This is a genomic window from Aminobacter sp. UC22_36 (genome assembly GCF_044056035.1).
Taxonomy (GTDB): domain Bacteria; phylum Pseudomonadota; class Alphaproteobacteria; order Rhizobiales; family Rhizobiaceae; genus Aminobacter.
On the sequence record NZ_CP171995.1, the window covers coordinates 338285 to 394486 of the forward strand.

The following is a 56202-nucleotide window of genomic DNA, read 5'->3' on the forward strand; positions in this document are numbered from 1 at the left end:
CGGCCAGCTGATCAGCGCCATCGAGCCGAAGACCAGCAGGAAGTCGACCCAGATGGTTTCGCGGTAGAACGGGTTCAGCGTCGCCTGGTAGCGCGCCTCCATCCAGGCGGTGATCGGCGTCTTGAGCGAGGCGTTGATGACGACGACCAGCAGCAGGTTGGGCACCGACATCGTCATGTCGGTGAACCACATGACGATGCGGTCGAACAGGCCACCAAAAAAGCCAGCCATGGCGCCGAGGGTGACGCCGATGACGACGGCGATCGTCGTCACCACGATTGCCACCACGAAGGCAGTGCGGGTGCCGTAGACGACGCGGGAGAAGACATCGCGGCCGAGATCGTCGGTGCCGAAGAGGTGCGCGAGGGATGGCGCCTGGTTGCGGGCGTTGAGGTCCTGGGTCAGGAAGTCGTAGGGCGTCAGCCAGGGACCGGAGACGGCGACGAAGGCGAGCAGGATAACGACTGCGAGACCGGCGACCGCCAGCTTGTTGCGAACCAGGCGGTGCCAGGCATCGCGCCACAGACTGACGGGGGGCTCGTCGTCGGCCACCGATGAGGACAGATTGACGGGGGTCATCGTCATGTCAGCGGCTCCTCATCGTGTCGTTGGCGCGCGGGTCGAGCAGCGGGTAGAGCACGTCGACCAAAAGGTTCGACAGCATCACCAGGAAAGAGCCGATCAGCGTGATGGCCAGGATGACGGGATAGTCGGAATTGGTCAGCGCCGAGACGGTCAGGCGGCCGAGCCCCGGCAGCCCGAACACCAGCTCGACGAAGATCGCGCCATTGACAATGGTGATCATGATCAGGCCGAGCTGGGTGACGACGGGCGTCAGCACGGGCCTGAGGATGTGGCGGAAGGCCACCACCATTTCGGGCACGCCCTTGGCCCGGGCGGTGCGGACGAAATCCTCAGACAGCACTTCGATCACGGCGGCCCTCGTCTGGCGCACGATCAGCGCGATCGGCTGGAAGGAGAGAACGAGCAGCGGCAAGATGATGCGTGCGTCGAAGATGCCGCCCCAGCCGTAGGGAACGCTGCCACCGGGCAGGAAAAGGATCAAAAGCACCATCAGAAGCGGGCCGGCGACATAGGCCGGGATCGCCCACAGGAACAGCGCCGAGCCGAGGATCGCATAGTCGATTTTGGTGTTCTGGTTCATCGCCGCGATCATGCCGAGCGGAACGGCAACGATGGCGGTCAGCACGACGGCACACAGACCAAGCTTGAACGAGACCGGGGCCGCGGCGGAAACCATGGCCCAGACAGAACGTCCCGAGGTCAGCGAATTGCCGAAATTGCCCTGCAACAGGTTGAAGATGTAGCTGGCGAACTGGGCGAGGAACGGCCGGTTCAGCCCGGCTGCTTCGCGGATCGCCTCGATCTTCTCGGGATTGTAGGCGACGTCGCCGGGCGCGCGCAGGAAGATCAGCTTGATCGGGTCGCCGGCGCCGAAATAGGCCATGGCGTAGACCGCCAGCATGACCAGCAGAACGGACGGGATCCACAGCAGCAGCCGTGTTGCAATATAACGCAGCATGGCGGGCGGCCTCCCACCGCTCGGTAAGTTCCAAAGAGGAGCATAACACGGGGGCCAAGCCCCCGTGCGCGTCACCGGGCATCAGCCGACGGTGATTTCCCAAGGGGCGACAACCTGCCAGTCGAGGTTCTTGTCGATGCCCTTCACATTGGCGTTGGCCCAGCGCGACATCGCCTGCGCGTACCAGGGGATGAAGGTCCAGTCCTCGCGGAAGGCCTTCTGGGCCTCCTGGGCAAGGGCGATGCGCTGCGGATCGTCAGCTGCCTTGGTGGCGGCTTCGGCCAGCAACTGGTCGACCTTGTCGTTCTTGTAGCCGCCGAGTTTGTTCTGGGCGTTGGACGAGGTCGAGGCGATCGAGCCGGCGAGATAGCTCGCCGCGTCCGGCACGCGGGTGCCGACGTCGTCGCGGAAGATCTGCACCGCGTTCTGGTCGGGACCGGCATAGGCATCCTGCTGCGGCTTCATGTCGACGGCGGTGATGCCGAGGTTCTGGCGCCACTGCTCGGCGATGAACTGGGCTGCCGCCTCGTTGGCCGGCGAGGAGATGCCGACGAACAGGATCTTGGGCAGGCGCTCCGGGCCGCCATAGGTCGACTCGGCGAGCAGCTTCTTTGCGCCTTCCGGATCGTAAGGGTATGGCTCGAAGCCGGAATTGTCGGCGCCAGGCACCGAGTTGAGCACCTGATCGGTCTTCTTGTGCGGGCCGTCGGGGAACGAGGCCTTCATCAGGCCATCGCGGTCGACTGCCATGATCAGCGCCTGGCGAACCTTTGGGTCGTCCATCGGCGCGCGCTTGGAATTGAACCAGAAGTGCTGGCTGGTCGGGATCAGCGGGCCGGCAGCGAATTCCGCGCCAAGATCCTGGACGATGGTCGAAGTGACCAGCTCGGTGTGGGCGTTGAACTCGCCCGACTTGAGCAGCGACGTCGCCGTCACATTGTCCTCGATCGAGGTGATCTCGATGCGGGCCAGCTTGGGCTTCGGGCCGAAGAAGTTCTCGTTCGGCTCGAACACCAGCTTGCCGCCGTCGATGTCGATGCTGGTCAGCTTGAACGGGCCGGAATAGACGGCACCTGCATCGGGCGTGAACCAGTCCTGGATCTCGTTGCCGTCCTCGCCGCGCGACTGCGAAGCCTTGGTGATCGGCACGATGTGGTTGGCGACGCGCATGAAATAGATCGGGTCGGCTTCGTTCAGGGTCACGACGACGGTGCCCTCGTCGGGAGTTGCAACGCCGGAAATGGTGTTGGCGCTGCCGCCGGTCACTTCGGCAAAGCCTGCGACCTTGCCGAGTACCTGGTCGGCGCGCTGGCTCTTGGTGCCCGGCATCGCCGCCACGTTCCACGACCCGGCGACGTCGGCCGAGGTGATCTTGCTGCCGTCGGAGAAGGTCGCCTTGGGGTCGAGCTTGAAGGTCCAGGTCTTGGAATCGGCCGAGCCTTCCCAGCTGGCAAAGACGTAGGGGTGAAATCTTGCCTTCGCTGTCGAAATACATCGGCGAGGCCCACCAGGCCGAGTTCCAGCGATAGGGCACGCCACCGCCGCGCAACGGCGACCAGTCCTGGTTGAAGGCAGGATTGGCAACCTTCAGCACTTGGCCTTCCTGCGCAAAGACGATCTTGGCATCGAGCCCGAGCAAGGTGAAGCCAACAGCACCGCCCAGGCCAAGCCTGAGCGCATCGCGGCGGGTCATCCCGGCGTGTGACTGTGCAGTCTCGGAAATCCGTTTCGACATGACATTCCTCCCGTGAAATCCATGAACGGCGATGCTCTGGTCTGATGCAATGGCAGCAGACACGGAAGCGGCAACCGTGGCCGAACAAATGCCGCCATATTGTAAACATGTCAATTCATTTTTTCAAATCGCGAGATATGAAAGTTAGCAATCAGTGAAATGGTACATAAATTATCACACAATATCAACGCATTATGCGACGGCACGGAGGCGCCGAAAACCAGTCGACAGAAAAAGCAACTTGACAACTTTGCCGCTTGCGGTCAGTTTCCGGCCTTCAAGCCGAATGCAGTTCGCGCCCCAGGGGCGCATGCGCTCGGGAGGATTCCGAAAACGCAGGGAGCCGAACGACCGGCACTGCGACAAGACGGACAGGGAGCGATGGCGAGTTCTAGCCGCACGATTGGCATCACCATGGGGGACCCGGCGGGCGTCGGTCCCGAGATCATCTGCAAGTCGCTGGCCGAGATGAGTGCCGCGGACCGCGCCACTGTCCGCGTCTTCGGCAATCGCGACAGCCTCGAGGCGGCGGCAAGGATAGTCGGCGCGCCACTGAAATTCGCCTCGGCCTCCGATGGAGCCGACACCGTGGCGGTCGAGCACGTCGCCATCGAGGGCGGCCCGATCGCATTCGGCAAGATCGACACCCGCTCCGGCGACGCCTCGTTCCGCTTCATCGCCCGCGCGGTGGAAGCAGCCACCGCGGGCGAAATCGGCTGCATCGTCACCGCCCCCATCAACAAGGAGGCGCTCAACCTCGCCGGCCATCACTATGACGGCCACACCGGCATGCTGGCCCATCTCACCGGCTCGCGCTCGTCATGGATGCTGCTTGCCGCCGAGCGCATGTCGGTGATCCACGTCTCGACCCATGTGTCGCTGAAAGACGCAATCGCCCGGGTGAAGCCGGAGCGCATCCTCGAGACCATCCGCACCGGCTACCGCCACCTGCGCCGCATCGGCGTCGAAAACCCACGCATCGCGGTCGCCGGGCTCAATCCGCATTGCGGCGAAAACGGCCTGTTCGGCACCGAAGACGACGAGTTTATCGCGCCCGCAGTGGCGGCGGCCAAGGCCGAGGGCATCGATGCCTACGGACCGGTTCCGCCTGACACCGTCTTCCATCGCGCCTATTCCGGCGCCTTCGACCTCGTTGTCGCGCAGTATCACGACCAGGGCCACATCCCGATGAAGCTCGTTGCCTTCGACAGCGGCGTCAACATCTCGCTTGGCCTGCCGATCGACCGCACCTCGGTCGACCATGGCACCGCCTTCGACATTGCCGGAACCGGCAAGGCCAATCACGTCAACATGAATGCGGCGATCGCTTATGCGCGCAAGCTCGCCGGAACGCCTCGGGTGACCGCATGACCAGTTTTGCCATCTCGGGCGTCTTCTCCGCCGCCGCCACGCCCATCAACGCCGACCTTTCGCCCGATCACGGCCTGCTCGCCAAGCATTGCCGGCGGCTGCTCGACGAGGGCTGCCATGGCGTCGCCCTGCTCGGCACCACGGGCGAGGCCAATTCATTCTCGCTCACAGAGCGCAAGGCGATGCTGGAAAGCGTCGTCAAGGCAGGCGTCGGGGCCGACAGACTGATGCCGGGCACCGGCGTCGCCGCCATCCCCGAGACCATCGAACTGACCCGTCATGCGCTCTCGATCGGCATCGACAAGGTCGTGATGCTGCCGCCCTTCTACTACAAGGGCGTGTCCGACGACGGCCTGTTCGACGCCTATGCGCGCATTCTCGAAGGTGTCGCTGACGACCGGCTCAAGGTCGTTCTCTACCATATCCCCCAGGTCTCCGGCATTTCGCTGTCGGTCGAGCTCGTCGGCCGGCTGATCCAGGCTTTCCCGAGGACAGTCGTCGGCATCAAGGAATCCAAGGGCGACTTCGCCAATATGCAGGCGCTGGTGAAGGCCTATCCCGGCTTCGCCGTGTTCCCCGGCGCCGATCCGCTGATGCTGCCGCTTTTGCGCGAAGGCGGCGCCGGCTGCATCACCGCCACCTCCAACCTGATCGCGGATTCGCTGCGCACGGTGTTCGACAACCATGCCAACCCGGCCGAGGAAGCCAAGGTCGAGGCGGCGCAGGCCCGCATCAACGCCTGGCGCAACCTCTCCAACAGCTACGCCCAGATACCGACCATCAAGGCGATGGTCGGCCTGAAGCATGGCGAGAAGGCTTGGCAGCGGCTGCGGCCGCCGCTGGTCGGCTTGAGCGATGGCGAGATCGCCGCACTGCGGCCACAGCTCGAGCAGCTGCCGTAAGGAGAGGTCGATGACCACCAAAGCAGCCCAAGCGCAATCATCCGCTATGACCCATGCGGAGGTCGCGGCCCAGATGGACGGCAAGTTGCATCAGATATCGCCGCGACGCGCCGACGCCTTCCTGCCGTCGCCGACAGTGCAGAACCACGCCGCCAATCTGTCACTCCTGCCCGATGGCACGCTCGCCTGCGTCTGGTTCGGCGGAACGATGGAAGGCATGGGCGACATCTCGGTTTACCTGTCGCGCCTGGCGCCGGGTTCCGACACTTGGTCGGCACCGGAGAAGATGTCCGACGATCCTGAGAAGTCAGAACAAAACCCGCTGCTGTTCAATGCGCCCGACGGCAAGGTCTGGCTGCTCTACACTTCACAGACCTCCGGCCACCAGGACGGCGCCGTCGTCAAGCGACGCATCTCAGACGATGGTGGCAAGTCCTTCGGTGAAGTTTCCGTCCTTTGCGACATACCAGGCACGTTCGTGCGCCAGCCGATCATCGTCAACGGCAGCGGCGCGTGGCTGCTGCCGGTGTTCCGCTGCATCGGCATATCAGGCACACGCTGGAGCGGCGATGTCGACACCGCCGCCGTGCTAATCTCCAGTGACGCCGGCACCAGCTGGACCATGCACGACGTGGCCGACAGCATCGGCGCCGTACACATGAACATCGTTCCGCTCGGCGGCGACGAGATGGTGGCGCTTTATCGCAACCGCTTCTCCGAGCAGGTGCTGCGCAGCCGTTCGTTTGACGGCGGCTACAGCTGGAGCGCGCCTGAAGCAACCGACCTGCCCAACAACAACTCGTCGGTGCAAGCGGTACGAACCGGCGACGGTCGCATCGCCATCGTCTACAACCATGCCAATGCATCGATGTCGGAGGATCGCCGGCTGTCGCTCTACGACGAGATCGAGGGTGACGAGCCTTTGGCGACCGAGCCCGCTGCCAAGCCGGAGGGGCGCAAGGCCGTCTGGGGCGTGCCGCGCGCGCCGCTTTGCCTCGCCTTCTCGTCCGATGGCGGCAAAACGTTCGGCAACCGGATCGACCTCGAGACCGGCGACGGCTTCTGCCTGACCAATAATTCGAAGGACGGGCTGAATCGCGAGTTCTCCTACCCGTCGATTTTTGCGACCCCGGACGGGGCGATCCACGTCGCCTTCACCTATTTCCGCCGCGCCATCAAATACGTCCGCCTTTCGCCACAGGCCTTGTGATGCGCAAGCGCGGCCGCCACATCCAGCTGGAGCCATGACGATGAACGATCTCAGCACGCCCATTTCGATCGTTCGTCCGCCGGTCATCGAGTTCGGTCCCGGTGTGGTGTCGCGGCTCGCCGGCTGGGTGAAGGCTCGCAATGTCAGAAAAGCTCTTGTCGTCGCCGATGCCTTCAATGCCACACGCGTGGCGACACTCGATCTCGGCATCGAAACGGTCGTCTTCGGCGAGGTGCGCCCTGAACCCGACCTGCCCAACCTCGAAAAAGTGCTTGAACTTGCCGCGCTGTCGCAAGCCGACCTGATCGTCGGCTTCGGCGGCGGCAGCGCCATGGATCTCGCCAAGCTGGTCTCGGTCATGGCCGGCACCGGCCAGCGGCTGCAGGACATCGTCGGTGTCGGCAAGGCCGCGCACCGGCGCGTCGCCCTCGCCCAGGTGCCGACGACCTCGGGCACCGGCAGCGAGGCCGGCATCCGCGCCCTGGTCACCGACCCCGATACGCAGGCCAAGCTCGCCGTCGAAAGCATCGAGATGCTGGCCGACATCGCCATCGTCGACCCGGCGCTGACAATGACCGTGCCGGCCGCCATCACCGCAGCGACCGGCGTCGACGCCATGGCCCATTGCGTCGAAGCCTACACCAACAAGAAGGCGCATCCGATGATCGACCTCTACGCGCTGGAAGGCGTGAAGCTGGTCGGCCGCTACCTCGCCCGCGCGGTCAAGGACGGCAGCGACGTCGAGGCCCGCGCCGGGATGGCGCTCGCCTCGCTCTATGGCGGCTTCTGCCTCGGTCCGGTCAACACGGCCGGCGGCCACGCGCTCGCCTATCCCCTTGGCACGCGCTGGCACATCGCCCATGGCGCCGCCAACGCGCTGATTTTCCCGCATGTCCTCGCTTTCAACCTGCCGGCGGCCTCGGAAAAGACGGGCCATATCCTGTCGGCCCTCGGCCTGCCGGAGGCCCAGGCCGTGCAGGACGTGTTCGGGTTGACGCACGACTATTGTTCGTCGCTCGGCATCGAGATGCGCTTGTCCCAGCTCGGCGTGCCGGATAGCGACCTGGAAACGATGGCGGACGACGCCTTCGCCATCCGCCGCCTGCTCGACAACAACCCGCGCGAACTGGCCCGTGCAGACATACTGGCGATCTACCAAGCGGCGCATTAGGCTGCGGTCGAGCTTGCCATCAACAAGGGCCGCATCGGCCCGACGTTGCTAGTCCGCCCCGCGAAAAAATGCCCGGTTCTCACCGGGCATTTCCAGTTCCGATCATTGGGTGACAAGACGCCTATTTTTCCGAATAGGTCGGCTTTCCATCCTCGCCCTTCTTCCACTCATAGATGACATAGTCAGGACGCGTGATGTCGCCCTTGGCGTCGTAGCCGATGTCGCCGATCGCCGTCGTCCACGGGCCGTTCGCCTTCATCGTCTCGGCGACCTTCTGGCCGTCGTCAGCCGAGCCCGTCTTGGCAATGGCGGCGGCGATGATCTGAACGGCGGCGTAGGAGTACAAGGTGTAGGCTTCCGGCTCGAAACCCTTGGCCCGGAAGTTCTCGACCAGATCCTTCGCCGCCGGGTTCTTGCGCGGGTCGGGCGAGAAGGTGTTCAAGGTGCCGACCACGGCGTCGCCGGCGATTGAAGCGAGCTCATTCGACACCATGCCGTCGCCTGAGAAGAGAATGGCCTTCAGGCCCTGGTCGGCCGACTGGCGCATGATCAGGCCGGCCTCGGTGTGCAGGCCGCCGAAATAGATCAAGGTCACGCCGGCCTCCTTCAGCTTGCCGATGAGGGCCGAGAAATCCTTGTCACCAATGTTGATGCCTTCATACAGCACCTCGTTGAGGCCGTTGCCGTTCAGCACCTTCTTCGCAACGTCGACGAGGCCCTGGCCGTAGGGGCTCTTGTCGTGGATCATCGCGATCTTGGCGTCCTTGAAGTTGGCCGCGATGTAGTCGCCGGCCACCTTGCCTTGCTGGTCGTCCCGGCCGCAGGTGCGGAAGGTGTTCCACAGGCCGCGCTCGGTATATTGCGGATTGGTCGAAGCAGGCGAAATCTCAAGCACGCCGTTTTCGGCATAGACCTCGGATGCCGGGATCGACACGCCCGAATTGAAATGGCCGACGACATATTTGACGCCGTCGGCGACGAATTTGTTGGCGACCGAAATGCCTTGCTTCGGATCGGAAACGTCGTCGCCAACCCGGATCTTGATTTGTTGGCCAAGCACACCGCCGGCCGCGTTGATGTCGGCGGCCGCCTGCTCGGCGCCTTTCTGGAACTGTGCGCCGAAGGCGGCGTTCGGACCGGTGATCGGGCCGGCGACGCCGATCACGATGTCGGCCCAGGCATTGCCGCCAAACGCGACCAGCGCGGTCAAGGCAACTGCTGACAGCAGCGATTTTTTCATGTGAAGACTCCCATTGGCACTGTGGGCGTTGATTGATGCTTTGCGGCGATGCCCACGCTCGTCTGCAAAGCTGACCGTTCGAGATCCTGCCGTCGGTGTTTTCTTGTTGAACGGCGGTCAGGTCCTTCCGGCCGTCAGGACATCAGTTCCACCGCCATTGCGGTCGCCTCGCCGCCGCCGATGCAGACCGCGGCGATGCCGCGCCGCAGCCGGTATTTGCGGAGCGCTGACACCAGTGTGACGAGAATGCGCGCGCCCGACGCGCCGATCGGATGGCCAAGCGCGCAGGCGCCGCCATGGACGTTCACCTTGTCGCGCGGCAAGTCGAGGTCGCGCATCGCTGCCATAGGCACGACGGCGAACGCCTCGTTGATCTCGAAGAGATCCACGTCCTCGAGACGCCAGCCGATCCTTTCGCAAAGCCCGCGGATGGCGCCGACCGGTGCCGTGGTGAAGAGATTGGGCGCCTGGGCATGGGTGACATGGCCGCGAATTGCCGCAAGAGGAGCGAGGCCGGCTCTGTCCGCCTCCGAGCTACGCATGAGAGCAAGCGCTGCGGCACCGTCCGAAATCGACGAGGAATTTGCCGCCGTCACCGTGCCGCCTTCGCGAAAGGCCGGCTTCAGCAAGGCGATCCTGTCGGTGCGGGCCTTTTGCGGCTGCTCGTCGTCGCTGACCAGCCGTTCGGCCTTGCCGTCCGTTGCCGTGATCGGAGCGATCTCTTGGCGAAAGCTGCCGTCGACGATGGCCTGCCGTGCCCTGTCGAGCGACTCAAGGGCAAACGTATCCTGCGCGTCGCGTGTGAACCTGTAGGCCTCGGCGCAGTCCTCGGCGAAGCTGCCCATCAGGCGCCCTTTGTCGTAGGCGTCCTCAAGGCCATCGAGATACATGTGGTCGACGAGGCGATGATGCCCCATGCGATAGCCGGAACGCGCGCGATCGAGAAGGTAAGGCGCATTCGACATGCTCTCCATGCCACCGGCTACGACTGCTTTCGCCGATCCCGCGGCGATGAGGTCGTGTGCGAGCATCGCCGACATCATGCCGGACCCGCACATCTTGTTGACGGTGGTGGCGCCGACGCCGAGCGGCAACCCGGCTGCAAGCGTTGCCTGGCGCGCCGGTGCTTGGCCCTGGCCCGCTGCCAGCACGCAACCAAGCAGGACCTGACCGACGAGGCCGGTGTCCAGCCCCGACCGCTCCAGGGCGGCACGGATGGCGGCCGCCCCAAGCTGCGGGGCGGTGAGGTCCTTCAAGCTTCCCTGGAACCCACCAAGCGGTGTCCTGGCTGCCCCTGCTATGACGACCGGATCACGACTGTTCACCCAGCTCTCCTCTTGCATCTGCTCAGCGCGGCGCCATGCGCAGCGCGCCGTCGAGGCGGATGACCTCGCCATTCAGCATGGTGTTTTCGCAGATGTGCTTGACCAGCCCGGCGTACTCGTCAGGGCGGCCGAGGCGCGGCGGAAACGGCACGCTGGCGCCGAGAGCGTCCCGCACCTCTTGCGCCATCGCGGCCATCATCGGTGTCTCGAAGATGCCCGGCGCGATGGTGACGACGCGCACGCCATGGCGCGCCAGCTCGCGTGCGACGGGAAGGGTCAGGGCGACGACGCCACCTTTCGACGCGGCATAGGCGGCCTGGCCGATCTGACCGTCGAAGGCGGCGATGGATGCCGTGTTGACGATGATCCCCCGCTCGCCATTGGCGTCGGGCTCGCCCTTCACCATAACACTGGCGGCAAGCCGCAACATGTTGAAGGTGCCGACGAGATTGACGCCAACAGTCCGTGCAAAGCTGTCGAGGCCATGCGGAGCGTCTTTCCCGATGACCCGTTCGCCCGGTGCGATGCCGGCGCAGTTGACCAGCCCGTGGATGCCGCCAAAAACCACCTCGGCGTATTTCACCGCAGCGAGACCATCGGCTTCGCTGGTGACGTCGGCGCGATAAAAACGCGCCTTGCCGGCCAGTTCCGCGGCCGTCTTCTCTCCGGCGGCCGCGTTCATGTCGATGGCGAGCACGCTGGCACCTTCGTCGCCAAGCATCCGGGCAACCGCCGCGCCCAGCCCCGAGCCTGCTCCGGTCACCAGAAACACCTTGTCCTTGATCTGCATTGTTCAGGCCCGGATGCGTTGTTCTCCCGAGCATGTTGCTACGAAGCAAGCGGACCGACGATGACCGCCGCGCTCAGATTTGGTGATCGATTTTGCAATGTTTGCGGGTCGCCGCACCCTGCGCGTAGGGCGCGAGCGGGCTCAAGGTTGGACCGTCCTCGGCATCGGCCATGACGATGGCTTCCCGGCGAAACGAAGCGGGGCTCTTGCCTGTCCATTTGTGGAAGGCGCGATGGAACGCACTCGGTTCGGAAAAGCCGATGTCGGCGGCCACATCGGCGACCGTCCGGCCGCCACTCAACAGCGCTTCCATTGCCAAAGCGCGGCGCATCTCGTCCTTGATCGAACGGTAGGTCTGGCCTTCCTGCTGCAGCCGGCGGCGCAAGGTCGGCTCCTGTATGCGCATGCCGGTGGCGAGGTTGCCGAGGCTTGGCCAGGCCGAAGGAACCATGCCATGCAGGCGTCCGCGGATGGCGGCGGAAAGCCCCTCGTCATGGCGATAGCGCACCAGGATGTTGGCCGGCGCCTGGCGCAGGAATTCACGCAAGGCGCAGTTGTCGCGAATGACCGGCAGCTTCAGGAAGTCGGCATCGAAGACCAGGCGCGTTTCGGGCTGATCGAAGCGCACCGGAGCGCCGAAGAACAGGCGGTAGTCGGTTCCGGTTGCAGGCGCGCTGCATTTGAAATCGACCCAGCGGATCGGCAGGCGCCGGCCGACAAGCCAGCAGTTCAGGCCATGAACGATGATCCAGAAGGTGCGATAGGCAAAGGCCGAGCGCAGTGGGCCGGCATCGCGCAGGGTAACCTCCGCCAGTCCGTCCCTGACGATCAGTTCGCCATGAGGATCGTCCAGGACGACGCGCAGGAAACGCAGGCTGCGCCGCAGCGCATGCTCAAGCGTCTGTGTCGCAAGCACCGCATGGCACAGCAGGGCAAAGCTGCCCGACCGCATCGGCCGCGCACCCTCGCCGAAGAACTCGTCGTCCATGGCCTCGGCCACCGCCCGCCAAAGCGCGCCGTACTGCCCGGCGGAGATGGGTTCGGAGATTGTGGGCGGCAGCCCCAGCCGTGCCAGGAGAGGTGCTATGGGCACGTCGTGGCGGCGCAGGCATTCGAGCGTATCGTCGACGAAACAGGGAGCGACCATCCGACGTTCCACCGCATCAAGCTCCCGCGCTAACGCTGACCCCGGTCGAATGTCGCCGGCCCCACACCGCGCAGGCGCAAGGTGTTCCTCGCCACCTTTTCCGTCGGCGTTCTCGGCAACGGGGTGTCGGTGATCTCGATGTAGCGTGGGACCATGTGGCGGGGGGCGAGATCCCGGAAGTGGTCGAGCAACTCGGCCGGCTCCACGCTCGAGCCGGCCCGGCGCAAGGCCACGACCATGATGTCCTCTTCGGTGAACTCGGAGGGAACCCCGAAAGCGGCACTTTCGACGATGTCGGGGTGTTTCTCGGCAACCGTCTCCACCTCATAGGCGGAAATATTCTCGCCGCGGCGGCGGATTGCCTCGTTGAGGCGATGCTTGAAATAGAGCCAGCCGTCCTTGTCCATGAAGCCGGCATCGCCGGAGTGGTACCAAAGGTTCCGGAGCGTCTGCACGGTCTTTGCCTCGGCCCGGTAATAGCCGGAGAACATGCTCCAGCTCTTGGTCGGACGCGAGACGATCTCGCCCACGCTGCCGGGCGGCAGCGGCCTGTCGGCCTCGTCGACGATCGCCACCTCCCAATCCGGATGCGGCCGGCCGCAGGAGCCCGGTCGGGTGTCGTCCACCGTATCCAGCGTCACGAAGCTGGTCTCAGTCTGCCCGTAGCCGGTGACAAGCCGCATGTCGAAGCGGGGTTCGAACGCCTCTTTATCAGGCACCATCGGAATGCACTGGCACACCCTGACGGGATTGCGGTCGTTGTCCGATGCCGGAGCACGCATCAGGATGACGGCCATCGCACCGAGCAGATTGGTCGCGGTTGCGCCGCTGGCGCGGACCTGATCCCGAGAATCTCGACGCGCTGAAGCTTTCGACCAGCGTGGTTTTTGTGCCGTAGATCAACGGCAACAGCACGCCGAACATCTGGGCGTCGGTGTGAAACAGCGGCAAGGCTGAGAAGTAGCTGTCGCTGCTGGTGTAGCCGAGATTGGATGCCATCGCTGCCGCCCAGGCATAGCAGTGATGATGGGACATCAATGCGCCCTTGGCGGGGCCAGTGGTACCGGAGGTGTACAGGATTGCCATTGGGTCGGAGTAGTGGACATCGACAAGGTCGAAGCCCAGTTGCGGCGCCATGCATTCTTCGAAGCTGACGATGCGGCCGATCCTGATGCCCGCCGCCCGCGCCTCGGCGGGGGCCGTTCCGACAAGGATCAGCGTCCGCAGGCTGGGCAGGCTGTCCTGGACCTTCGCTAGCTCGGCCAGCGCGCTGGCATCGGCAACAAGCACCTCCGCGCCGCAATTGTTCAGGTTGTGGCAGAGCAGGTCGCCCTTCAGGCCGGGATTGGTCGGCACCTCGATTGCCCCCAGGCTCGATGTCGCAAACCAGAGCGCGACGAGCTCGAAGCAGTTGGGCAGCAGCATCGCCACGCGGTCCGACCGGTTCACGCCCAGCTGGCGCAGGCCGCGAGCCAGCTGGCTCGAAACCTGCAGCATGTCCTCGAAGCTCGCGCTGCGCCCGCAGACGTCGATGAATGGCTTGCTGCCGAACCGCTCGGCCTGCCGCAGCAGGATCCGTGGCAGAACCCGGTTCTCCAGGTCGTCGTCGTTTTTGCCCGGTATGTAGGCGGGAGATGAGACGCTGCGAAGTGTCATGGCGCGTTCAGAACCTTTTTGCCCGTGCCTGTGCTTCGGCGGACAGGAAGCCGCTGACCGTGGCTCTGGTCTCGAGCGCCATGGCGGCGGCGAGCGAGGAGTGGAAACCTTCGTTGATGGCGTGCTTGATGTCGGCCACCGCATCCTCGGGCCGGGCGGCAATCGCCAGCGCCAGCTTCTTTGCCTCGTCGAGCAGGTCGGCCTCGGCGAAGAGTTTCCAGGCGATGCCGACCTCGACCGCCTTGGCTGCATCGTGGCGTTCGCCGAGGATCATCAGCTCCTTGGCGATTTGCGGCCCGACCTGCTTGGTCAAAAGCGCAGTCACGCCGCCTGTTACAAACAGCCCGTAGCCGACCTCGGGGAAGAACCAGCGCGTATTGTCGGCAAACAGCCGGAAGTCGCAGTTCACCACCCATTCGAGCGCGCCGCCGACGCACCAGCCATGCACCGCGGCAATGACGATCTTGCGCGACTGCATGATCTGCAGCGTGATGTCCTGGATGGACTCGACCCAGGCCTGCGTCGCCGCTTCCGAGGTGGTCTGCGCGTCGAGATCCCTAAGGTCGTCTCCGGAGCAGAAGGCGCGCCCCTCGCCATGCAGGATGATGACGCGAGTGGCCGCCCTCGCCTCGGCCGCCGTCAGCGCCGCCGAGAGCTCGTTGACGAGATCGCCGTTCATGGCGTTGAGCCGTTCCGGCCGGTTCAGCCTTATCCAGGAGATGGCGCCGTCCTCTGTCGAAATCACTGCTGATGTCATGATGGGCTCCTCATACGATCATCGGTTCGGCGTAGGAGCCCCAGACGTCTCGCAGCGCGCTGCAAATCTCGCCGAGCGTCGCTCTCGCCTTCACCAGCTCTATTGTCTTCGGCAGCAGGTTGATGTCGTCGGACCGGGCCTGCTGGGCGAGATCTCCCAGCAGCTGCTGTACGAGCCCGTTGTCCCTGTTTGCGCGCACCGCGTTCAGGCGGTCGATCTGCAGCTGGGTGCATTGGTCGTCATAGGGATGGATGTGCACCTCGGCTGAACCGCTCGTTTCGTCGACATAGCGGTTGACGCCGACGGAGACCTTCTCGCCGCTATCGATCTTCTTGAAGGTCGCATATGCCGAGTCGGCCAGCTTCTGCTGGAACCAGCCTTCCTCGACGAGCTTGATGGCGCCGCCGCGCTCCTTGACCTCGTCCAGCACCTTCCAGATTTCGTTTTCCATGTCCCGCGTCAGGCGTTCGACGAAATAGGAGCCGCCGAGTGGATCAATCACCGACGTCACGTTGATTTCGTCGCGGATGATCTGCTGGGTCCGGATGGCCAGCTTCATCGCCTCCTCGGTCGGAATGGCGAAGGCCTCGTCAAGGCCATTGGTATGCATGCTCTGGCAGCCGCCGAGCACCGCGCCCAGCGCCTGGATCGCCGTGCGCATCAGGTTGTTGTGGTGTTCGACCTTGGTCAGGCTCATCGCCGCCGTCTGCACATGCACCCTGAGGCGCATCGATTCCGGCTTCCTGGCGTGGAACTGCTCGGACATGATCTTGGCGTAGACGCGCCGGGCTGCCCTGAACTTGCAGATCTGTTCGAAGAAATCCTGGTGGCTGATAAAGAAGAACGACAGCCTGGGCGCGAAGTCGTCGATGTCCATTCCGGCGGCGATGACCTCCTCGCAATAGGCGATGGTGAAGGCCATGATGAAGGCGATCTCCTGCAGCGCATTGCCACCGACATCGGACAGGTGGTAGCCGCTCAGGCTGATCGGATTGAGCTTCGGCGTCGTCTTGGCGCTGTGCATGATCAGGTCGCGCAGCAGCCTGACGGCGGGCCGCACCGGGTAGATCCATTCCTTCTGCGCGACATATTCCTTCAGCGGATCGGCCTGCAGCGTTCCGGTCAGCTTGTGCAGGTCGTAGCCGCGCCGTTCCGCGACCGCGACGAACATCGCGTAGATCACCCAGGCCGAGGGGTTGATGGTCAGTGAGACCGAGATCTTCTCCAGATCTATGCCGTCGAACAGGCGGTCGACGTCGTCAACCGTATCGATCGCCACGCCGACGCGACCGACTTCACCGAACGCCATCGGATCGTCCGAATCGAGGCCCAGCAGCGTCGGCAGGTCGAAGTCGGTCGAAAGCCCGGTCTGGCCGGTCTGGATCATGTATTTGTAGCGCTGGTTCGTTGCCTCGGGATTGCCGAAGCCGGCGACCTGCCGGATGGTCCACGGACGCCCGCGATACATCGTCGGATAGGCGCCACGGGTAAAAGGGTATGCGCCCGGAAATCCGAGATCACTGGCCGGGATGCCGGCGACGTCGGCTGCGGTGTAGATCCGCTTCAACGGAATGCCGCATTCAGTCTCATAGTCCGGCTTTTCCTCGGGCCTGCTGTTCAGCGTGGCGGCGAGTTCGTTTGCCTCCCACTCGGCCTGCTTTTCCCTGATCTCCTCGATCGCCTCAGCTGAGAACAGATTCATGCCGGCACCTCATTGTCCCAACCCAGCAAAAGGCAGGCGGCGGCGGACGGATCCATGGTCCGGCTCACCACCGCCTGAACGTGGGCCTCGAGTTCGTCTGCGTCGCGTTTGAACTTGTCCTGAAAGAGCTGTCTGGCGGTGCCGAGGATCCGCGTCCTGCCGATGCTGCGCTCGCGCTCGTGCACCTCGCCACTGTCCCTGAGATGGTCCCAGTGCCTGGAGATGGCGTCCTTGAGCTCGTTGACCCGTTCGCCCGAAACCGAACTGACCGGGAGAACCGGCGTTTGCCAGTCCGAGCCTGGCCGGCCCGGTCCGAGGGTCATCATGCCGCGCAGTGCCGCGACCGTTGCCGATGCGTCGGGCCTGTCGCTTTTGCTGACGGCGTGGATGTCGGCGATTTCGAGGATGCCGGCCTTGATCGCCTGGATGTCGTCGCCAAGCCCCGGCGCGGACAGCACCACGATGGTGTGGGCGGCGGTCACCACTTCGACCTCGTCCTGACCGACGCCTACCGTTTCGATGATGATCGGCGAGTATCCCGCCGCATCGAGGACATCGACTGCTTGGAGCGTCGAGCGGGCCAGGCCGCCGAGATGTCCACGCGTCGCCATGCTGCGGACGAAGGCCTGGCAGGACTGCGCCGCCTCGCTCATCCGCACCCGGTCGCCGAGGATCGCACCTCCGGAAAACGGGCTGCTGGGATCGATGGCAACCACGGCGACCTTGTGCCCGTCTGACGCAAAGGCCTTGATGAGGGCAGAGACAAGCGTCGACTTGCCGGCACCCGGCACGCCGGTGATGCCGACGACATGCGCCTTGCCGGTGTGCTTGTAGATTTCCGCCAGCGCATCCGATGCTTCGGCATATCCTGCCTCGGCGCGGGAGATCATCCGGGCGACGGCCAGGATGCTGCCCGAAAGCACTTCAGGGACGAACTCTGCCGAGGGCACATAGGCCGCTCGCCGGACCGGCCGGGATGAGGCGAACGCCGTCATATGCGGCCACGTTCGGCGATCAGGTTCCTGATCGTCGTGACGATCAGGTCACCCCTTGCTTCCTGCGGGACGATGGCGTCGACGCCGCTGTTCGACAGGGCGGCGTAGTCGTGCTCGGGAATGACGCCGCCGGCGACGACGAAAATATGCTCGGCCTTCTTTTCCCTGAGGCAACGGCCGAGTTCCTGGAACAACGGCAGGTGTGAGCCCGACAGCAGGCTGACGCCGATGACGTCGACGTCTTCCTGGATCGCCGCGCTGACGACATCGTTTGGAGACTTGTAGAGGCCGGTGTAGACGACCTCCATGCCGGCGTCGCGCAGGATCCGGGCCACGACCTTGGCCCCCCTGTCATGGCCGTCGAGGCCGAGCTTGGCGACAAGCACCCGGATGGTGCCGGGCGCATTCACGTCAATCTCCGCCCTGGCGCCGTCGCCCTGGCTGTTGATGCTCGTATCGGTCATTTCTGGAGTGCCTTTCACTCTGCGGCTATGCTGGAACCGCTTGTACCAGCGGTTAGCCCGGCTTCGATCGAGTCCGAAATGATGCTCAGGCCGAGATCCAGTTCAGCCTCTGATATCGTCAACGGAGGGGCGATGCGGAACACGCCGCCCATACCGGGAAGCTTGACGATGTTCATGCTCAGGCCGCGGCTGAACGCCTCCGCCGCGATCCGCGCACCCAGCTCATGGTCGGGATCCCTATCCTTGCCGTTCTTGACGATCTCGACACCTAGCATCAGGCCGCGGCCGCGCACGTCGCCGACACATTCGTAACGCTGCTTGAACAGCGACAGTCCGTCGAAGAGCCTGGCACCCATATTTTGGGCCCGTTCGACGAGCTTCTCGTCTTCCACCACGTCGAGCACCGCCAGGCCGACAGCCGCCGGCAATGGGTCGGAGACATGCGTGGTGTAGAACAGGAAGCCCTTGGCGTATGCCGCCTCTTCGATTTCCGCAGTCGTCATGACCGCCGAGAGAGGCAGGCCCGCGCCAATGGTCTTGGACAGCGTCAGTATGTCGGGGGTGATGCCGTCGCGCTGGAAGGCGAACATGGTTCCGGTGCGGCCGATGCCGGTCTGCGCCTCGTCAAGGATGAGCAGCATGCCGCGCTCATGGCATTTCTGCTGGAGAGCGGCGAGATAACCCAGAGGCAGTTCCAGCATGCCGCCGCTCGACAGGATCGGCTCGGCGACGAAGGCCGCCAGGCTCCCCGTCGACTGGCTGTCCACCAGGTTGAAGGCGTCGTCGAGTTCGGTGCGCCAGTCGAGGCTGCCGTCGGCATGCTTGAAGCGCGGGCGGAAGCTGTTGGGCGCAGGAATGGCAAGCGAGCCGACGGAGGCAGGCCCATATCCTTTTCGGCCAGCACTATAGGTCGCTGAGGCCGCGACACCGGTCATGCCATGCCAGCTCTTGGAGAAGGCAACGATCTCGTGCTTGCCGGTGACCAGCTTGGCCATGCGGATGGCCGCTTCGTTCGATTCGGCACCCGTCGACAGCAGCAGCGCCCTGTCGAGGCCGGGCGCCAGCCCGGCAAGACGCTCGGCGAGATCGACCACCGGGCGGGACAGCATGCCGCTGAACAGATGCGCAACCTTTTCGACCTGCCGGCTGACAGTCGACACGATCCTGGGGTGGCCGTGACCGAGCAGGGCGCTCATCTGGCCGGAGGTGAAGTCCAGGATCGGCCTGTCGTCGGCATCATAGACGAACGATCCGGCAGCACGTTCGATGATCGCCGGCTCGAAGCTGCCGCCATAGCGGATGAGGTGCTTCCTCGCCGAAGCCCAAAACGCTGAATCCCGGTTGTTCGACATGTCTCACCCCTTTGATGACGCTCGGTCGAACGATAGGGGTTGGTGCTTTTGCAGTAAAATTGATAATGTTAGGATTCAGATATCAGGAGATTTGATATGCAGGCGCCACTTGACCTGAGATTGGTGACGACCTTCGTCCGGGCGGCGCAACTGGGGACCTTGAGCGCGACGGCCGTGCAGGTCGGGCGGACACAGTCTGCGGTGACGATGCAGATACAGCGGCTGGAAGAGGTGATCGGCCAAAGCCTGTTTCATCGCAAAGGCAGCGGTGTCAGCCTGACGGCGAGCGGCGCCCGTTTCCTCGTCTATGCCGAGCGCATCCTCAAGCTGCAGGACGACGCGGTCTCAGCGCTCTCGGACAAGGGCTTGCACGGTTCGATCATATTCGGCAGCCCCGAAGATTATCTGATCGCCTTCTTTCCCACGATCCTGAAAACCTTCGGCAGCCTTTATCCCGATGTCGAGATCAAGGTCGTCTCGGCGCCGACAGTCGAACTGCGGGGCCTGCTGAATTCACGGCAGGTCGACCTCGCGCTCGTCTCGACTCCCAATGCGACCGATTCCGCCGACGTCGTGCGGCCCGAGCCGCTTGTCTGGGTAGGCAGCAAGCCGACGCTCGAACTGCATGATTTTGGCGAGACAATCCCGATGGCATTGCCGGCCTCAAATGCCATGGACCACAGGGCCGCCTGCGACGCCATGGCCCGTGCCGGGCTGCGCTACAAGATATCCTACGCCAGCAACAGTCTGGCCGGACTGATCGCCGTTGCACGATCCGGGATGGCCATCAGCGTCATGACCAAGGAAGCGGTCCCGTCCGACCTTTACATCCTCAACGCGCCACTGCCGCAGCTTTCGACCCTTGGCATGCTGATCGCATACGCCGATGCCGAAAGCTCGCCAGCGGTCGAGGCATTTGCCGATCATATCCGGAGGGTTTTGCCGACCCTTTAGGGAGCAGATTCTGTCGCCAGTGTCACCTTAGGTCCGCCAATCGCCCTTGATGGCGAGCTGCCACGTTGCAGACATGCTGTCGCCAGCTCGTGAGTGGTGATTTTCGTCCCTTGAGGTCGTCGAACAGCGCGTTTCGACGAAAACGAATGGATTTCAACCTTTCAAGCAGTCGAAAAATCGGACCGATCGTTTTGGTGAAATGATCGGAGACGCATCACTCCTCTCCGGCTTGCGGATAGGAGATGACGGAGAGGAAGCGTGCCGGCAGCTTGGTCAGTTGTTCGGGTCCGTGGGGCGCGTCGGCGTCGAAGAACAGGCTGTCGCCGGGGGTCATGTGATAGAGCTGCGACCCATGTCGGTAGGTGATCTCACCTTCGAGCAGATAGAGGAACTCCATGCCCGGATGCTGGAACAACGGGAAGGTGTCGGTGTGGCTGGTCAGGGTGATGAGATAGGGCTCGACGGAAACCGCGCTGGAACTGGAGCCGACGTAGCCGAGCAGATTGTAGTGGTGGCCAGCCCGCGTGCCACGCCGTTCGACTGCGACCCCTGCCCCGGCCTTGACGAACACCGCGCTGCGCTCCTCCTCGAAGCTTCTAAGCAGCGCGGTCATCGGCACACTGAGCGCCTGGGACAAGGCCTGCAGTGTGGTCAGGGACGCCGAGATGACGCCGTTTTCGATTTTCGACATCATGCCGACCGAGATGTTTGCGGCACCGGCAAGCTCGGTGGCGGTCATGCCATGGCGTTTGCGACAGGCCCGCACCTCGCGGCCGATCGCCGCCTGCAGCTCGTTTTCCCCAGGGACACGAACCGCATGCGGATCCTGGTGCAGTGGGACCGCCGCGGCTTTCCTGCCGGCAAAGGCCGCAACCACCCGCGCAGGCAATCCCATGGGGCGGGCCTGATGTACAGGGACTGAAGTAGTCATCCTGGCACCTCGTTCTGTTGGGCATATGCAGGCTGCGACGCTCGCGCGGCAGCCGATGGCTTTACCGGTCTCAGACGAGACCAGTCACCACGCCGACGCCAGCGACGGCTGCCACTGCGCCAAGCGAACGGACAAGGAGCGCCCCTTTCGCCCCGCCCTTGCCATCGAGCAACAAGCCGAAGCCAAGGCCGGCGGCGTGCAGCGTTGCGGTCGCGAGCACAAAGCCCAAACCATAGGCCAGGCCGCTGGCACTCTCCGGCATTTCCGTACCGTGGGCATAGCCATGGAAAACCGCAAAGAAGCCGACCAATGCCATGGCGGCGGTCAAACCCGCCTGGAAGTTGTAGGCAACAATGCCGCCGAGAACGACGATGGACAGGCCTATGCCGAGTTCGACGAAGGGCACGGCAATGCCGGCAAGACCAAATATGCCGCCAAGCACCATCACAGATACAAAACTTGCCGGCACCAGCCAGCGGGCCCGTCCACCCAACTGCGATGCGAACAGACCAACCATGACCATGGCAAGGACATGGTCGAGCCCGCCAAGCGGATGGGCAAAGCCGTGCGCAAAACCATCGACATGGCCAAGGCCGGTATGGGCGTTAGCGAGGCCCGGTGCCAACGCGAAGACGCCAGCCAACACGGCGGACCTTGTGAGAGATTTGCTGTTCATGATCTGCTTCCTTTCAATGGTTGCGATGCGAATGCGGTTGTCATTTGCGCCGTGGCATGGGCGGTTTGCCGAAGGCAGCCAGGACGGCCAGCCCAAACAGGCTTTCGGCGATGCCGCGTGCGGTCACCGCATCGGCGGCAAGGCAACGAATGCCCCAGCCCGCGCCATTGGCCAGTGCCGTGACGCCGACGATCGCCGACGTCGTGTTGTTCAGCGCAACAAGCGCTTCAGCTATCGGAAGCCGAGCGGGGTCGCCCAACAACATGAAGCTGGACACGACCCGCCAGTGTCCAATGGGTGAGGTGGGCCCTGCGAGCTGCGCGCCTGTCACTTCGAGATTGTCGCGCACCAGCAAGCGGCCAGCGGCATCACGGATGACAACGTCCGCGCCCACCCAGTCGAAAGGCCGCAATCGACCCTCCGGGTCATGACAGGTAAAGGCGTCTGACAAAAACAGCACAGCGCCGGGCGCCAGCCTTGCCTGGATGGTGCTTGAACAGGATGCGCCGGGAAACAGCACCAGCGGATCTGGCGTCAACGCCAGGAAGGCACCCTCCTCCAGAGCAATCTCGGTCGCCTGCTGCGCCGGCTGGCCGTGGCAATCATGCACGACGGTTGCCGCCTGGGTGGTGACATGAGCTGCCGCACCAGTACCGAGCTCGTAGCGGCTGCCCAGCCTGTCGTCGCGATAGAGCCCGCCTGAAGAGGACTGCTGGTAGACGGTGAGCAGCGCGGGAATGGCGGCATCAAGCGCGAACGGCCGCGTCATGTGGAACGGGTAAGAAACGAACTGGCGCCCCAGATGGGTGCGTCCGCCATGGCGGGAAAAGGTTAGCTCGAAGCGACCGCATCGTGCCCCAGCCTGCCGCGATTGCGCCAGGACTTCGTGGTGACGTGGCTGGGGCCAGTGCGACGTCATCTGAACAACACGTCGGCAAGAATGCGGTCGGCGATTGCTGCAACGCCCTCGCCGGTGCGGCAGTTGGTGACGGCCATTGGTTTGCCCGATCGCACGGCGGTCGCCTCGGCGGTCATGCGTTCGAGGTCGACGCCGACATACGGTGCCAGATCCATCTTGTTGACCACCAGCAGGTCGCATTTGAGGACGCCGGGGCCCTTCTTGCGCGGAATGTCATCGCCGCCAGCGACATCGATGACAAACATCCACCAGTCGACAAGATCGAGCGAGAAGGTCGAGGCAAGATTGTCGCCGCCACTCTCGATCAGGATCAGCTCGACATCGGGAAACAGCGCTTCCAGATCGTCGGCGGCGGCGATGTTGAGCGTTGGGTCCTCGCGGATGACGGTGTGCGGGCAGGCCCCGGCCTCGACCGCTGCGACACGCGCCGGGTCGATCAGTCCGGATCGGCGGATACGCTCGGCGTCCTCAGCCGTCACCAGATCGTTGGTGACGATCGCCAGCGACACGCCGCGCGCGGCGAAGGCCGGGATCAGCCGTTCGATCAGCGCGGTCTTGCCCGAGCCGACAGGCCCGCCGATGCCGATGCGGGCAGCCCCGACACGCGACGGTGAAGGCGAATGGAAAGACGTCCTGGTATCCATGATGTCACCTCAGCATGTAGCGTTGGGTCAGCGGCAGCTCGTGCGCCGGCTCGCAGGTTGCGAGTTCGCCGTCGACGAAGACGTCGAAAGTCTGCGGATCGACACGGATGTTGGGACAGGCATCGTTGCGCAGCATGTCCTTCTTCGACAGGCCACGATTGCCGCGCGAAGGCAGCAGCGCCTTCTTCAGGTCGAGCGTCGCGGCAAGGCCTCGGTCGATGGCCAGCGGATTGACAAAACACGCCGATAGCGCCTGCTTGGCGCGTCCAAAGGCACCCCATTGCGGGCGCAGCAACAGCGGCTCGCAAGTCATCAGCGAGGCGGCACTGTCGCCCATTGCTCCCCAGGCAATGAAGCCGCCTTTGATGACCAGTTCCGGCTTGATACCGAAGAAGGCCGGGCGCCAGATCACGATGTCGGCCATCTTGCCGTCTTCGAGCGAGCCGACATGCTCTGATATGCCGAAGGTGCGGGCGGCATTGATGGTGTATTTGGCGACGTAGCGCTTGATGCGTTCATTGTCGCCGAAGCGTGTCGCCTCCTCGGGCAGGCGGCCACGCTGCTTCTTCATCTTGTCGGCAAGCTGCCAGGTGCGGCAGATCACCTCGTTGATGCGTCCCATGCCCTGGCTGTCGGAGCCAAGCATCGAGATCGCGCCGATGTCGTGCAGGATGTCCTCGGCCGCGATGGTCTGGGCGCGGATGCGGCTTTCGGCAAAGGCGACGTCTTCGGGGATGGCCGGATTGAGGTGATGGCACACCATCGTCATGTCGAGGTGTTCGTCGAAAGTGTTGATCGTGTAGGGGTTGGTCGGGTTGGTCGAGGACGGCAGACACCACGGCACGCCGGCGACGCTGATGATGTCGGGCGCATGGCCGCCGCCAGCGCCTTCCGTGTGGTACATGTGGATGGTGCGACCGTTGATAGCGGCGAGCGTGTCCTCGAGGAAGCCGGATTCGTTCAGCGTGTCTGTATGGATCTGGACCGGGAAGTCGAGTTGATCGGCAACCGTCAGGCAGGTGTCGATCGAGGCCGGCATCGTGCCCCAGTCCTCATGCAGCTTGAGGCCAAGGCAACCGGTCTCGATCTGCTCGACCAGCGAGGCCGGCTTGTGCGAATTGCCGCGGCCGAGGAAGCCGAAATTGATCGGCCACTCTTCCGCCGCCTGCAGCATCTTGCCGACATTGAACGGGCCGCCGCAGTCGATGCCGACGGTGATCGGCCCAAGCGAGCCGCCGAGCATGGTGGTGATGCCCGAGGCAATGGCGTGGTCGCACAATTGCGCGCTGTCGAAATGCACATGCACATCGAGCGCGCCAGCGGTGGCGATCAGGCCCTCGCAGTCGCGCACCGTGGTTGCCGCCGACACGATGAGCCGCGGATCGACGCCGTCCATGATGGCCGGATTACCGGCCTTGCCGATACCGACGATCTTGCCGTCCCTGATGCCGAGGTCGCCCTTGACGATGCCGACGACCGCATCGATGACGGTGACGTTGCACAACAGGAAGTCGAGCGCGCCTTCGGCACTGGTGACGCCAGCGGCAAGGCCGGCACCATCGCGCAAGGTCTTGCCGCCGCCATGCAGGCACTCGTCGCCATAGACGGCATAATCCTTCTCGACGACGGCGACGAGTGAGGTGTCGCCGAGACGGAAGCCGTCACCGGTGGTTGGGCCATACATTGCCGCATAGTCGCGGCGTGACAGGGTTGCCATGATCGTTCCTCCCCTCAGGCGCCGCGAAAGCCGCGGGCGCGGGCGTTATCAAGTGCAGCGGCCTTCACCGCCGCATCGTCGGCCTGGCCATTCGAAAGGCCATTCAGCCCGGAAAGCAGTTGCTGCCCGCCGAAGGTGGTGAGCGGAACGTCCTTCTCTTGTCCAGGCTCGAAACGCACGGCGGTGCCGGCTGCGATGTCGAGGCGCATGCCGAAGGCAGCCGCGCGGTCGAAGTCGAGCGCCTTGTTGACCTCGAAGAAATGGTAGTGGCTGCCGATCTGCACCGGACGGTCGCCGGTGTTGACGACCTTCAGCGTCAACTTGCGGCGGCCGGCATTCAGCTCGATCTCACCGTCTTCGGTGATGATCGCACCGGGTTCGAGATCGTCGGCGGCGGCACCGGCTGCCGGCCGCAACGGCTCATGCACGGTGACCAGCTTGGTGCCATCGCGAAAGGTTGCCTCGACCTGCAGCATCGGCAGCATCGCCGCCACGCCTGGCATGACGTCGGACTGGGTCAGGATGGCGGAGCCGATCGACATCATCTCGGCAACCGAGCGCCCTTCCCTCGCACCTTCGAGGATCTCGTCGGAGATGAGCGCAACCGCTTCGGGATAGTTGAGCAACAAGCCCTTGGCCCGGCGTTTGCGCGCAAGCTCGGCCGCCGTGTAGATCGTCAGGCGTTCAAGTTCGGTCGGGGTCAGCAGCATGACATGCGCTCCTCATCAATTGGAAAACAGGCGCTGGCCCGATGCACCGTGCAGGGCGACGGCGATCTCGCAAAGCGGCGTGAAGGAACGCAGCGGCTCATCATCGGTGACGACCTTGCTCGTCGCCGCCTCGATCCTGGGCAGCGCCCGGGCAATCACCGCCTGGGCGTCGATGGCGCCAACGACGCCAAGCCGCACCGCTGCGGTCGCCAGTGAGGCGACCATCTGGTAGCCGCCGATCGCAACAGCCGTTGGCTCGTCGAGGCCGAGCGCCTGCCATAATAGCCCCTGGACAATAGCGAGATGACCGCAGGCGGTGCCCTTGCGGACCATCCCGCGGTAAGCGCCAGCGCCTTTGGTCCCGATCCGCTCATGCGTGGTCAAAAGTGCCGCACCGTTACGCCGCGAACCAGACCGCAGCCCTTCGACAAAGGTCGAGGCCTCGACCTCCCGGTCGAGCTCGGCAAGCGCGTCGAGATCGCCGGCAAGCCTGTGTGCCCGCACCAAAGCGACACGGTCCGCGCCGGCCCAGCGATGGACAATCTGGGTATCGACAAAACCCGCGAAGTCGAACGCACCCAGCCGCTCGGCCAGGGACGACGATGCCTCGAGCCCTTGCGAAAAGGCAAAGCCGCCCGAGGGAAACTGCCCGTCGCCATGTTGCAGGGCAACCAGAAGATTTGTCGCCGAAAGGCTCATTCGGCCTCCTCGGTCATCGCGACCCGTCCACCAGACAGCAGAGGCGCGATGCGTGCGGCATAACCCGCTGCCGGCCCGTCCTGGGCGACGAGAAGATCGTCGCCATCGAAGCGCACCCGCCAATGAAGATTGCCGGCGTGATAGCCAAGTTCCAGCGCATCGCTGGCCGAACGCGGCGAAAACCTCAGCCAGCGTTGTTCACCAGCCCTAACGATCACCGCGCGCTGATCGTCGAGCAGAAGCACGGCACCGTCATGCAGCTTCTGGTCACGCGGCAAGGTGATCGCCACCTCCTCGCCCTTGTCGGTCCGCGCCATCAGCCGCCGTCGGTCGAGGTCGCCAACCGCAACCGTCACAAACTCGACAGCATGGTGATGTTCGAGATGGTGGATGGCTTCGTGCAACCTCGGATCCGCCCGGCTGCCAAGCACACTTTCAACTCGGAGCATCTCAAAATCCTTTCTGCGCTTGACGTTTGGGTCGTCGGCCGCGTTCGCGGCTAGAGGCCCATATGCTTGTGGATCAGTTCATTGCTGAGGTCGGTGGTGTCGCCGGTCGCCGCGATCTGTCCCTTCTCCAGAATGGCGAAGCGGTGCGCTGCGGTACGGGCGAAGCGTATCTTCTGCTCGACGAGGATGATGGTCAGGCCGTGGTCCCGGTTGAGCGACACAATCGCCTCTTCGATATGCTCGACGATGTTGGGCTGGATGCCCTCGGTGGGCTCGTCGAGAACCAGGATGCTCGGGTCGGTGGCGAGCGCACGGGCAATCGCCAGCTGCTGCTGCTGGCCGCCCGAGAGGTTGGTGCCGCGCCGGTGGAGGTGGTCCTTCAGGAACGGAAACAGCGTCCAGACCAGCGGCGGCACCGACGTTTGTCCATCCGCCCGCGCGTTGCAGCCCAGCAGGATGTTGTCGAGCACGCTGAGTCCGGGCACGATCTCGCGGCCCTGCGGGACGTAGCCGATGCCGCGCCGCGCCCGCTGGTAGGTGAGATCGCGGCTGATGTCGGTACCTTCAAATTCGATGGCGCCTTTGGTCTGCACGCTGATGCCGAGCAGGCTACGCAATAGCGTCGTCTTGCCCACGCCGTTGCGCCCCATGATGCAGAAGACCTCGCCCTTGCGGATTTCAAGGTTGAGATCGTGGATGATGTGGCTGGTTCCGTAGAACACATTCAGGTCTTTGAACTTAAGCATGGCTGAGCGTCGCCGATCCAAGATAGGCCTCGATTACTGCGGGGTTGCGTTCGATCTCTTCCGCAGTTCCCTCGGCAAGCACTGCTCCCTGATGCATCACGGTGATGGTCCGGCAGATGCGGCGGACAAAGGCCATGTCGTGTTCGATCACCAGCACCGTATGGCCGCCGGCGAGATCGAGCAGCAACTCGGCCGTCTTGTCGGTTTCAGCCGCCGTCATGCCGGCGGCGGGTTCGTCGAGCAGGATGATCTTGGGGTCCTGGCTCAGCACCATCGCCAGTTCCAGCCACTGCAGCTGGCCATGCGACAATTCGGATGCCTTACGCTTCATCGAACCGAGCAGGCCGGTTCGCTCGGCAACGGCAATCTCCTTGTCATTCGGCCCTGATTTCACGCGGTCGAACAGGTTCTGGAAGACACGGACACGGCGGTTGCTCGCCACCTGCAGGTTTTCCAGCACCGTCATGTCCTTGAAAACCGTCGGCGTCTGGAACTTGCGGCCGACGCCACTGCGGGCGATGGCCGCTTCGCCAATGCCGGTGATGTTGCGGTCATGCAGCCAGATCTCGCCTTCGGACGGCAGGGTCTTCCCACACAGCAGATCGAGCAAGGTCGACTTGCCGGCGCCGTTGGCGCCGATGATCACCCTGAGCTCGCCGTCAGCGATCGATAGGTCCACGTCGCGCACGGCGGGAAACTCGTCGAAACGGACAGTCAGGTTCTGTGTCCGCAAGATGGGCGCCGCCGATGCAGTCGCTGCTTGAGATGGTCTATGAACGGCATTCATCGATCATGCCTCCCTTGCAGACAGTTCGGTCCTCCGAAGCGCTCGGCCTTGTCGCATTGCCGGAGCGCTCGATGAAGGCCTTGAAAATCCCGGCGATCCCGTTCGGCATGAACAGCACAACAAAGACGAACAGCAGCCCGAGGATGATCGGCCATACGGGCTGGAAGGTCGCGCTTTCGCTGGCGAGTGAGCCGACGAAATTGACGATCAACGCGCCGATGCAGGCCCCGAGCAGGGACGCACGGCCGCCGGTCGCAGCCCAGATCACCATGGAGATGCTGAGCGACGTCGCCATCAGCGACGGCGTTGCGAACTCAGAGGTGAGCGTGAACAGCATCCCGGCCAGGCCAGCGACGCCGGCCGAGACGCAGAATATGAAGAGCTTGTAGTTCTCGACGTCGTAGCCGAGGTAGCGGGCGCGCGCCTCATCCTCGCGAATGGCTTTGAGCACCTGGCCGATGCGTCCGGCAAGCATATAGCGGGCGAGCAGGATCACCGCGATCAGCGTGAACGCTACGGCATAGTAGGCGCTCGGCCCGTAGGGATCGAACTCGAAGCCCCCGATCTCCAGCAGCGCCAGATCGGCCAGACCATTGAATCCGCCGGTCAGCGGCTGATTGTTGATAATGAGCAATTGCCCGATCAGAGCAAAGGCCAGCGTGATGATGCTGACATAGACACCTGTCGTGCGCCGCTTGAACATGACGTAGCCGATGCCGGCGGCCAGGATGCACGGCACGATGATCGCGGCGATCATGCCGACCGCAATCGACCGGAACGGAATCCACAGGAACGAGCCTGTCGTGACGCAGCAGAGGTCGCGAACCGCATCCGGCTCCATGTTGAGCAGCATGAGCTGCGGCACTGGGTTGTTGTCTGGCACGGCCAGCGTCAGCGACATCGCCAGCATGTAGGCGCCCATGCCGAAGAACAGGCCCTGGCCAAGGCTCAGTATGCCGGCATAGCCCCACGACATGCTGATGCCGATCGCGCAGATCGAATAGACAAGATAGATCGCAACCCGGTTGGTCCAGAAGCTGTTGAGCACCAGCGGAAGGGCCAGCACAACGGCGAAGAAAGCGACGTAGGCGATTATGGATGCGGTGCGGTGTGTCATGCGCTCGTCCATGTTGCAGCCAAGCTCAGCGGCTCTTGGTGACGAAGAGACCCTGAGGCTTGAAGAGGAGAATGAAGATCACGACGGCGAACAGGACCGTTCGTCCGTAGACGTCGTTTGCCCAGGTGGCGACGAAGCTCTGCACCTCGCCGAGAATACCTGCCGAGGCGAAGGTGCCGAGCAGATGGCCGACGCCGCCGGCGACGACAACGAGGAAAGCGTCGACGACATAGGGCGTGCCCATATCGGGCGATACGGTCTTGAACCCCGACACCAAAACGCCCGCGATGCCGGCAAGGCCGGAGCCATATGCGAAGGCCAGCATGTTGACGCGCTTGTCGTTGATGCCGCAGGCAGCGGCTGTGTTCCGGGCGACCGAAACGGCGCGCAATTGGCTGCCGAAACGCGTCCTGAACATCAGGAGCCAGGTGATGGCGCCCAATGCCAACGCGGCGACGAATACGAAGGCCCGATAGACCGGGATGTTGGCGCCGAAGAGTTGAAAGGCCTGCTGCAATTCGGCAGGGACTGGGACGTTCTGCAGATCCGAACCAAGCCCGTCGATCTCGACACCGAACAGCCCGAGCCCGAAGTGAATCCGGATTAGCTGCTGCAGGATGAGCGCGATACCCCATGTTGCCAGCAAGGTGTCGAGCAGCCGGCCATAGAGCCTACGCACGACAGTGCGCTCGATGATCAGGCCGAACGTCGCGGTTACCAGGAACGCCAGCGGCAGGCACAGATACGTGTTGAAGCCGAGATGCTTGGTTGCCAGCACCGTGGTGTAGGCGCCGATCATCACCATCTCGCCATGGGCGAGATTGATGACATTCATGGTGCCGTAGATGATCGCCAGGCCGAGGGCGACCATGAACAGGATTGATGCAATACTCAGGCCGATGACAAATGTTTCCATGCCGCTTCCATCCGCGTCTGTCGGTGGGATCGTGCCGGCGCGAAGATCCGCGCCGACACCACTGGCCGTCCAGGGCTAGAGCGTTGCCCCACTCGTCGTGCAGATCCGCTTCTCCGCTGTCTCGCCTACGCTGGAATAAGGTAGCGGCACGAGCGGTTCGGCATACTGGTCGACGATGTCGAGCAGGCCGTCGGCGCGGGTCTTGCCGATGCGTGGCGTCAGGTAGCTGTGCAGGTTGTCGGGGTCGATGGTAACCTTGCCCTGCGGCGCGTCGAAGGACAGCCCGCCCGCACTGGCAACGATCGCTTCCGGTGCAAGGTCGCCGGCCTTTTCTGCGGCCATCGCCCACATGTTGACGCCGACATAAACCGCCTCCATCGCCGCGTGGGTAACGGCATCGGCGCCCGCATAGGCCTTGAAGGCCTCAACGAACACCTTGTTCTGAGGCGTGTCGACCGTCTGGAAATAGGGCAGCGAGACGTAGCTTCCGAGCGCATATTCGGGGCCCATCGCCTTGATCTCAACTTCCGTGGTCGTTGAGGAGCACAAGGGAAGCTTGTCGAAATCATAGCCCTGGTTGCGCAGCTCCCTGTAGAAGGCGACGATCGAGTCGCCCACCACGTTGGAGAAGATCACATCGGCGCCGCTGGAGCCGATCTTGGAGACCATCGAGGCCCATTCGGTGTGGCCGAGCGGCAGGTACTCGTCGCCGACGACCTGCATGCCGATCTTTTCGCAGATCGTCTTCGACGTCTTGGCCATGCCGCGCGGGAAGGCATAGTCGGAGCCGACGATGAAGACCTTGTTCTTGCCCAGGTTCTTCTGCAGCCACGGCAGCGAATTTTCCAGCTGCTGGTTGGGCACCGCCGAGCCGGCATAAAGCACGTTCTTGGAGCACTCCTCGCCTTCATACCAGGTCGGCCAGACGAGAAGGCCCTTGCGCCGCTCGACGACCGGCAGGACAGCCTTGCGGCTGGCAGTGGTATAGCAGCCGAAGATCACGGGGACCTGGTCCTCAATCGTCAGCTTGCGCGCCTTTTCGCTATAGATGCGCGGTTCGGACGCTGGATCCTCGATGATCGCGCGCAGCTTGCGGCCAAGGACACCGCCCTTGGCGTTGATTTCGTCAATTGCCATCTGGGCGCACTGGTTCATCGATTTCTCGACGATCGCCGTGGTCCCGGTCAGCGAATACATGATGCCGACGGGAATCTCGTTGGCTGCCCAGGCCTTGTCGCCGAGACGCAGGATCGCCGGCGCGGCCAGCCCGACGGCCGCGAGACCCGACGCCTTCAAAAAGGTACGCCTATCTTGGTTCTTCATTGGTCCTCCTGTTCGCATCGTTGTGCGTTTGATTTTTTGTGAAGCCGCCCCATTCGCGACCATGTACAGGCTGTATTAGAAAATTATAATAAGCAAATAGTTTTTCAGTATATTTTTAATTCTATTTAAAAATTTGCGCAAAACTATTTTCCACATTACTTATGCGGACTCAGAAATTTGCCAAGTTTTAGATATTTTACCGATGTATTCTTCTACAATCGCAAAAACCTCCCAGGCAGGAGACGACGGGCCCGACCGAAGTGAGGTGAGCCGCCGCCGAGCAAAGGCGATGTCGCGCACGCGTTCGCATGCGCTGACCAACGAGCGTCAAGAAGTGCTGCAAATCGAACCAACGGCTGCCGACGGCCTTGTCGGAAGCCGAAAAACAAAAAAGCCCGCCAACTCCGATGAGGAGTCTGCGGGCTACATAGCCACTCGGTGCGGACCACATTGTCTCACACCGTACCGACATCCGAGCTTCACCCGGCGTCAATTATGTTTCATACTAGTCACGCATATCCTTGAACGTCAAGAGCTCATGCGCGTTTATGATCGCGCTCGCCAGATCGTCCATCGGAACGCGTTTCGCCATCGCTTGCCGGCGAATGTTCTCATACGCATCTTGTTCGCTAAGCCCTTGCGTTTCCATCAGAATACTCTTCGCACGCAGGATGCGGTTGTTGCCGGCCAGCTTTCGCTCCAGCTTGCGGATGCGCTTGCTGGCATTCTGCCGCTCGAGCCAGAGCGCGCGTGCGATGGTCAGATTGGTCAGCAGGCCAAACGGGCGGATCGGGCGCTCGATGACCGCAAGTGCCCCGCATTCCAGCACCACCTGCAGCGTGCTCGGATCCTCGTAGGTCACCACCGCCACCAGGGCCGGATCGGACGGCTGCACCGGCCGGAACAGGCTGAGGATCTTGTCGCGGTTTTCCTGCTCGATCGAAACCAGCACCACCACCGCCGAAGGATTTATCGTATCTGGCAACGGCCAGGTCGTCTCGCAGCTGCAGCCGATGCGCCGGAGATGCTCGACCAGGGCCAGCCCCGCCTGATCGGGCGGATGGATGACTTGGACGCGCAAGCCTTTCAGGTCCTGGAGTATCCTGGTTGGCACCGAAAACGATCCGCTACGCCTTGCGTTTCAGCTGATGGGGTTTGCTCATCCAATCATCGAATGAGGCCGTGACGAAATAGGGATCCGGCCTGATCCGCGTTTCGGACTGCCAGATGACGTCAAATTTGCCCTCCGCGTTGACTCTCCCGATGCGCGACCACAGTTCGGTGTGGTGGTTGTCGGGGTCAATGCGTACTCGCCCTTGCGGCGCGTCGAACTCCAGCCCGGCGAGATGCTTGGCCAGCGCTTCCGGCTCGTCCGTGCCAGCCAGTTCCAGGGCCTTGGCGTAGAGATGGACCTGAAAATAGGCCGCCTCGGCACCCGCCGTGACTGGCGCATCAGCACCAAAGCGTTGCTTGTAGGCCGATACGAACCGCCGCGCCTGCGGCGTGTCAAGTGTTTCGAAGAACGAGGCAGACGTCAGGTGCCCGGCTGCGATCGCCGGCGCCATCTCGGCGACTTCGGCTTCGGTCGTCGTCAGGCTGGCTATGGGCATCGTCGCGACGTCGAAGCCAGCCTGCTTGTAGGCTTCGTAGAGCATGACAGCGCCAGTGCCGACCACCGTTGAGACCACGATGTCGGGCTTCAGCTTGCCGATCTGCTTGATGACACGGTTGAAATCCTTCGGCACCGCTTCGACGGGCACATAGATTTCGTCGAGAATGGTGCCCTTGGCTCTGGTCACCAGATCCATGACGACACGGTTGTACTCGTAAGGAAAGACGTAGTTCGAGCCGACCAACAGGAACCGGGTGCCATAATTGTCGATCAGGTAGCGCGCCAGCTGGACCGCATTCTGGTTCGATGACGAACCGGTATAGAAGCAGCGCGTGGAGTATTCGAACCCTTCATAGAAGGTCGGGTAGAACAGCATGCCGCGATAGGCTTCGATTTCCGGCAGGACGGCTTTTCGCGCCGACGACATGTAGCAGCCGAAGATGACTTTGATCCCGTCCTCAGCAAGGAGACGAACGGCGAGCTCCTGGTACTTCTTGGCCGAGCATTCCGGATCATAGAAAATCGGTTCGATCCGACGCCCCAGGACGCCACCGGCAGCATTGATTTCTTCGGTTGCCAGGCGAGTCGCGTTTGCTTCAGCCGTCTCAGCCGCTGCGGTTACTCCGCTGCTTGAAAACAAGACGCCAACCCGCCAGTCACCATTCGCCATGCGATTTAAGCCACCCATCAAATAGGTCGAAACAAAGTTGCACCGGTCATCGGCATATGCCGGACAGAGTCTGCTTGGGGAGATTGGGAAACGCCACTGTTTCCAGTCTCGTAGCAATATCCTGCCAGCCGAAGAAAGGCAACGCGCCTTGGCAGCGCTTCGGTTCCGTCCCGTCACCACTGCAAACAGGTGCTGCTCCTGAAACGTCGGGTCGGCTCAGGTATTTCGCTCGCTTTCAACGCCTCGTGTGTACCTCTGTCTCGGCACGGACCAGTCATTTTTCTTCGCCGAGAAAAATCACGGCGCCCCGGTCGAGCACATGATGGAGCCTGTCCAGAACGTGGCCCGATCCAAGTTCGCCAACGACGTAGAGATGATCACCTTCGAAACGCACCGGCCAGTGCATGTTGCCGGCGCAGTATCCCAGTTCGATACCTGCGGCGGCATCGGCCGCCTTGAAGACCAGCCACCGTTCTGGCTCGGCGCGAACGACGATGGCGCGCTTGTCCTCGAGCAACAGCACCGCGCCATCGACAAGCCGCTGCGTGCGCGGCAGGGAAATTTCACAGAGCGTGCCGCGATCGGTTCTCGCCGACAGACGCCGGCGCGCGATCTCGGCAGAGTCGAGCATGATGAACTCGACCCGGCCTTCGTGGTCCAGCAGATGGAGCCGGGCGCTCAACTGTTGGTCGGCCGCCAGTCCGACAATGGAATTCAGCTTCAACATTCAACGTTCCCCTGGAACAGTTGGCCGCAAGTTGCGTATCCCGTTGCGAACTCGTGGCGCAGCGGGCCTCCCAAGTCAGATCCCCAGATGCGCGTCGACAATTTCCCTGTCGTAGAGCTGATCCGGCGAAATCTCGGCAACGAACGCGCCCTTCTGGATGATCAGCACTCGGTCGGCCAATTGGCGGATGAAGCGGATATCCTGCTCGACCAGGATAATGCCGAGGCCCAAAGTGACCTTCAGTTCGCCGAGCTTTTCAGCAATCAGATCGACGATCGAGGGCTGGATGCCTTCGGTCGGCTCGTCGAGCAGCACCAGCTTCGGGCGTCCGGCCAGGCAACGGGCCAGTGCCAATATCTGCTGCTGTCCACCTGACAGCCCGCGGCCGGGCCGGTCGAGCAGATCCTTCAGCACCGGGAAATGCCCGAGCATCTCAGCTATGGCGCTTTCGCCACCGCGCATGATCTCCCCCATCTTCAGGTTCTCCATGACCGAAAGCAGAGGGAAGATGTCACGGCCTTGCGGCACGTAGCCGATACCGGCACGGGCGCGCTCGGACGCGCTGGCAAAGGTGATGTCGCGGCCATCGAACTCGACGCGCCCTTGCGTCGTCTTGATCTGGCCGACAAGCGTTCGCAGCAGCGTCGTCTTGCCCATGCCGTTATGGCCGAGGATGCCAACGACCTCGCCCGGTTTCATCGCAAAATTGATGCCGTGCAGGATCGGGATCCGGCCGTAGCCGGAGTGTAGATTCTTGACCTCAATCATCTTCGGATTTCCCCAGATAGACTTCGCGGACCAATTCGTTGCCCTGGACCTTTTCCATCGTGTCCTCGATCAGCACCCGCCCCTGATGGAAGACGGTCACCGTTTGTGCGATCTGCTTGATGAACTGCATGTCGTGCTCAACCACGACGATGGCGGCCGTCTTGTTGACCTCGCGGATGAGTTCAGCGGTCTTGTTGGTTTCATCCGCCGTCATTCCGGCCGCCGGCTCGTCGAGCAAGATGAGCTTGGGCTCGAGCGCCACCACCATGGCAAGCTCGACCCATTGGCGCTGGCCGTGGGCAAGCTCGCCAACCAGCCTGCCCGTCAGGGAAGTCAGCCCCAGCCGCTCCATGACGTCCTTGCCCTTGGCAGCGGCGCGGGCCTTGCCATGTCGCGACCTAGCCGCAACCGAGATGTTTTCGGCAACCGTCAGGTTGTTGAAGACATCGGGCACCTGGTTCTTGATGCCGATGCCCAACCGGCTGACCTGATGCGGATGGGCCCGTGTGATGTCGATGCCGTCGAACAAGATCTGGCCGGTCGTCGGCTTGAGCTGTGCCGTCAGCATCTTGAAGAAGGTGCTCTTTCCAGCCCCGTTGGGACCGATCAGGCAACGCAGTTCACGCTGCTTGAGGCTGAAGTCGACGCTTGCGATGGCAACGACACCGCCGAAGCGTTTTTCAAGGCCTCGGGTCTCGAGGATGCAATCGGTCGAGGTCATGGCACCCTCCTCTGCTCGACCAGCGGCGCGACGTAGGGTCGAAATTTCAGTCGCCGGAGAGCATCACCGATGGTCGGCACCACGCCCTTGGGGACCAGCAGGACAAAGCCGATCAGGATCGTGCCCAGCACCAGGTTGGCATTGAGAAGCTGCTGGGCGCCGAGCTTCGTTGCGATCCACTGGATGGCGAAGCAGCCAACGATGGGACCAAGCAGCGTGCCGGTGCCGCCGACGATCACCCAGATGATCACCTGTGCCGACTGCGCCAGCCCGAAGACATCGGGGCTGATGAACATGCCCCAATTGGCAAACAGGCAGCCTGCGAGGCCGGCGATGGCGCCGCCAATGGTAAAGGTCGCAAGCTTGTAGAAACGCGCGTCGTAACCAAGCAGTTCGGCGCGGCGTTCGTTTTCGCGGATGGCAACGACGACCTGGCCGAAACGGCTCTTCAACATCAGCCGCAAGCCGACATAGACCGCCAGCAAGGTGAGACCCGCGGCGTAGAACAGGCCGTCAAAGGACAAGACGAGCTCGGGCCGGCCTGGAAAATTCAGCGGCGGAACCGCAGGGATGCCGTTGTACCCGCCGAGCGGTGCGGTGCCGATGACATATTGGGAACCTGAGGTCGCGCCCATCACCTTGTAGAGGATCAATGTCACCGTCAGCGTGATGACACCGAAATAGACGTCGGTGATGCGCGCATAAAACAAGAAGTAGCCGAGCAGTGCCGCAAACAGGCCCGGAACGATGACTGAAAGCAGCAGTGGAATGGTGCTGTCGCCGAAATTGATGACGGCGATGGCGTAGGCATAGGCGCCGATACCGAAGAAGGCCGACTGGCCAAAGCACAAGATGCCGCCATAACCCCAGATCAGCCCGAGGCTGAGCGCCAGGATCGCCATGATCACATAAGACGTCAGCTCGATCATCGTGACGGGATCGAACAGCTGCGGCAGCGCCACAAGCAGGCCCAGCCCCAACACGGTGGCGGCAATCAGTCCGCCGTTGCCTTGCAAACTCGCGGTCATGCCGCCCTCCTGAAGAAACGCCCGGTGATGCCTTGCGGCATGAACCGCAGCAGCACGACGGCGGCCGCCAAAAGCGCAACCTCGCCGATAACCGGGGTAGAGAGATATGTGATGATCTGGTCGATCGCCCCGAACAGCACCGAGGCCGAAACTGTGCCCGCAAGGATCGCCGGCCCGCCGCCGATGACGGTGATGAATGCCTTCGCGACATAGGCAGCTCCGATCGTCGGCACGATGCCGGTGATCGGCGCCATGACGCCGCCGGCAAGGCCCGCAAGACCCGCGCCGACGCCGAATGTGACGGCATAGACACGCGATGGATTGACGCCCAGTGCGGCGGCCATGTCGGCATTCTGCATCGTGCTGCGTGCGATCAGCCCGTAGCGCGTGAAGCGGAAGACAGCCCAGATCGCGGCAAACACAACAATCGCGATGACGATGATGATCAGCGAGTAAGCAGCGATGCGATAGTCGCCGATCTGCAGCGAGCCGGCCGGTGCCGATATGCCCTCGGTGGTATTGCCGAAAATGGTGGTGGCCAGACCGACAAGCAGAAGGCTCAGCCCCCAGGTTGCCAGCATGGTGTCGCGCGGCCGGCCATAAAGGAAGCGGATGATCGTCCGTTCGATGACCACACCGATCACCCCCACCACGAGCGGGCTGACAAGCAGCGTGGCGATCCAGATGTTGATCCCGGCCTTGGTGGCGACAATCGCCGCGTAGCCGCCAAGCATCAGGAACTCGCCATGGGCGAGGTTGATCACCCTCATCATGCCGAAGATGATCGCAAGTCCGACGCTGATCAGTGCCAGGCTTGCAACGGCTTTGAGAGCCTCAAAGGAAAGTACTACGAGCAGGTCCATTTCAGGCCTCCTGGATCGCTGCGGGGTCGTTCGCTCCAACGCGACCGAACGACCCGCAGGCTTTTTTGGGTCGCTCAGACCTTGATGACGTACATCGAGTTGTCGTCAGGGTTCTTCTTGAGATCGCAGACGCCCGAGGTGTCGAGCGGCTGCTGCTGCGAAAAGCTCTCCAGGATGTTGATCTTGCGGTCCTGGATCTGGCCGATATTGATGTCCATGACGCAGTGATGCGTCTGCGGGTCGATCGAGAACTTGCCGCTGGGCAGGTCGAGGCTGATGCCGGACTCGAGCGCCTCGATCACCGGCATGCGCTCGGCGGTGCCCGCCCTCTTGACCCCTTCCGCCCACAGATAGACGGACTGGTAGGTCGCCATCGCCAGCTCGGTCACATAGGGATAGTCGGCACCGAAGCGTTTGTGGAAACGTTCCAGGAAGGCCTTGTTGGCCGGCGTTTCGAGCGCCTCGAAATAGTTGAAACACAACAGGATACCGTTGGTTTCCTCGGGCGAGAGCACCATCTGCTCGCCACCGATGGTCATCGTCGTCGACGCCATCGGGATCTGCTTGTTCATGCCGGCGGCGGCCCACTGGCGGTAGAATGATTGATGCGCGCCGCCGACCAGGACGAGATAGAGGAAGTCCGGCTTGGCCTCCTGGATCTTCTGGATCGTCGATCCGAAGTTGGTCACGTCGAGCGGGAAGAAATCCTCGCCGACGATCTGCCCGCCGTTTTCAGTGCAGTATTTGCGCGTCCATGCGGCGGTGATCTGGCCGTAATTGTAGTCGGCAGCCAGCGTGTAGATCTTCTTGCCCCATTTGTTCATGGCATAGGGCACGTGCTTGGATTGTTTCTGGGCCGGCGTGATGCCGGTACAGAAGATGTTGCGGTCGCAGACACCGCCTTCATATTGGGTGTTGTAGAAATAAAGCGTGTTGAGCCGCCGAAGTACCGGCCGCATCACCTCGCGGGAGGCTGACGTGATGCCTCCAAACACGGCAGACACCTTGTCCTTCAAAGCTGCCTGCTGGGAATACTGCGGATAGAGCCGCATGTCGGTCTGGGTGTCATAGGTGATCAGGCTGATCTGCTTGCCCAGCAACCCGCCTGCCTGATTGATCTCTTCGACGGCGAAGGTGATGGCGTCCTGCATCGGCTTTCCGGCCGCATCGAGACCGCCGGAAAGATCGAGCAGGCTGGCGATCTTGATCGTGTCTTCTTGCGCGAAAGCGCGGCCACCGGCGCCGATCAGGCCCAGGCTTGCCGCAGCAGTTGCTGTCGTCTTCAGGAATGACCGGCGATTGACGCTTGAATTTATTATCATTTGCGTTCCCCTTTGCTTTGAGGCCTATCCGTCGGATAGGCCCGGTCCAAGTTCATGTTCGGAAAGGAAAGACGTTGCGGCTCAGCTCGCCAGCAACTCCCGCCAGGCTTCGTCCAGGAACTTCACATCCGCCTGCCTGAGGCCGGAGCCGCCGGCAAAGTGCCCGTGGCTCGAGCGGAACGGACGAAGTTCCGCGTTCGGCATATGCTCAACCTCGAACGCGCTGTCTTCCGGGGGGAAATAGAGGTCGCAGTCGCCCGGCATGACGATCGCTTTGGCCTTGATGGCACCGAGCGCCTTGCGGAAATCGCCGTTATAGAGCTCGTTGTCGCTGATGTCGCCGGACTGCCAGGTGCGGATCATGGCGACCATGTTGTTGGCGTCGCGCAGGTTGAACCACTGCTCCCAATAGCCGACGATGAAGTCCTCGACCGAGGCGTAGCCGAGCTCGAGATATTCCTCCTTGCGGAAGAATTCCTGCGAGAAGCCCCAGCCGGCATAGACGCGCCCCATGGCGCGCAGGCCCTTGAAGGGCTGGTCGTCATACCAGCCGTCCTTGAAGGCATCGTCTGCCGTCAGTGCCGCCTTCACGCCCTCCAGCATGACGTGGTTGTGCTTTGCCGTCTTCGCTGAGCCGGCAGTCGGGCAGATTGTCTCGACCATGTCGGGATAGAGCGCTGCCCAATGGAACGTCTGCGCGGCGGCCATCGACCAACCGGTGACCATCTTGATCTTGGTGATGCCGAACTTCTCGGTCAGCAGGCGATGCTGTGCTTTGATATTGTCGTAGTAGGTGACATGCGGAAAGCGCGCCTTATTGTATGGCGCGGGCGTGTTGCTCGGCGAGGACGACAGGCCGTTGCCGAAGACGTTGGGGATAACGATGAAATACTTGCTCGGGTCGAGCGCGCCGCCTTCACGGATGACCCACTGATTGTCGTAGTGGGTCGAGGCCATGTAGGTCAGCAGGACAATGACATTGCTCTTGTCGGCGTTCAGCCGGCCAAACGTCTTGTATGCCAGCTTTGCGTCGGGAAGGGTCATGCCTTTTTGGAGCTTCAGATCTCCAAGCTCGAAGATTTCATAGTCAACTTCTTTGTCTATCTTCCACTGCGCCATAGCTACCTCCTGCATTTGGCAATAGTTCAGGGTTCAGCCGCCCCGCTCAGGCCGGCCGTTGCGATAGTTCCGATCAGGCAACAAGTATTCTTTCCGACCCGCCAGGGTCAGTTGCTTCCTACCTCAAACCTCCTGGCGTATTTCTCCGGGCGCGATCCGCAGGCGGTAGAAAAACGCAAAAACCCCGCGCACTCAGAAACCTGAGTTTGCGCGAGGTCAATCTTGATCCTCTATGAAACGCAGCGCTTTTGCTGCGGAGATTGGCTCACTTGGAGCCACCGGAGACCCACAGGCCTCACGAACACTTGGATGTTAGTCCATCAATCCGTAGGCGTCAACCAGGGCAGCGGAGATTGCCGCAACCGACATCTGCTTGGTCATGGCTTGCCGTCGCAGGTAGTCGTATGCCTCGTTGGCGCGCAGTTTGCGCTGGGTCATCAAGATGAGCTTGGCCTGCTCGATCTGGCGCGAGGCATGCAATGTTTCCTCGAGCTTCGCCACCTTGTTCAGCAACCGCCGCTCATAGCTGAATATATTGCGCGCCAGGGCAAGATTGGAGAGTATCGCCGCTGGCTGGCACGGCTTGACCAACACCGCCTGGGCGTTGGAAAGCCTGAGCACGTCGACTGGCACGCCTTTGTCCCCATCTACCACTGCAATGACGGGTACCGGCGGCGCCCCGGAAAGCCACGGGGCGGCGGCAAGCACGTCGGCATCGATAGCCACCAGTGCGAAGTCGAACCCGATGGGCGGCAACGTTGGTGCTGGCCAAGCCATCTCGACGCGGCATCCGACCCGCCTGATCTCACGCAGCACGGCTTCTCCCTCGCTGTCACGCGGATGGACGAGCAGCACTGTTGACTGGCGCAATTCGGCCTGCACACCTCCCGATCCGCGGGTCGCCCTCGGTTGTGCGCCGCTGGCTCGCTGAGAACCATCGGCGGCTGCACCATGCGAGCCTTTGGAAACAATCGGGCCGCTCATGACCGATCCTCGCGTACTGCCGGCAAATTGATCACCCTTACGTCACGAGAAATGGGTCTGGCCTAAGCGCGACCATCGATTCACGCAGAATGTCGAACCGGCCGCGGTCGTCAGCTTTGCCAATCCGCGTCCAAAGCTCGGCGTGGCTGTTTTTGTAGTCGATGCCGATCCGGCCCTGAGGGGCCGCCATCTCGCGGCCGAGCACCGCCGGACGCAAGGTGTCGGTATCCATGCTGTTCGTCTCGGCGAGAGCCTGGGCGAAGAGATGAACCTGAAAATATGCAGCCTCAGCGCACATGTTGGTCGACTCATCGTCGCCGAAACGCTGCTTGAAGAGACGGACGAAGCGGTCGTTCTCGTCATTCTCCACACTCTCGAAATAGGTCGCTGCGGTGATATGCCCGGCGCCGACGTCCCGCCCCATGAGGCGCAGTTCCGCCTCGCAGGTGTTCAGGCTGCCGATAGGCATGTTGTCCGGGCTGAATCCTGCGTCGGCATAGGCCTGGTAAAAGTGGGAGATCGCTTGGCCAACGATGGTCGAAAAGATGACGTCCGGCTTGTTGTCGCGAAGCTCGCGGATGATCGGACGGAAATCGTTCGGGCTTGCACCGAAACTCAAATACTCCTCGCCGACAATCGTGCCGCCCTGGCCACAGACGAGATCGCGCACGATCCGGTTGGTTCGCCGGGGATAACAATAGTCGGTGCCCAGCAGGTAAAACCGGTTGCCGTGGGTCGCGAGCAGGTAGTTGATCAGCTCGATGGTGTTCTGGTTGGGCGATGACCCGGTGTAGATGATGTTGGGCGAGAATTCGAAGCCCTCGTAACGCGTCGGGTACCACAGCAATGCGTTGACCCGCTCCACCAGCGGCAGCACGGCCTTGCGGCTTGTCGAGGTGTAGCAGCCGAAGATCGTTGTGACGCGATCCTCGATCAACAGCTTCCGCGCATAATGGGAATAGAGTTCGGTGCTGGATGTGGGATCATAGATGATCGGCACGATCTCGCGACCATTGATGCCCCCCGCCGCGTTGATTTCGGCGATACCCAGCATCGTGCCTTTGAGCTGCGTCTCCTCTATCGCTCCGGTGTCTCCGGATTGCGAGAAGAGGACGCCGACGCGCCAGGGCTCGCCCGTCGAGCCCATGCTCAACCGCCGTCCATGCCAAGATGAAATGCGAACATCGTATCCTCCGCTTTCCATGCCCCTCGTCGACCGGTTTCCGGCCATGGCCCGGCGCAACTTATGATGCTGCTGCCGAAAGCCACCCCTACGAGGAATTAGTTATTCCTAACATACAAGCATGGCGAGACCAATCGAAAATGGGTTCAGCTTCGCCGCGCCAACCGCCGGCGGAACGACCGACATCGCAGCCCAAACGCCAGGCGGCGCGTTTACGATCATTTGCGACAACACATGCCCACCTTCGCTCATTTCCGTCATCATTGTGTACAATAATGTATCACAACCTACTTGTATGTGTATCCAATAAGTGCAAATCTTGGTTGGCAGAAATGGAGCACGGCTTACCTGAGGCCATGAAGCCCTTGGGGCAAGTCTCAAGGATCGGCCTCCCAGGCCGAATCGGTGAATAGCATATGCGTCCGCTCGTACACGGCCGTCACTGAGTATTGTTTCTGCTGTTGTATCCAATCTTCCAACATCCCGATACGGGATGGAGAGGAGACCAGGATGCGGCGACGTTGGGAGTGAGGAGCGGTTTCTTTGCCGGCCTGGGCGTTTGTCCGGGGTGCCGGAGGCTACCGTATTGCGTCAATCAAGCAGGCATGAGGAGGAACCATGGCCGCGCAAGATGATCTGAAAATGCAGGGCGGGATTTCGCGTCGCGCTATCCTGGCAGGAATGGCAGGGGCAGCGCTGACCGGGGCGATCGGCTCCAGGGGGCTCATCGGCAGCGCCCGCGCCCAGGGCAGCTACAAGCTCGACCTTGGCGGTTATGCCGGCCCCGAATTGTCCGGCGAGCCGGTGACCTTGCGCTTCATGCGCCAGGACTTCACCCCTGACGTCAACGCGCTTCTCGAAGCTGCCTATGCCGAGTTCAAGGCGGCATACCCCAACATTTCGATCGTCGAGGAAAAGGTGCCTTACGGCGACCTGCAAAAGAAGCTGCTGGTCTACATCGCATCGGGCGACGCCCCCGACATCATGATGGGCCGCACCGATTTCACCGACGCCTACCACGCCGGCAGCGTTGCCCTGCCGGTCCAGGACTATCTCAGCGCCGACTATATCAACGACATCCCGGCCAATCTGCGCGCCGCGGCATCCTCGGGCGGCAACCTCTATTCGGTGCCCTGGGAAACCAGCGTGATGATGCTCTACTTCAATCGCGACCTGTTCGAGAAGGTCAAGATGCAGACGCCGCCCGAAGTCACCGGCCTCGACGGCGGCTGGAGCGACGAAGAGCTCGTCGCCAATCTGGTCGAGATGAATGCCAAGCTCAAGGAATCCGGCGACAGCCAGTCCTGGGCGCTTGCAGCAGCCGGCCAGGGCAACGGCGGACCCGGAGCCAATTACAGCCAGCTCGAAAGCATCTGGATCCGTTCCCAGGGCGACCCGAACGCCGCCAAGGACTCCGCCGCCTACATGACGTTGATGGGCATCAGCGAGGATGGCCTTACCGTCTCCGGCCATATCGACACGCCTGAGGCGATCAAGGGCATGCGCTTCTATCAGAGCTTGTTCGCCAAGGGCCTGACGCCGCTCGGTCCCGTGCCAAACCAGTATCCGGGCGGGCTCGCCGCGACCTATTTCGGCGGTCTCAACTTCACCAACCGCTTCCGCGTGCCCGGCAAGGAGCCGCCGTTCAAATGGGGCGTGTCGCTGCCGCCAAAGGGCAACATCGTCTTCAACGGCAATGGCTCGGATGCCCCGCTCGTCTGGTCCAAGTCGCAGCACCCGGCGGAAGCCGTCGCGCTGCTGTCGTATCTCTGCAATGACAAGAACCGACTTGCCTTCCACAAGACCTGGGGCTCGATGCCGTCGCGCACCTCTCTGCGCGAGCAGATGAGCGTGTTCGCCACCGAGCAGCCGTTCAAGATGGCCCAGGCCCTGTCCGACGCCTCCTACAGCGTGCCGCGCAGCCCGGGCTACTTCGACTACTTCAACGCCATGAACCCGGCGGTGAAGGACATCGCGCTCGGCGCTGATCCGGCAAAGGTCCTGCCTGACACGGCCGCCAAGATCGACCGCCTGCTGGCCAAGTACCGGCGCTAACCGGAAGGCCATCACATCTGACGCGACGGCCCGACGGGCCGTCGCACGATGTCGCCTGAGCAAGCGGAGGAGAATTCCATGCGACCGACGACGGCACCTGCGCGCGGACGAAAGCGCCAGTGGACCGGCCAGAACAGCAACACGATCCTTGGTCCGGTGATGATCCTGCCGGCGGTCGTGGCGCTCGCCATGTTCCAATATCTTCCACTGATCACCGCTGTCTTGAACAGCCTGCAATCGTTCAGCCCGTTCGACCAGTCATCGACCGGCTGGGTCGGCTTCGGCAATTATGTCGACATCTTCGCCGATCCGGCCTTCCGCTACGCTTTGCTCAACACCTTTCTCTACATCGTGCTGATGCTGGCGATGACCATCCCCCTGGCGTTGCTGCTCGCAGTGCTGCTCGACCGGCGCCTGCCCGGAACGACCTGGGCCCGCAACGCGGTGATCGGTGCGCTCGCCGCCTCCGAGGCCGTGACAGCGCTCATCTGGAACCAGATGTACGAGCCCAGCAGCGGCCTGTTCAACGCCATCCTCCACGCTGTCAGCCTGCCAACGCAGCCTTTCCTTACCGGCGGCAGCCAGGCGCTGGTGTCGATCGTCGTCATGACCGTCTGGAAAGATGTCGGCCTGCCATTGTTGATCTTCCTCGCCGGCCTCCAGGCCATTCCGCGCGAGCTGCACGAGGCGGCACAGCTCGACGGCGCCAACGACTGGCAGATTTTCCGCAAGATCACGCTGCCGCAGCTGCGGCCCAGTATCGTCGTGGCGCTGTTCATGGTGACGATCACCGCCACCCGCATGTTCACCCCAATCCTGATCATGACCCAGGGCGGACCTCAGGGGGCAACGACCAACCTGGCGCTCTACTCCTACCTCCAGGGCTTTGAGTTCCAGTCGCAGGGTACGGCATCCGCAAGTGTCGTCTGCATGCTCGTTGTTCTTGCCATCGTCACGCTCGCGCAAAGCTACCTGTTGCGCGGACAGCAGGAGAAATAGGCCATGACCATATCCTCCCTGACCCTGCAGGCGGAAAATGGCGTTGACCGCACCGCGCGCCGTGCTGCCTTCCTGCGCCATGGCGCCAGCATCCTGCTGCTTGCCGTGGTCGGCGCGGTGTTCGCCTTTCCGATCCTCTGGGCGGCCATGTCGTCGCTCAAGTCAACCGATGACATCATCACCGGGACCTACCCGCTGTCGTGGTCGTCCTTCGTGCCGTTGAAGGCGACGCTCGAAAACTATGTCTATCTCTTCAGCGAGCTGAATTTTCAACGCAACCTGCTCAACACGCTGATCGCCGCCTGCGGCCAGGTCAGCGTCGCGGTGATCACCTCGTCGCTTGCCGGCTACGCCTTCGCTCGTCTCAACTTTCCATTCCGCGATGTCGTGTTCGGGCTGCTTTTGCTGACGGCATTCGTGCCGGTCGAAGCCATCATCGTCCCGCTCTACCGGATCATGCACTGGCTCGGCCTTGTCTCCACCTACCCGGCGCTGTTCCTGCCGTTTGCCTGCAATCCCTTCGGCATCTTCCTGATGCGCCAGGCTTTCCGCGATATCCCTGTTGAAATGGAGGAAGCCGCCCGGCTCGATGGCGCAAGCCCGTTGCGTATCTTCTTTTCCATCGCCCTGCCCAACGTGCGCCCCACTTTGGCAACGCTGGTGCTGATCCAGTTCATCTGGTCGTGGAACGCCTATCTCTGGCCGCTTGTCATCATGCAGGACCCCAACAAGCAGATCGCCCAGGTGGCCATCGCCAACCTCAAGTCGATCCCCAACTCGCCGATGGATGGCCCGCTGTTTGCAGCGGCAACCGCCGTGACGATCCCACTCGTCATCCTGTCGATCGTGCTGCAGCGCTACTACGTCCGCGGTCTCGTTACATCAGGCATGAAATAACCCGGCGCCGCGCTGGCACCGACCGCATCCAACGAACCTGAAATAGGAAAATCCGGAAATGAGGATTGGCATCGACGGCCGCAAGATCCCTGAAGCAGCAAAACGCGGCCCCATCGGCAGTCTCGATCACGGCAAGAGCCTCGGCATGGCCGGCCTGTTCTACCGCACCGTGCTCGACATGAGCCCGACGCTTGATCTCGGCGAACTTCGCGCCATCCGTGGCCGCGCCGACGAGCTTGGCATGTATGTCGAGACCGGCCTCGGCAAGGTCAATCCTTACGCCAGCCCGGAAGCACCAGAACTCCGCCTGATGGGTGATGGCGACATCGTTCTGGGTTTCCGCCGGATGATGGAAGCCTGCGTTGCGATCGGCTGCACCGAGCTATGGATCGCCACGGCCAACTACAAGCCGGTCTACAGCGCCCGCTTTGCCTATGACCGCTTCCGTACCGATGTGACCTGGCCGGAGCAGCTCGAAGCGACGAAGACCTTCCTGCTCAAGCTCGCGCCGATCGCTCGCGACCTCGGCGTGCACATGAACATGGAAACGCATGAGGAGATCACCACTTTCGAGCTGCTGCGGCTGATCGAGGCCGTGGGCGAGGACGTCATGGGCGTCGTGCTCGACACGCTCAACCCGATGCAGCGCGCCGAACATCCCGTCTTCGCCGCCCGACGTGTCGCGCCCTATGTCAGGCAGACGCACATCAAGGATGCCTATCTCGCCCATGTCCCCGGCGGCGTCACCATCCAGTCGCGCGCCTGCGGCGACGGTGTTGTCGATTTCCGCGAAATCCTGAAAGTACTCGCCGCGCACAACCCGACGCTGAACCTGTCACTCGAGTGCGCCGGCCCGCGCGAGGCAAATTTCGTGCCGCGCCACACCTTGCTCGAGGTCTTCGATCGCGACTGGCTGGCGAACCATCCGGACCTGAGCATCGAGGAATATGCCGCCTTCCTCGAACTCGTACAGGCCTATGGCGGCCGTATCGCTTCGGGCGACGTGCCGAGTTGGGATGCCTACGTCGCCGCACCCTTCGACTACGACGAGTCTGTCGCCACCATCAAGAAGAGCACGGCCCATCTGCGCGCCGTCTGTACCGAGCTGCAGCTTCCGCTCGAGGCAGAAGCATGATCGGCATCGTCAAGAGTTCATTGCCTGATGGCCGGGGCCTGGGCGCGCACGAAGCCTTGCGAGCCGCCGCGCAGAAAGGCCTCAAGGGCGTGCTGTTCAACTCGCTGTTCGACTTGAGCCCCACGCTTGATCCGGCGGAACTGCGCGCGGTGCGTGTCGAGGCTGACCGACTTGGCCTCTATATCTCCTCGATGCTGGGCGTGCTCAACCCTGCCTTGCCTTTCCGTGGCGAGCCCGTCGCCACGGCAGGCGGCGGCGATCTCGAGACGGGCGTCAAACGCCTGGTCCGGCTCGCCGCCGACATCGGCATCCATGACATGTTCTTTGTCATCGGCATGATCGAAGAGCGTTTCCATGAAACCGTGAGCTGGAGCGACCAGCGCCAGGCGCTTGCGGCCATGCTGTTGCGCTGCGCACCCGTGCTGCGTGAATGCAAATCGAAACTGCTGCTGAAGACCCACGAGGAGATCACCACTTCGGAGGCCGTCTCGCTGGTGAGGACAGTCGGCCCCGACCTGCTCGGTATCGCCTTCGATCCAGTCAATGTCGTGTGCCGTCTCGAGGATCCGATCGAGGCTGCACATCGTGTAGCGCCCTACGTCGCGCAGGTTCATGTCGACGACGCCATCGTCCGGTTCCAGGATGGCGGCATCCGCCGATACCTGGCGCCTATCGGCGAAGGCGTTCTCGACTGGAAAACGATCCTGGCGCTGATGCCCGACGCCCGGGTGTGGATCGAGATGCACAGCGGCCAGTTCGCCATGCCGGTCTTCGATCCGGCGTGGCTTAGCGCCCAGCCCGATATCGCTCTTGGCGAATACGCTTCAGTCCTTGCCATGGCGGCAAAGTTCGGACGGCGCGATGTGCCCTGGAACCAGGACACGCCGATCGAACGCCTGCCGAATGCCCTCAGGAGAATCCAGCCATGACCGACCTTCTACTCCTCCACGGTACCGTCATCACCGTCGACCGCGAGCGCCGCATCATCGAGGACGGAGCGGTTGCCATTTCAGGTGACCACATCGTCGAGGTCGGCACCTCGGCCGACCTCGAACCAAAACACGTCGGCAAGAAGGTGATCGACTGCAGGGGCAAACTAATCATTCCAGGGCTCGTCGACGCCCACGGCCATGCCGGTCATTCGCTGATCAAGACCATCGGCGCCGACAGCCCGTCGGTGTGGATGCGCATCGTCACCCCGACCTACTTCCACTACACCACGCGCGACTTCTGGTACGCCGACGGCCTGGTGTCGGGCCTCGAACGCCTGCGTGCCGGTGTGACCACCGGCGCCAGCATCATTGCCTCGATGCCACGCAGCGACGATCCGGTATTCGGCATCAACCATGCCCGCGCCTATTCGGAAGTCGGCATCCGCGAGATTCTCTGCGTCGGCCCGGCCGGGCTGCCCTGGCCGCATCCGGTCACGCGCTGGGAGACCGGCAAGCCGGAGCGCCGGAACATCAGCTTCGAAGAGATGATCGAAGGTGCAGAAGCGGTGATCGAAGCCTGCCATGGCAGCGCCGATGGCCGCATCAAGGTCTACCTGACCCCGTTCACCATCGTGCCTTCGGTCGACCCGTCCAACCCGACGACACCCGACAAGGCGACCAGGCTCACCGCCGACGACCGCATGCAGGCGCGCCGTGTCCGCGAGACCGCCCGCAAATGGGGTGTGCGCATCCATTCCGACGCCTTCGCCGGCCATGTCCGCATGGCCTTCCAGGACAAGGAAAACGCCCTGCTCGGCCCCGATGTGCACCTGCAGCATTGCATCGGCCTGTCGCATGAGGAGGTCGATATCCTTGCCGAGACCGGCACCCATATGACCCATTCGCCAGGTGGCCGCGCTCCGATCCTCGACATGATCTCCAAGGGCGTGAATGTCGCCATCACCTCGGATGGAACCGCGCCGCGCCGCCCCTTCGACATGTTCCAGATGGCGCGCATGGCGCAGTTCGGCCAGCAGTTCCTGCATGCCGACCAATACCTGCTGCCGCCCGGCAAGCTGCTCGAAATGATCACCGTGGACGCCGCCAGGGCGCTCGGGCTCGAACATGAGATCGGCTCCCTCGAGGCCGGCAAGAAGGCCGACGTCACCATTATCGACATGCGCCAGCCGCACCTGACGCCCAACTGGATGTTCGTGCACCGCCTGATGTACCAGGCCGTCGGATCGGACGTGGAAACCGTCATCGTCGACGGCAAGGTCCTGATGCAGGATCGCCAGGTGCTGACCACCGATATGCGCGACGCACTCGATTTCGGCGAGCGCGAGGCCCGCGCCCTGGTCGAACGCGCCGGCCTGCAAGGCCATATGCGCGACCCGGGCTGGGGCAAGCTCAGCCGCACCTTCGACGAGCCGATCGATCTGCCGCTGCCGCCGCCAATCGACTGACGCAGCGATCAGCGCCAACCTGTGGTGCTGATCGAACCCACCAACGCCGCATCCTGAGGGAGAGACAGAAGATGGCCCAGATCGATATCCGCGACGTTCGCAAATCCTATGGCACGACTGCCGTCCTGCACGGCGTGTCGATCGACATTCCTGACGGCGAGTTTGTCATTCTCGTCGGTCCCTCAGGCTGCGGAAAATCAACGCTGCTGCGCATGATCGCCGGCCTTGAGACCGTCACCGACGGCGACATCCAGATCGGCAACCGCCTCGTCAACCACGTCGCACCAAAGGACCGCGACGTCGCCATGGTGTTCCAGTCCTATGCGCTCTATCCGCATATGACGGTCTACGACAACATGGCCTTTTCGCTGCAGCTCGCCCGCATTCCCAAGGCTGAAATCGACGCGCGCATTCGCAACGCCGCCGAGATGCTCAGCCTGACGCCGCTGCTCCAGCGTTACCCACGCCAGCTCTCCGGCGGCCAGCGGCAGCGCGTCGCCATGGGGCGCGCCATCGTGCGCAACCCGCAGGTCTTCCTGTTCGACGAACCGCTGTCCAACCTCGACGCCAAATTGCGCGTCCAGATGCGCACCGAAATCAAGGCCCTGCATCAGCGGCTGAAGACGACTACCGTCTACGTCACCCACGACCAGATCGAGGCGATGACGATGGCCGACAGGATCGTGGTGATGCATGACGGGATCGTCGAACAGATCGGTACCCCGCTCGACCTCTACGACCGCCCGGTCAACCTGTTCGTCGCTGGCTTCATCGGCTCGCCTGCAATGAATTTTCTTAGCGGCCGCATCGCTGCAGATGGCAGCAAGACCTTTGTTACCGATGACGGCTTCAGGCTTCCGCTCAAGAACATCCCGACTGACGGCGCCGGTCGATCGGCGGTCTATGGCATCCGCCCCGAGCACCTCGTACTCGGCGGCGCCAATGCCGTCCCGCTCACGGTAGAGGTGATCGAACCGACCGGCTCGGAAACCCAGGTATTCGCCAAACTCGGCGAAAACAACATTGTCGGCGTATTCCGCGAGCGCATCGACGTGCGCCCGGGACAGACAATTTCGGTGGTCCCCGATCTGGACCACGTCCACCTTTTCGACGCCGACACCGGCGCGCGCCTCATTGCGCGCAAAGACGTGCTGGAGGCGTGCCCAAGCTGACGACATCAAGATGGAAATCGGCCAACAGCGAACATGCGATCTCGTCGCTGGTCACGACCATGAGACCGACGCAATCGGCCAGCCGTTAGCCAGGCGGCACGATGGCTGCCTGGCCTGTCGCTTTGCCTAGTTTCGGCATACCGCAGCCGGCAGCCCTTCGGCCGGCCGACGTGCATCCGCACCAACCGAAAAAGCCGCGCATTCGAGCGTATCGGCCATCTTGGCACCGTTGAGGTCGAACTCCATCGGCCGCGCCCCATCAGGGAAGACCTGGTGCTCGAGGATCCAGCTCAGCTGGTTGCGAACGATTTCGGGGTCCATGTCAGGCGAACGCCTGACCACTGCATCGACGCCGAGCTGTGGGTTCGCCAGGCAATCGTGCCAGGCCTTGCGGGCGATCGCCTGCAGCTTGCCGGCCAGGCCCGGCTCCTTGTCCAGCACCGAGTTGAGCGCTACCAGCGCGCCCGAGTAGGTGTCGAGCCCGTTGTCGGCGAAGTAGAGGAATTCGAGGGCGCTGGTGTCGTGGCCGCGCATCTGCATGGCAAACTTCAGCGTCGCATCGAAACAGGTCGCGGCAAGCACCGAACGTGACGCCACCAGCCGGTCGCGTTCCTCCGGCTGGACGCCGAGATAGCTATAGCTGTCGGGTGCAAAGCCGTTGCGCTTGAGCAGCAGCGGCAGCAGGCGCGCCGACGTGTCGCCGTTCGGCCCGCACAAAGTGCTGCCGGGAATGTCGGCGAGCGTCAGGCGCTTGCCCTGGGAGAGATAACCGAGGCAGCAGGGCGTGTGCTCATAGATCGGCACGAGGCAGGAGATCTCGGTCTCGCCGGTGCGCAGGGCGCGCTCGAAAACCGAGGATACATCACCGTATCCGATGTCAGCTTCACCGCCCACCAAAGCGCGTGTCACCAGCGACGAGCTGAAACCCTCGACGAAGGTGCAAGACAGGCCATGATCGCCGAAATAGCCGGCGTCGACGGCATGCAGGAACGGCGAATTCTGCCCCTGAAACAGGTGGTTGAGCTTGAAACGCAGTTCCATTTCACAAAACCTCGAACTTTCGGAACGGCCGTTCTTGAGAAACAGATTCTCCAGAATCTATTGTATCCAAATTGGCCGCCGTCCTTGGTGGCTTTAGCGGTTTGTGATATAACCCAAACATTCTGTTTTCAAGCAGCCCATCAAAGGAGTGATCATGGGAATTGCGCGGACAGCCCTGCTGGCCCTCATTGCGGTTTTCGGCGTGAGTGCAGCAAGTGCGCAGGACTACAAGGCCGCCCTCGTTACCGCCGACACCATCACGGTCGGCACGTCGGGCTCGGCGCCGCCTTTCAGCATGACCAATGCCGCGGGCGAGCTTGAAGGCTTCGACATCGACGTCGTCAATCTTGTCGCCAAGCAGTTCGGCCTCACCGCGAAGTTCGAAAAGCTCGACTTCGCCGGGCTTTTGCCAGGCCTCACGGCAGGCCGCTTCGACCTCATCGCTTCGGGCGTGACCCGCACGCCGGAGCGTCTGGCTTCGCAGGACTTCTTCCTGCTGTCGCCCTACATCGTCAACGGCGCGGCCATCACGCGTCGCGAGGCCGACACCGGCATCACGGGCTGGAAGGATGTTTGCGGCAAGGTCATGGGTGCCGTGCGCGGCGGTTCCTTCCAGAAGGTCGCCAAGGAAAAGCTGCCGGCTGACTGCGTCACCGAGAGCCGCGAATATCCCGGTTCGACGGAGCTGTTCCTCGACCTTGAGAACCGTCGCATCGATTTTGCTGCGCACGACTTTCTCGGGCCGAAATATCTCGCCAAGTCGGGCAAGCTGACGGGAGCTGTGACGCTCGACGACCTGCTTGCCACCATCACCCAGAGCGTGGCCGTCAACAACAAGAACAAGCCGCTGGCCGAAGCCATCGACGCCCTGTTCGAGACATGGCGCAAGGACGGCACGCTGCAGGGCCTAGCCGACAAGTGGTTCGGCGCTTCGATTGACTGGTCGAAGGCTCAGTAGCGGGCTTTCCGCGCGGGGCGGCGGAACATGGAAATCGCACTTGCGTGGCTGCCGCGACTGTTGGTTGCGGCGGCTTTGACTATTGCGCTGTCGGCGGTTGTCTTCACGCTGTCGGCAATCTTCGGGCTGCTTCTGTCACTCGTCCACTACGGCCGCGAAAAGTCCTGGCTCAGGAACGGCATCGAGGCATTCAGCGCCTTCTTCCGCTCGGTGCCGGAACTTGTCGTGCTGTTCCTGTTTTTCTTCGGCGGGCCGCAAATCGGCATCGATTTCGGCCCTATCGGCTCGACCATCATCGCCTTCACCCTGGTTGGCATCGCCTTCGACTACCAGGTGTTCAAGGGCGCTCTGGCAACGATCCCCTTCGGCCAGTATGAGGCCGGCAAGGCGCTCGGCCTGCCAGCACAGGTCGTGTTCCGGCGCGTCCTCATCCCGCAGGTCCTGCCGCTGGCACGCAAGGGCTGGATCACCTACGCCATCGGCACGGTCAAGCGCATGTCGATCGCCTCGGCGGTGTCGGTCAGCGAAATCCTCTATGTCACCAAGCAGGGCATCGCCGCCACCAACGCGCCTTTCACCTTCCTGACGCTGGCAGTCGGGCTCTATATCCTGATCGTCACGCCGTTGCTCGTTTTCAACGAGCGCAAGCCGAAGCAGGCGGTGGCACGATGAGTATCCTGCTCGACCCCGGCTACCAGCGCATGCTGCTCAACGGGCTTGGCATGACGCTGCTGATTTCTGTGGTCGTCATTGTCGTGTCGAACCTCCTGGCGCTGCCGCTCGCCATCTACATGCAGCGGCCCAATGGCGCCTTCCGACGGCTGATCATCGCCTACAGCTTCTTTGCCCGGGCGGCACCGGTGCTGGCACTGCTGTTTGCGCTCTATTACGGCCTGCCCCGGCTCGGTATTTATCTCGAACCGATACCCTCCGCGCTGATCGGCCTGATCTTCGCCTCAACCGCCTACAATCTCGAATTCCTGCGCTCCGGCCTCGAAAGCGTGCCTGCAGGCCAGCTCGATGCCGCCAAGGCGCTCGGCCTCCGACCGTTCGCAACCTACTGGAAGGTCATGATCCCGCAGGCCTACAGGCTGGCTGCACCGTCGCTGTTTTCCAACGCCATCCAGATGGTCAAGGGGAGTTCACTTGCCAGCCTGGTCGCCATCGACGAATTGACGGCCGCGTCGACCACGATCATCGCCGAGACCTACAAGGCAATCGAAGTGCTGCTGGTCGTTTCGGTTTTTTACCTCTTGATCGCTGCAGTGATCATCGGCCTGCAGTATCTCTATGAATCCCGCCAGCGTCTTTATCGACGCTAGGTACCATTCCTTGGCGACCATCCTCTTGAGCTGACCACACCGCGCTCGCGGCGATAGTGAAGCGCTTGGAAGCTTGCAGCAATCAACGTGCTGTCTTATGTGTAGACAATACAATCGCGTCGATTGAAAAACGTTTTCGAGGGGTTTGCGGGGCGTTGACAGACCAAGAAGCAAACACTGAATTGGCTGACACGATCGAGCTGGACGGCAATGGTCCGATCTACAGGCAGATCGAGCGCGCGGTTCGTGCCGAGATCATGAGCGGGCGCTGGCCCGCCGGCCACCGCATCCCCTCCGAGCACACGCTGCTGGAAAAATTCTCGACGACCCGGGCAACCGTCAGCAAGGCGCTGTCCAAGCTCACCGAAGCAGGGCTTTTGGAGCGTCGGCGCAAGCAGGGAACGCGCGTCGCCCAGACCACGGAATCGCATGCGGTGATCGGCTATCTCGATATCAGGCAAGATATCGAAGCCAAGGGCAGGACTTATGCCTACCGGGTTGTTGGCTCATCCGTCATCACAGCCGGCGCAGACACGCCTTTCTGGCCGGAGGTAGAGGCAGGCACGCCGCTGCTGCGCCTTCATGCGGTGCATAGCGGTTTCGGCAAGCCCGAAGTGCTGGAGGAACGGCTCATCAGTTTGCAGGCTGCCCCGGATGCGGTGGATGCGGATTTCGAGGCCGAAACGCCGAACATCTGGCTTCTCGCCAGGCTTCCCTGCACACGGCTTCGACACACCATCCGCGCCGAGATCGCAACGGCAGGACAGGCTACGCAACTCGGCATTGCGGCGAATGCGCCGCTGCTGGTGTCGCTTCGCCAGACATGGGCCGACGCCATGCCGGTCACCTGGGTAAAATTGATCTACCCAGCCGACCGCAACGAGTTTGTCGGCGAGTTCAACCCTCTTCAACCGTGAGCATAGCAGACCAAATGGACGGCGCGTCGGTGGACGTCAAAGAGTTGGCCGGCAGAAACCGGCAAGCCATCTTCAATCAGCTTGGCGACAGCAGCATCGTGCTGGTGGCGACCCAGCCCCACCATGTCTTTTACTGCAGCGGCTACAAGAGCATGGGCTTCGACACCAGCTGGCTGCTCAAGATGGCGGTGGTCTTCGTTGCGGACGACTGGATTTCTCGTCGGACCCAAAGCCGACCTCTGGTCGGCCGCCGAGGCCGTCGGCAAGGATTTGCGATATTTTTGCTATGGCAACTTCTTCTTCGACGACCAGGAGCTACGCGAACGCAAAGCCACTGATGTCGTCGAGTTCGCTGCATTCGAC

Annotated in this window: 56 protein-coding genes and 1 pseudogene (2 of these 57 only partly in view); 18 read left to right on the plus strand and 39 right to left on the minus strand. The window is 62.6% G+C overall.

The window, feature by feature from the left end; all coding sequences use genetic code 11:
- The 3 genes and pseudogenes from ACHMW7_RS01580 to ACHMW7_RS01590 all read right to left on the minus strand — a co-directional run.
- Positions 1–579 carry the 5' portion of an ABC transporter permease gene (locus ACHMW7_RS01580; RefSeq protein WP_395446697.1) on the minus strand. The gene continues 381 nt to the left of window position 1, outside the view, so the window shows 579 of its 960 coding nt (coding positions 1–579); the start codon lies at positions 577–579; its stop codon lies beyond the left edge, outside the window.
- A 7-nt stretch (positions 580–586) separates the two neighbouring features.
- Positions 587–1543 carry an ABC transporter permease gene (locus ACHMW7_RS01585; protein WP_214391794.1) on the minus strand — a complete coding sequence of 319 codons (957 nt, stop codon included), beginning with the start codon at positions 1541–1543 and terminating at the stop codon, positions 587–589.
- 81 nt (positions 1544–1624) lie between these two features.
- Positions 1625–3182: pseudogene (locus tag ACHMW7_RS01590) on the minus strand (ABC transporter substrate-binding protein).
- A 477-nt stretch (positions 3183–3659) separates the two neighbouring features.
- Here ACHMW7_RS01590 and pdxA point away from each other — a divergent pair.
- From pdxA to ACHMW7_RS01610, 4 genes are read left to right on the plus strand one after another with little or no spacing between them, the layout of a single operon-like run.
- Entirely contained in the window at positions 3660–4649 is a 990-nt protein-coding gene (pdxA, locus tag ACHMW7_RS01595) for a 4-hydroxythreonine-4-phosphate dehydrogenase PdxA (protein ID WP_395446691.1), read from the plus strand.
- Positions 4646–5551: a dihydrodipicolinate synthase family protein gene (locus ACHMW7_RS01600; RefSeq protein WP_395446692.1), complete on the plus strand. Its 906-nt coding sequence runs from the start codon at positions 4646–4648 to the stop codon at positions 5549–5551. The genes pdxA and ACHMW7_RS01600 overlap by 4 nt, the downstream gene beginning before the upstream one ends.
- 46 nt (positions 5552–5597) lie before the next feature.
- Positions 5598–6761, plus strand: coding sequence for an exo-alpha-sialidase (locus ACHMW7_RS01605; RefSeq protein ID WP_395446698.1), 1164 nt, complete (start codon positions 5598–5600; stop codon positions 6759–6761).
- Positions 6762–6801: 40 nt separating this feature from the next.
- Positions 6802–7932 (plus strand): iron-containing alcohol dehydrogenase, encoded by a 1131-nt coding sequence (locus tag ACHMW7_RS01610; protein WP_395446693.1) that lies wholly within the window; start codon positions 6802–6804, stop codon positions 7930–7932.
- Positions 7933–8053: 121 nt separating this feature from the next.
- Here ACHMW7_RS01610 and ACHMW7_RS01615 read toward each other — a convergent pair whose 3' ends face one another.
- The 11 genes from ACHMW7_RS01615 to ACHMW7_RS01665 all read right to left on the minus strand — a co-directional run bounded on the left by ACHMW7_RS01615 (position 8054) and on the right by ACHMW7_RS01665 (position 19360).
- Positions 8054–9172 (minus strand): branched-chain amino acid ABC transporter substrate-binding protein, encoded by a 1119-nt coding sequence (locus tag ACHMW7_RS01615; protein ID WP_395446694.1) that lies wholly within the window; start codon positions 9170–9172, stop codon positions 8054–8056.
- Positions 9173–9306: 134 nt separating this feature from the next.
- Positions 9307–10497: an acetyl-CoA C-acyltransferase gene (locus ACHMW7_RS01620; RefSeq protein ID WP_395446695.1), complete on the minus strand. Its 1191-nt coding sequence runs from the start codon at positions 10495–10497 to the stop codon at positions 9307–9309.
- Positions 10498–10519: 22 nt separating this feature from the next.
- Positions 10520–11287, minus strand: a complete 768-nt coding sequence (locus ACHMW7_RS01625) for a 3-hydroxyacyl-CoA dehydrogenase (protein WP_395446145.1) — start codon at positions 11285–11287, stop codon at positions 10520–10522.
- Positions 11288–11360: 73 nt separating this feature from the next.
- Complete coding sequence (locus ACHMW7_RS01630; RefSeq protein ID WP_395446146.1) at positions 11361–12446, minus strand: AraC family transcriptional regulator; 1086 nt, start codon at positions 12444–12446, stop codon at positions 11361–11363.
- Positions 12447–12463: 17 nt separating this feature from the next.
- Entirely contained in the window at positions 12464–13231 is a 768-nt protein-coding gene (locus ACHMW7_RS01635) for an AMP-binding protein (RefSeq protein ID WP_395446147.1), read from the minus strand.
- Positions 13146–14090 carry an AMP-binding protein gene (locus ACHMW7_RS01640; protein ID WP_395446148.1) on the minus strand — a complete coding sequence of 315 codons (945 nt, stop codon included), beginning with the start codon at positions 14088–14090 and terminating at the stop codon, positions 13146–13148. The genes ACHMW7_RS01635 and ACHMW7_RS01640 overlap by 86 nt, the downstream gene beginning before the upstream one ends.
- Before the next feature lie 7 nt (positions 14091–14097).
- A complete protein-coding gene (locus ACHMW7_RS01645; protein WP_395446149.1) occupies positions 14098–14847 on the minus strand; it encodes an enoyl-CoA hydratase/isomerase family protein in 750 nt (249 codons plus the stop codon).
- 10 nt (positions 14848–14857) lie between these two features.
- Positions 14858–16549, minus strand: coding sequence for a methylmalonyl-CoA mutase family protein (locus tag ACHMW7_RS01650; protein ID WP_395446150.1), 1692 nt, complete (start codon positions 16547–16549; stop codon positions 14858–14860).
- Positions 16546–17544 carry a methylmalonyl Co-A mutase-associated GTPase MeaB gene (gene meaB / locus ACHMW7_RS01655; RefSeq protein WP_395446151.1) on the minus strand — a complete coding sequence of 333 codons (999 nt, stop codon included), beginning with the start codon at positions 17542–17544 and terminating at the stop codon, positions 16546–16548. Before meaB ends, ACHMW7_RS01650 begins: the two co-directional genes overlap by 4 nt.
- Entirely contained in the window at positions 17541–18008 is a 468-nt protein-coding gene (locus ACHMW7_RS01660; protein WP_395446152.1) for a cobalamin B12-binding domain-containing protein, read from the minus strand. The genes meaB and ACHMW7_RS01660 overlap by 4 nt, the downstream gene beginning before the upstream one ends.
- A 14-nt stretch (positions 18009–18022) precedes the next feature.
- On the minus strand, positions 18023–19360 hold the full coding sequence (locus ACHMW7_RS01665) for an aspartate aminotransferase family protein (RefSeq protein ID WP_395446153.1): 1338 nt from the start codon (positions 19358–19360) through the stop codon (positions 18023–18025).
- Between the two features lie 96 nt (positions 19361–19456).
- On the opposite strand from ACHMW7_RS01665, the gene ACHMW7_RS01670 reads away from it, so the two are divergent.
- Positions 19457–20314, plus strand: coding sequence for a LysR family transcriptional regulator (locus ACHMW7_RS01670; protein WP_395446154.1), 858 nt, complete (start codon positions 19457–19459; stop codon positions 20312–20314).
- Between the two features lie 214 nt (positions 20315–20528).
- Here the strand turns inward: ACHMW7_RS01670 and ACHMW7_RS01675 are convergent, their stop codons facing one another.
- The 24 genes from ACHMW7_RS01675 to ACHMW7_RS01790 form a co-directional block, all read right to left on the minus strand.
- Positions 20529–21209 carry a helix-turn-helix domain-containing protein gene (locus tag ACHMW7_RS01675; RefSeq protein WP_395446155.1) on the minus strand — a complete coding sequence of 227 codons (681 nt, stop codon included), beginning with the start codon at positions 21207–21209 and terminating at the stop codon, positions 20529–20531.
- A 106-nt stretch (positions 21210–21315) separates the two neighbouring features.
- On the minus strand, positions 21316–21921 hold the full coding sequence (locus tag ACHMW7_RS01680; RefSeq protein ID WP_395446156.1) for a HupE/UreJ family protein: 606 nt from the start codon (positions 21919–21921) through the stop codon (positions 21316–21318).
- Positions 21922–21961: 40 nt separating this feature from the next.
- Positions 21962–22840 carry an urease accessory protein UreD gene (locus ACHMW7_RS01685; RefSeq protein WP_395446157.1) on the minus strand — a complete coding sequence of 293 codons (879 nt, stop codon included), beginning with the start codon at positions 22838–22840 and terminating at the stop codon, positions 21962–21964.
- Positions 22837–23484 (minus strand): urease accessory protein UreG, encoded by a 648-nt coding sequence (ureG, locus tag ACHMW7_RS01690; protein ID WP_395446158.1) that lies wholly within the window; start codon positions 23482–23484, stop codon positions 22837–22839. Before ureG ends, ACHMW7_RS01685 begins: the two co-directional genes overlap by 4 nt.
- Positions 23485–23488: 4 nt before the next feature.
- Positions 23489–25201 (minus strand): urease subunit alpha, encoded by a 1713-nt coding sequence (gene ureC / locus ACHMW7_RS01695; protein WP_395446159.1) that lies wholly within the window; start codon positions 25199–25201, stop codon positions 23489–23491.
- A 14-nt stretch (positions 25202–25215) separates the two neighbouring features.
- Positions 25216–25911, minus strand: a complete 696-nt coding sequence (locus tag ACHMW7_RS01700; protein ID WP_395446160.1) for an urease subunit beta — start codon at positions 25909–25911, stop codon at positions 25216–25218.
- A 15-nt stretch (positions 25912–25926) separates the two neighbouring features.
- The gene (locus tag ACHMW7_RS01705; protein ID WP_395446161.1) at positions 25927–26610 is read right to left on the minus strand and encodes an urease accessory protein UreF; all 684 of its coding nucleotides are present in this window, start codon (positions 26608–26610) and stop codon (positions 25927–25929) included.
- Positions 26607–27059 carry an urease accessory protein UreE gene (ureE, locus tag ACHMW7_RS01710; RefSeq protein WP_395446162.1) on the minus strand — a complete coding sequence of 151 codons (453 nt, stop codon included), beginning with the start codon at positions 27057–27059 and terminating at the stop codon, positions 26607–26609. The genes ACHMW7_RS01705 and ureE overlap by 4 nt, the downstream gene beginning before the upstream one ends.
- 50 nt (positions 27060–27109) lie before the next feature.
- The gene (gene urtE, locus ACHMW7_RS01715; RefSeq protein WP_395446163.1) at positions 27110–27805 is read right to left on the minus strand and encodes an urea ABC transporter ATP-binding subunit UrtE; all 696 of its coding nucleotides are present in this window, start codon (positions 27803–27805) and stop codon (positions 27110–27112) included.
- Positions 27798–28592: an urea ABC transporter ATP-binding protein UrtD gene (gene urtD / locus ACHMW7_RS01720; protein WP_395446164.1), complete on the minus strand. Its 795-nt coding sequence runs from the start codon at positions 28590–28592 to the stop codon at positions 27798–27800. The genes urtE and urtD overlap by 8 nt, the downstream gene beginning before the upstream one ends.
- On the minus strand, positions 28576–29709 hold the full coding sequence (urtC, locus tag ACHMW7_RS01725; RefSeq protein ID WP_395446165.1) for an urea ABC transporter permease subunit UrtC: 1134 nt from the start codon (positions 29707–29709) through the stop codon (positions 28576–28578). Before urtC ends, urtD begins: the two co-directional genes overlap by 17 nt.
- Before the next feature lie 25 nt (positions 29710–29734).
- The gene (urtB, locus tag ACHMW7_RS01730) at positions 29735–30625 is read right to left on the minus strand and encodes an urea ABC transporter permease subunit UrtB (RefSeq protein ID WP_395446166.1); all 891 of its coding nucleotides are present in this window, start codon (positions 30623–30625) and stop codon (positions 29735–29737) included.
- A gap of 75 nt (positions 30626–30700) precedes the next feature.
- A complete protein-coding gene (locus ACHMW7_RS01735; protein WP_395446167.1) occupies positions 30701–31948 on the minus strand; it encodes a transporter substrate-binding domain-containing protein in 1248 nt (415 codons plus the stop codon).
- 505 nt (positions 31949–32453) lie between these two features.
- Positions 32454–33062, minus strand: coding sequence for an ANTAR domain-containing response regulator (locus ACHMW7_RS01740; protein ID WP_395446168.1), 609 nt, complete (start codon positions 33060–33062; stop codon positions 32454–32456).
- A 13-nt stretch (positions 33063–33075) separates the two neighbouring features.
- Complete coding sequence (locus ACHMW7_RS01745) at positions 33076–34230, minus strand: transporter substrate-binding domain-containing protein (protein ID WP_395446169.1); 1155 nt, start codon at positions 34228–34230, stop codon at positions 33076–33078.
- A gap of 274 nt (positions 34231–34504) precedes the next feature.
- Positions 34505–34957, minus strand: coding sequence for an urease accessory protein UreE (locus ACHMW7_RS01750; RefSeq protein ID WP_395446170.1), 453 nt, complete (start codon positions 34955–34957; stop codon positions 34505–34507).
- Positions 34958–35032: 75 nt separating this feature from the next.
- The gene (locus ACHMW7_RS01755; protein ID WP_395446171.1) at positions 35033–35725 is read right to left on the minus strand and encodes an ABC transporter ATP-binding protein; all 693 of its coding nucleotides are present in this window, start codon (positions 35723–35725) and stop codon (positions 35033–35035) included.
- On the minus strand, positions 35718–36446 hold the full coding sequence (locus tag ACHMW7_RS01760) for an ATP-binding cassette domain-containing protein (protein ID WP_395446172.1): 729 nt from the start codon (positions 36444–36446) through the stop codon (positions 35718–35720). The genes ACHMW7_RS01755 and ACHMW7_RS01760 overlap by 8 nt, the downstream gene beginning before the upstream one ends.
- Entirely contained in the window at positions 36443–37474 is a 1032-nt protein-coding gene (locus ACHMW7_RS01765; RefSeq protein WP_395446173.1) for a branched-chain amino acid ABC transporter permease, read from the minus strand. Before ACHMW7_RS01765 ends, ACHMW7_RS01760 begins: the two co-directional genes overlap by 4 nt.
- Positions 37471–38337 (minus strand): branched-chain amino acid ABC transporter permease, encoded by an 867-nt coding sequence (locus ACHMW7_RS01770; protein ID WP_395446174.1) that lies wholly within the window; start codon positions 38335–38337, stop codon positions 37471–37473. Before ACHMW7_RS01770 ends, ACHMW7_RS01765 begins: the two co-directional genes overlap by 4 nt.
- A gap of 74 nt (positions 38338–38411) precedes the next feature.
- Entirely contained in the window at positions 38412–39659 is a 1248-nt protein-coding gene (locus tag ACHMW7_RS01775) for a transporter substrate-binding protein (RefSeq protein WP_214390629.1), read from the minus strand.
- Positions 39660–39740: 81 nt separating this feature from the next.
- Complete coding sequence (locus tag ACHMW7_RS01780; RefSeq protein WP_395446175.1) at positions 39741–40778, minus strand: alpha/beta fold hydrolase; 1038 nt, start codon at positions 40776–40778, stop codon at positions 39741–39743.
- A gap of 312 nt (positions 40779–41090) precedes the next feature.
- On the minus strand, positions 41091–41762 hold the full coding sequence (locus ACHMW7_RS01785) for an ANTAR domain-containing response regulator (RefSeq protein ID WP_395446176.1): 672 nt from the start codon (positions 41760–41762) through the stop codon (positions 41091–41093).
- 37 nt (positions 41763–41799) lie between these two features.
- The gene (locus ACHMW7_RS01790) at positions 41800–42909 is read right to left on the minus strand and encodes a transporter substrate-binding domain-containing protein (RefSeq protein ID WP_395446177.1); all 1110 of its coding nucleotides are present in this window, start codon (positions 42907–42909) and stop codon (positions 41800–41802) included.
- 654 nt (positions 42910–43563) lie between these two features.
- On the opposite strand from ACHMW7_RS01790, the gene ACHMW7_RS01795 reads away from it, so the two are divergent.
- From ACHMW7_RS01795 to ACHMW7_RS01825, 7 genes are all read left to right on the plus strand, one after another.
- Positions 43564–45000 carry an extracellular solute-binding protein gene (locus tag ACHMW7_RS01795; RefSeq protein WP_395446178.1) on the plus strand — a complete coding sequence of 479 codons (1437 nt, stop codon included), beginning with the start codon at positions 43564–43566 and terminating at the stop codon, positions 44998–45000.
- A gap of 78 nt (positions 45001–45078) precedes the next feature.
- The gene (locus ACHMW7_RS01800) at positions 45079–45999 is read left to right on the plus strand and encodes a carbohydrate ABC transporter permease (RefSeq protein WP_395446179.1); all 921 of its coding nucleotides are present in this window, start codon (positions 45079–45081) and stop codon (positions 45997–45999) included.
- A gap of 3 nt (positions 46000–46002) precedes the next feature.
- Positions 46003–46896, plus strand: a complete 894-nt coding sequence (locus ACHMW7_RS01805; protein WP_395446180.1) for a carbohydrate ABC transporter permease — start codon at positions 46003–46005, stop codon at positions 46894–46896.
- A 58-nt stretch (positions 46897–46954) separates the two neighbouring features.
- Positions 46955–48031 (plus strand): sugar phosphate isomerase/epimerase family protein, encoded by a 1077-nt coding sequence (locus ACHMW7_RS01810; RefSeq protein WP_395446181.1) that lies wholly within the window; start codon positions 46955–46957, stop codon positions 48029–48031.
- Positions 48028–48960: a sugar phosphate isomerase/epimerase family protein gene (locus tag ACHMW7_RS01815; RefSeq protein ID WP_395446182.1), complete on the plus strand. Its 933-nt coding sequence runs from the start codon at positions 48028–48030 to the stop codon at positions 48958–48960. Before ACHMW7_RS01810 ends, ACHMW7_RS01815 begins: the two co-directional genes overlap by 4 nt.
- Positions 48957–50429 carry an amidohydrolase family protein gene (locus tag ACHMW7_RS01820; protein WP_395446183.1) on the plus strand — a complete coding sequence of 491 codons (1473 nt, stop codon included), beginning with the start codon at positions 48957–48959 and terminating at the stop codon, positions 50427–50429. The genes ACHMW7_RS01815 and ACHMW7_RS01820 overlap by 4 nt, the downstream gene beginning before the upstream one ends.
- 71 nt (positions 50430–50500) lie before the next feature.
- Positions 50501–51601 carry an ABC transporter ATP-binding protein gene (locus ACHMW7_RS01825; RefSeq protein WP_395446184.1) on the plus strand — a complete coding sequence of 367 codons (1101 nt, stop codon included), beginning with the start codon at positions 50501–50503 and terminating at the stop codon, positions 51599–51601.
- A 126-nt stretch (positions 51602–51727) separates the two neighbouring features.
- Here the strand turns inward: ACHMW7_RS01825 and ACHMW7_RS01830 are convergent, their stop codons facing one another.
- Positions 51728–52642, minus strand: coding sequence for an ABC transporter substrate-binding protein (locus ACHMW7_RS01830; RefSeq protein WP_395446185.1), 915 nt, complete (start codon positions 52640–52642; stop codon positions 51728–51730).
- Between the two features lie 154 nt (positions 52643–52796).
- Between ACHMW7_RS01830 and ACHMW7_RS01835 the strand changes: the two genes are divergently transcribed.
- From ACHMW7_RS01835 to ACHMW7_RS01860, 6 genes are all read left to right on the plus strand, one after another.
- On the plus strand, positions 52797–53600 hold the full coding sequence (locus tag ACHMW7_RS01835; protein WP_395446186.1) for a substrate-binding periplasmic protein: 804 nt from the start codon (positions 52797–52799) through the stop codon (positions 53598–53600).
- A gap of 27 nt (positions 53601–53627) precedes the next feature.
- On the plus strand, positions 53628–54272 hold the full coding sequence (locus ACHMW7_RS01840; RefSeq protein ID WP_395446187.1) for an ABC transporter permease subunit: 645 nt from the start codon (positions 53628–53630) through the stop codon (positions 54270–54272).
- A complete protein-coding gene (locus tag ACHMW7_RS01845) occupies positions 54269–54922 on the plus strand; it encodes an amino acid ABC transporter permease (protein WP_395446188.1) in 654 nt (217 codons plus the stop codon). The genes ACHMW7_RS01840 and ACHMW7_RS01845 overlap by 4 nt, the downstream gene beginning before the upstream one ends.
- Before the next feature lie 65 nt (positions 54923–54987).
- Positions 54988–55839, plus strand: coding sequence for a UTRA domain-containing protein (locus tag ACHMW7_RS01850; protein ID WP_395446189.1), 852 nt, complete (start codon positions 54988–54990; stop codon positions 55837–55839).
- A gap of 14 nt (positions 55840–55853) precedes the next feature.
- Complete coding sequence (locus ACHMW7_RS01855) at positions 55854–56177, plus strand: hypothetical protein (RefSeq protein WP_395446190.1); 324 nt, start codon at positions 55854–55856, stop codon at positions 56175–56177.
- Positions 56110–56202 carry the start of a M24 family metallopeptidase gene (locus ACHMW7_RS01860; RefSeq protein WP_395446191.1) on the plus strand. The gene runs 840 nt beyond the window's last position, so the window shows 93 of its 933 coding nt (coding positions 1–93); the start codon lies at positions 56110–56112; its stop codon lies off the right edge, out of view. The genes ACHMW7_RS01855 and ACHMW7_RS01860 overlap by 68 nt, the downstream gene beginning before the upstream one ends.

Bases quoted from the DNA above. Each gene is read 5' to 3' on its own strand.
- ACHMW7_RS01610 (WP_395446693.1), top strand. From the start codon at position 6,802: ATGAACGATCTCAGCACGCCCATTTCGATCGTTCGTCCGCCGGTCATC.
- ACHMW7_RS01855 (WP_395446190.1), top strand. From the start codon at position 55,854: ATGGACGGCGCGTCGGTGGACGTCAAAGAGTTGGCCGGCAGAAACCGG.
- ACHMW7_RS01755 (WP_395446171.1), bottom strand. From the start codon at position 35,725: ATGATTGAGGTCAAGAATCTACACTCCGGCTACGGCCGGATCCCGATC.
- ACHMW7_RS01745 (WP_395446169.1), bottom strand. From the start codon at position 34,230: ATGGCGAATGGTGACTGGCGGGTTGGCGTCTTGTTTTCAAGCAGCGGA.
- ACHMW7_RS01805 (WP_395446180.1), top strand. From the start codon at position 46,003: ATGACCATATCCTCCCTGACCCTGCAGGCGGAAAATGGCGTTGACCGC.
- ACHMW7_RS01670 (WP_395446154.1), top strand. From the start codon at position 19,457: ATGCAGGCGCCACTTGACCTGAGATTGGTGACGACCTTCGTCCGGGCG.
- ACHMW7_RS01605 (WP_395446698.1), top strand. From the start codon at position 5,598: ATGACCCATGCGGAGGTCGCGGCCCAGATGGACGGCAAGTTGCATCAG.
- ACHMW7_RS01845 (WP_395446188.1), top strand. From the start codon at position 54,269: ATGAGTATCCTGCTCGACCCCGGCTACCAGCGCATGCTGCTCAACGGG.
- ACHMW7_RS01750 (WP_395446170.1), bottom strand. From the start codon at position 34,957: ATGTTGAAGCTGAATTCCATTGTCGGACTGGCGGCCGACCAACAGTTG.
- ACHMW7_RS01685 (WP_395446157.1), bottom strand. From the start codon at position 22,840: ATGACGTCGCACTGGCCCCAGCCACGTCACCACGAAGTCCTGGCGCAA.
- ACHMW7_RS01680 (WP_395446156.1), bottom strand. From the start codon at position 21,921: ATGAACAGCAAATCTCTCACAAGGTCCGCCGTGTTGGCTGGCGTCTTC.
- ACHMW7_RS01775 (WP_214390629.1), bottom strand. From the start codon at position 39,659: ATGATAATAAATTCAAGCGTCAATCGCCGGTCATTCCTGAAGACGACA.
- ACHMW7_RS01815 (WP_395446182.1), top strand. From the start codon at position 48,028: ATGATCGGCATCGTCAAGAGTTCATTGCCTGATGGCCGGGGCCTGGGC.
- ACHMW7_RS01650 (WP_395446150.1), bottom strand. From the start codon at position 16,549: ATGAATCTGTTCTCAGCTGAGGCGATCGAGGAGATCAGGGAAAAGCAG.
- ACHMW7_RS01615 (WP_395446694.1), bottom strand. From the start codon at position 9,172: ATGAAAAAATCGCTGCTGTCAGCAGTTGCCTTGACCGCGCTGGTCGCG.
- ACHMW7_RS01665 (WP_395446153.1), bottom strand. From the start codon at position 19,360: ATGTCGAACAACCGGGATTCAGCGTTTTGGGCTTCGGCGAGGAAGCAC.
- ACHMW7_RS01585 (WP_214391794.1), bottom strand. From the start codon at position 1,543: ATGCTGCGTTATATTGCAACACGGCTGCTGCTGTGGATCCCGTCCGTT.
- ACHMW7_RS01705 (WP_395446161.1), bottom strand. From the start codon at position 26,610: ATGAGCCTTTCGGCGACAAATCTTCTGGTTGCCCTGCAACATGGCGAC.
- ACHMW7_RS01840 (WP_395446187.1), top strand. From the start codon at position 53,628: ATGGAAATCGCACTTGCGTGGCTGCCGCGACTGTTGGTTGCGGCGGCT.
- ACHMW7_RS01675 (WP_395446155.1), bottom strand. From the start codon at position 21,209: ATGGGATTGCCTGCGCGGGTGGTTGCGGCCTTTGCCGGCAGGAAAGCC.
- ACHMW7_RS01800 (WP_395446179.1), top strand. From the start codon at position 45,079: ATGCGACCGACGACGGCACCTGCGCGCGGACGAAAGCGCCAGTGGACC.
- urtD (WP_395446164.1), bottom strand. From the start codon at position 28,592: ATGAATGCCGTTCATAGACCATCTCAAGCAGCGACTGCATCGGCGGCG.
- ACHMW7_RS01660 (WP_395446152.1), bottom strand. From the start codon at position 18,008: ATGACCGATACGAGCATCAACAGCCAGGGCGACGGCGCCAGGGCGGAG.
- ACHMW7_RS01640 (WP_395446148.1), bottom strand. From the start codon at position 14,090: ATGACACTTCGCAGCGTCTCATCTCCCGCCTACATACCGGGCAAAAAC.
- ureC (WP_395446159.1), bottom strand. From the start codon at position 25,201: ATGGCAACCCTGTCACGCCGCGACTATGCGGCAATGTATGGCCCAACC.
- urtB (WP_395446166.1), bottom strand. From the start codon at position 30,625: ATGGAAACATTTGTCATCGGCCTGAGTATTGCATCAATCCTGTTCATG.
- ACHMW7_RS01830 (WP_395446185.1), bottom strand. From the start codon at position 52,642: ATGGAACTGCGTTTCAAGCTCAACCACCTGTTTCAGGGGCAGAATTCG.
- ACHMW7_RS01790 (WP_395446177.1), bottom strand. From the start codon at position 42,909: ATGGGCTCGACGGGCGAGCCCTGGCGCGTCGGCGTCCTCTTCTCGCAA.
- ACHMW7_RS01785 (WP_395446176.1), bottom strand. From the start codon at position 41,762: ATGAGCGGCCCGATTGTTTCCAAAGGCTCGCATGGTGCAGCCGCCGAT.
- meaB (WP_395446151.1), bottom strand. From the start codon at position 17,544: ATGACGGCGTTCGCCTCATCCCGGCCGGTCCGGCGAGCGGCCTATGTG.
- ACHMW7_RS01735 (WP_395446167.1), bottom strand. From the start codon at position 31,948: ATGAAGAACCAAGATAGGCGTACCTTTTTGAAGGCGTCGGGTCTCGCG.
- ACHMW7_RS01765 (WP_395446173.1), bottom strand. From the start codon at position 37,474: ATGACCGCGAGTTTGCAAGGCAACGGCGGACTGATTGCCGCCACCGTG.
- pdxA (WP_395446691.1), top strand. From the start codon at position 3,660: ATGGCGAGTTCTAGCCGCACGATTGGCATCACCATGGGGGACCCGGCG.
- ACHMW7_RS01780 (WP_395446175.1), bottom strand. From the start codon at position 40,778: ATGGCGCAGTGGAAGATAGACAAAGAAGTTGACTATGAAATCTTCGAG.
- urtC (WP_395446165.1), bottom strand. From the start codon at position 29,709: ATGACACACCGCACCGCATCCATAATCGCCTACGTCGCTTTCTTCGCC.
- ACHMW7_RS01700 (WP_395446160.1), bottom strand. From the start codon at position 25,911: ATGCTGCTGACCCCGACCGAACTTGAACGCCTGACGATCTACACGGCG.
- ACHMW7_RS01760 (WP_395446172.1), bottom strand. From the start codon at position 36,446: ATGACCTCGACCGATTGCATCCTCGAGACCCGAGGCCTTGAAAAACGC.
- ACHMW7_RS01625 (WP_395446145.1), bottom strand. From the start codon at position 11,287: ATGCAGATCAAGGACAAGGTGTTTCTGGTGACCGGAGCAGGCTCGGGG.
- ACHMW7_RS01645 (WP_395446149.1), bottom strand. From the start codon at position 14,847: ATGACATCAGCAGTGATTTCGACAGAGGACGGCGCCATCTCCTGGATA.
- ureE (WP_395446162.1), bottom strand. From the start codon at position 27,059: ATGCTCCGAGTTGAAAGTGTGCTTGGCAGCCGGGCGGATCCGAGGTTG.
- ACHMW7_RS01635 (WP_395446147.1), bottom strand. From the start codon at position 13,231: ATGGCCGTCATCCTGATGCGTGCTCCGGCATCGGACAACGACCGCAAT.
- ACHMW7_RS01600 (WP_395446692.1), top strand. From the start codon at position 4,646: ATGACCAGTTTTGCCATCTCGGGCGTCTTCTCCGCCGCCGCCACGCCC.
- ureG (WP_395446158.1), bottom strand. From the start codon at position 23,484: ATGGATACCAGGACGTCTTTCCATTCGCCTTCACCGTCGCGTGTCGGG.
- ACHMW7_RS01770 (WP_395446174.1), bottom strand. From the start codon at position 38,337: ATGGACCTGCTCGTAGTACTTTCCTTTGAGGCTCTCAAAGCCGTTGCA.
- ACHMW7_RS01820 (WP_395446183.1), top strand. From the start codon at position 48,957: ATGACCGACCTTCTACTCCTCCACGGTACCGTCATCACCGTCGACCGC.
- ACHMW7_RS01825 (WP_395446184.1), top strand. From the start codon at position 50,501: ATGGCCCAGATCGATATCCGCGACGTTCGCAAATCCTATGGCACGACT.
- ACHMW7_RS01810 (WP_395446181.1), top strand. From the start codon at position 46,955: ATGAGGATTGGCATCGACGGCCGCAAGATCCCTGAAGCAGCAAAACGC.
- ACHMW7_RS01835 (WP_395446186.1), top strand. From the start codon at position 52,797: ATGGGAATTGCGCGGACAGCCCTGCTGGCCCTCATTGCGGTTTTCGGC.
- urtE (WP_395446163.1), bottom strand. From the start codon at position 27,805: ATGCTTAAGTTCAAAGACCTGAATGTGTTCTACGGAACCAGCCACATC.
- ACHMW7_RS01795 (WP_395446178.1), top strand. From the start codon at position 43,564: ATGGCCGCGCAAGATGATCTGAAAATGCAGGGCGGGATTTCGCGTCGC.